Genomic DNA, 57,459 nt, shown 5'->3' on the forward strand with positions numbered 1-57,459 from the left:
CAGCACGCGCCGAGCCGAGGAGACCCTCCTGCGGGGCCCCGACCCACACCACCAGCCCCGCCGGCGTTTGAGGCGCAGCCCCGGGCGCAGCCCGAGCCGTACCGCACACCGCCGAGCACCCCGCAGGGGCACGGCAGCCCGAGCCGCACCGCACACCGCCGAGCACCCCGCAGGGGACCCCGCAGGGGACACCGTCGGGCGGGATCAGGAGTGTCGGTGGACCACCTCGCCCGCCACCACGACCGTCTCGGCGACCGTGCCGGGGATCTCGTCCGCCGGGACGGTGAGGATGTCCCGGGACAGGATCACGAAGTCCGCGGCCTTGCCCACGGTGAGGGAACCGCGTTCCTGTTCCAGGAAGTTGGCGTGGGCCGAGCCCATCGTGTAGCCGTACACGGCTGTCTCCACGTCCACCGTCTCGGCCGGCTGCCAGGCCGGGCCGTCGCCGGACAGCGGGCGGCGCGTCACCGCCGTGTAGATGCCGACCATCGGGTCCATCTCCGCCACGTTCCAGTCGCTGGAGAACGCCAGCACCGCCCCCGCCTCGTGCAGGCTCCGCATCGGCCAGGCCTTGTGCCAGCGGTCCTCGCCCACGTTCTCCGCCCAGTCCTGGCCGGGGCCCGCGATCTCCGGCGCGCAGTGCCTCGGCTGCATGCACGCGATCACGCCGAGCTCCGCGAAGCGCGGGACGTCCGCCGGGTCCAGGCACTCCACGTGGACGACCTGGTGGCGGGCGTCGCGCGGGCCGTTCAGGGTCCGTGCGTGCTGCACCGCGTCGAGGACGGTCCGGATGCCCCGGTCGCCGGTCGCGTGCACGAAGCACTGGAAGCCGCGTGCGTCCAGCTTCGCCAGCAGGTCCGCGAACTCCTCCGCCGGGTAGAAGGTCTCGCCCCGGTGCGCGCCGCATCCGGTGTACGGCTCCAGCAGCGCGGCCGTCCGCGGTTCCACCACGTCGTCGATGTACAGCTTGAGCGGGCCGACCCGCAGTCGGTCTCCGGCGAACCGTCGGGCCGCGTCGGCGAATTCGTCGAGGTCGGCGTCGCCGGTGCCGCGCGGGTGGAACAGCGCCGCGACGATCCGGGAGCGCAACCGTCCTTCGGAGCGGGCCCGTTCGAAGAGTTCGAGGTCGTCGAGGGAGTTCTGCGGCTCGACCACCGTGGTGATGCCGAAGCCGATGGCGTCGTCGAGGCTCTTGGCGAGCCGCCCGTACTGCCGGTCCGGCGAGGCCCAGGGCACGCCGAGCTCGCGCAGGGCGCGGTGGCCGGCGCGGGAGAGCCCCTTGATGGCGAAGTCCTTGACGAATCCGGTGGGTTCGCCGGTCTCCGGGTCGACCGCCGCCGTGCCGAAGGGGAGGTCGGTACGGTCCCGCGAGACGCCGAGCCGCCGCATGGCCGCCGTGTTCAGCCAGGCCGTGTGCACGTCGTACGAGAGCACGATCGCCGGGGTGTCGCCGGTGACGGGGTCCAGGTCTGCGGCGCACGGCATCCGCCCGCCGGGGATGGCGGAGTAGTCGAAGGCCTCGGCCTCGATCCAGCCGGCGTCCGGGTTGGCCTCCCGCCAGGCCAGGATCCGCTCGTGGATGCCGGCGAGGGTGCGTACCCCGGCGAGCTGGACGCAGTCCGCGTCGGAGCCGAGCCGGACGTGGTTGTGGGCGTCGATGAAGCCGGGCAGGACGAGCTTGCCGCCCGCGTCGATGCGCTGGGTGCCGGGGCCCGCCCAGGCCGCGGCCTCGGTGTCCGGGCCGACCCAGACGATCCGCCCGTCGTGGACGGCGAGGGCTTCGGCCTCGGGCAGGGCGGGATCGACGGTGTGGATCCGCGCTCCGGTGAGCAGCAGGTCGGCGGGGAAGGGGTGGCGTGCCATGTGGGGGTGCTCCGTTGCGTGTGCGGTGTCGTTCAGGCGGCGGGGACGTACGCCGCGACCCGGCGGCGGGTGAGGGCCCAGTAGGTGAGTCCGGAGACGACCGAGCCGAGCAGGGTGAGGTCGGCGCCGCCGAGGGGGGCGACCAGTGGTCCGGTCCACAGCTCGGAGTCGCAGGTCAGGGCGGCGAAGGTCATTCCGGTGAGCAGGGCGGTGAGGCCGGCGGGGTGGTAGCCGGAGCGGTACCAGTAGGCGCCTGCGCTCCCGGCGTGCAGGGCGTCGGCGTCGTAGTGGCAGCGGCGCAGCAGCATGTCGGCGAGGAAGACTCCGCCCCAGGGGGCGAACACGATGATCAGCAGGGAGAGGAAGGAGAGGAGGGAGGTGGTGAAGTCGGTGAGGAAGAGCGCGGCGAGCGAGCCGAGGGCGGTGACGGCGGCGCTGATGACGATGGCCCGGGCGCGGCTCCACGGGATGCCGAGGACCTGGAGGTTCAGGCTGGAGGAGTAGAGCGTGATGATCGAGTTGGTGACGGAGCCGCCCAGTACGAGGGCCAGGAACAGCGGCTGGAACCAGCCGGGCAGCAGGCTCTCGGCTCCGGCGACCGCGTCGGTCATGTCGACCTGGGTGGCGGCGGCGACGCCCGCGACGCCGAGGGCGACCGAGGAGAGGAAGCCGCCGAGGGCGCCCGTCCAGGTGAGGGACTTCAGTGAGGTGGTCCGGGGCAGGTAGCGGGTGTAGTCGGCGGGCATCGGCAGGTACGAGAAGGGGCCGGCGAGCATGACGACGAAGGCGAGGCTCCAGCCGGAGAGGCCGGGGGCGGCGCCGGTCGGGGCGGCGGTGTCGGTGCCGGGGATGACGAAGAGGAGCAGGACGCCGAAGCCGGCGGCGAGGACGTAGGCCATCCAGCGCTCGGCGAACTGCACGGTGGCGTGCCCCCACATGGCGACGGCGAAGGTCAGGGCGAGGGTGACCAGGAGGGCGACGGCGCGGCCGACGGTGCCGCTCCGCCAGCCGATCTCGGCGAAGAAGACTTCCAGCGCGAGGGTGCCCACCACGGTGTTGACGATGGTGTAGCCGATGCTCACCACCCAGTTGAGGACGCCGGCCGGGAAGTTGCCGCGCACGCCGAAGGCGGCGCGGGAGATGACCAGGGTGGCGGTGCCGGTGCGGATGCCGGCGAGTCCGGCGGCGCTGATGGCGAAGAAGGAGAGTCCGCCGATCACGACCACGGCGGTGGCCTGCCAGAAGGAGAGTCCGAAGGCGACGGCGAGGGCGCCGTTGATCACGTAGGTGAAGGTGAGGTTGGAGCCGAACCAGAGCCAGAAGAGGTCCTTGGCGCTGCCGTGGCGTTCGGCGTCGGGGATGGGGTCGATCCCGTGGGTCTCGACCCGGAACACCTCGTCGACGTCGATTGTCTCCTGCTGTCCCATGAGGACCCCTGACCTTGAGCGATCTTGAATGACGTTCTAACTTCTTGAATGGCATTCAAGATGAAGGGTGGACCTCGACCCCGTCAAGACCCTGTCCGGGATAAGGTCGGTCCACGAAGATCCGGAGGGCGGGAGCGGTGGCGGGAGCAGCACGGCGGCGCGACGGGCAGATCGCCCAGGAGCGGATGCTGGAAGAGGCCATGGCGGCCATCGCCGAGGACGGACTGGCCTCGCTCACCATGTCCGCGCTGGCCGAGCGGCTCGGCACCAGCGGCGGCCACATCCTGTACTACTTCGGCAGCAAGGACCGGCTCCTGCTGGAGGCCCTGCGCTGGAGCGAGGAGCAGCTCACCGGGGAGCGCCGGGCGCTGCTGGGCCGCAGGGTGCCGGCCCCGCGCAAGCTGGACCAGTTCCTGGAGCTCTACCTTCCCGAGGGCCCCCGCGACCCGCGCTGGACGCTGTGGATCGAGCTGTGGGCCCGTACCGCCTCCAATCAGCCGTTGAAGGCCGCCCAGGAGGAGATCGACGACAGCTGGCAGCGGGACCTGGAGGCGCTCCTGGCCAAGGGGGTGGACCAAGGCCGCTTCGCACCCCTGGACGTGCCCGCGCGGGCCTCGGAGCTGCTCGCCCTGCTGGACGGCCTGAGCACCCGCGTCGTCCTGGGCCAGCGGGGCGCGGACCGCGCCCGGGCCCTGGAGCAGGCCCGCTCGGCGGCGGCCCTGCTCGTCCCCCGCACCTGAGTCGTGGGCTCGGCCGGCGCTTCTCGCGCCGGCACGCCGGGAAACTCCCCATTTCCCGAACCGAGGACTCGACCCGGACCACCCACTCGACGGACGGCCCCATTCGGCGCCCGAAAGCGGAAGCCTCCGCGCCAAAAGGCCTTTACCGGCTTCCGGGCACGCGTTCACGCCCGTTCACGTGCGTCCGCCCCCTGATACACCCCCTGCCACGCCCCTGCCGCGCCCCCTTGACCAGGGCATATGCGCGGAGGACAAAGGTCTTTCCGGAGCTCGTGAAGGCATTCACAACAATTCCGCCGGAAGTGCGCCCTACCGCGCTCCCCCGCCGGCGCGCACAATCGCGGTGACGACTCACACCGACCGTGAAGGAGGGAGCGCGTGCGCCATCAGGTGCGCACAGCGGACGGGCGCGCTCTGACCGTGGAGCGCTGGGGCGACCCCGACGGTAAACCCGTCTTCCTGCTGCACGGCATGCCCGGCAGCCGCCTCGGCCCGGCCCCCCGGGGCATGGTCCTCTACCAGCGCCGGATGCAGCTCATCGCCTACGACAGACCCGGCTACGGCGGCTCCGACCGTCATGTGGGCCGCACCGTCGCCGACGTGGCCCAGGACGTGGCCGCCATCGCCGATGCCCTCGGCCTGGACACCTTCGCGGTCGCCGGTCGCTCCGGCGGCGCCGCGGGCGCACTCGCCTGCGCCGCCCTCCTCCCGGACCGGGTCACCCGGACCGCGACGATGGTCGGCCTCGCCCCCCGGGACGCGGAGGACCTGGACTGGTTCGCCGGGATGGCCGCGTCGAACGTGCGGGAGTACACGACCGCCACCGACGACCCCGAGGAACTGGCCGCCCGGCTGATCCCGCGCGCCGCCGGCATCCGCAAGGACCCCGGCCGCCTGCTGGACGAACTGCGCCGGGAACTGACCGCCCACGACCGCATGATCGTCTCGGACGCCGGCCTGCGGTCGATGCTCCTGCGCAACTACCGCGAGGGACTGCGCCATTCCGCGTACGGCTGGATCGACGACGTCCTCGCCTTCAGCCGCCCCTGGGGCTTCGACCCCGCCGACATCCGCTGCCCGGTGCTGATCTGGCACGGCGAGCTCGACGTGTTCTCCCCCGTGGGCCACTCCCGTTGGCTGGCCCGCCGCATCCCCGGCGCCACGACCAACATCGTTCCCGCCGTCGCGCACTTCGCCGCCCTGCGCGCGCTGCCCGACGTACTGAACTGGCTGCTGCGCGACCTGCCGGCTCCGGACCTCACCGAACAGCAGCCCGCCTAGGCCGTCTCGCACCATCCCCAAGTGGGCAGCGATCGCTGCCTCGTTGCGAACGGCGCGCGCCTTTGCACAGTACACGCCTCGGAGCCCGCCACCACCCGACGGGTGGGCTCCCCGAGCCGTGGAGGCCGGCCCATGACCCCGCACATCGACGGTGTCGCCCTGATCATCCTCGCCATCGCGCTCCTCGCCGGCCACGCCGTCCACCGGCACACCGCGACGGCCGCCGGGCCGCCTCCACGGGGGACCTCGTCGGTGCGATCGGCGCCGCCACCGCGGTGATCACCGCACCCTTCCCGCTGCCGATCGGAGGCGGTTCCGCGGCGGCCGGGCCGGACTCCCGGCCGGCGGGTCATGCGCTCATATCGCGCCAGGTCAGCGAGGTGCGGTCACCGTAGCTCCGGACCGGCCGGGACCGCCGCCGGAACCCCCGGCGATGAAAAGGATCTTTCCTTGCGGCAAACGGCCGAATCCACCCTCTTGAGAAATACGCCGCGCAATGCGTGGAAGTCTTGACCAGGCGTCATGTCTCGTGTTGCCAAGGGGGAGTGTCCTAGTAAAGTCCCTGCTTGACAGCAGCGTGTAGCCGTTGTCATTCACATGTCCATTCCACATGGCTTCCCCAAGGACGGTGCCGTGAACACTTCAGCATCCCCCGCGACCAGCTCGGTCAGGGCCCACCGGGTCCCGCTCGGCAAGATCGACGTCCACACCGCGTCCGCGGCGACGACGCTCGGTCGAGTGCTGCCGGCCGAATCTGCTCGTCCGGTTCAGGCACCGATCTTCAACTCCGCGCTCTGACCCGAACTCCGCGCTCTAGACTGGCGGAATGACCGGCCTGATCGCATTTCGCGAGATCGTCCTGAAAGTTCACAGCAGATGCGATCTTGCTTGTGATCATTGCTATGTCTACGAACACGCAGATCAGAGCTGGCGAGCCCGGCCGAAAGTGATCTCCCCCGAGGTTATTTCGCATACCGCGTCCAGGCTCGCCGAACATGCCCGTGACCATGCACTCCCCTCCGTCACGGTGATTCTCCATGGAGGGGAACCCCTGTTGGCGGGCACCGCCCGGCTCCGGCTCGTGTGCGAGGAGTTCACCCGGGCGCTGGACGGAATCGCCGAGCTCGACCTTCGGATCCACACCAACGGGCTCCAGCTCAGCACCCGTTACCTCGACCTCTTCGACGAGTACGGCGTCCGCGTCGGCATCTCCCTCGACGGGGACCGTGCCGCCAACGACCGGCACCGCCGCTTCGCCGACGGCCGTACGAGCCACCCGTTGGTCCTGGCCGCCGTCGCCCTGCTCCGCTCCGAGCCGTACCGCCACCTCTACCAAGGTCTGCTCTGCACCGTGGACGTGGCCAACGACCCCGTCGCCGTTCTGGACGCGCTGGTCGAACTGGAGCCCCCACGCGTGGACTTCCTCCTCCCCCACGCCACCTGGGAGACACCCCCGGCCCGGCCCGACGGCGCCCCCGACGCGTACGCGCGCTGGCTGCTGCGGATCTTCGACCACTGGGACCGGCTGGGACGCCCGGTGCCCGTACGGATCTTCGAGTCCCTACTCTCCACCCTGCGCGGCGGCCCCAGCCTCACCGAGTCGCTCGGCCTCGCCCCCACCGACCTCGTCGTCGTCGAGACCGACGGAACCCTGGAGCAGGTCGACTCCCTCAAGAGCGCCTTCGAGGGGGCCGCGGCCACCGGCTTCAATGTCTTCGACCACGCGTTTGACCAGGTCGCGGCCCATCCCGGCGTCCGCGCCCGGCAGCTGGGCCTCGCGGGCGTCAGCGACTCGTGCCGCCGGTGCCCCGTCGTACGTTCGTGCGGGGGCGGTCTCTACACCCACCGCTACCGCGACGGGAACGGCTTCGACAACCCCTCCGTCTACTGCACCGACCTGCGCGAGCTGGTGGACGGGGTCGAGGGCCGCACCGCGCCCCGGGAGACCGCGCCACAGCTGTCCGACCCCGCCGAACTCGCCCGCTCCCAGGAGGAGCTGACCCGGATCCTGCTGGCCCGGCTGCACGCGGACCTCGCCGCCGACCCCGGCTGGGCGCACGCCTGGGAGCTGCTGGCCGCCGTGGAACGGGCCGGGGAGGCCGGCACGGACGCGCTGGACGCCGTACTGGACCACCCCTTCACCCGGACCTGGGTCCTGGCGGCCCTGGACGCCGCCCGGGACGGCAGGCAGGACGCCCCGGAGGCGGCCCGCAGACTGACCGCCCTGGCCGCCGCGGCCGTGCTCCGCGGTGGGCTGGACCTACCCGCCGAGGTGGCCTACCGGGACGGCGAGGTGTACCTGCCGACGCTGGGGCTGCTCCGGCTCGGGGAACCCGGCACGGAGGGCCGGGCCGCGCTGCACGTCACCGACGAGGGATACGCCGTACGGGACGGCCGCGCCGAGCACCGCTTCGGACCCACGGCGGGGGACGCCCGCTGGCAGCCCGTACGCACCTGGTCGCCCGGGCCGGACGCGGCGCCCGTGGCCCTGGAGGACCTCGACCCGTACCGCAATTGCTTCCCCCGCCCGCCCAGGCTGCGTCTCGGCGCCGGGGAGGCCGAGGAGTGGCGGGGCAGGCTGGACCGGGCGTGGGCGCTGCTGCACAAGGCGGTACCGGACTTCGCCCGGGCGGCGGCCACCGGGCTGACCACCCTGACCCCGCTCGCGGGCGGCCCGCGCTCGGGCGGCTGGGGCGAGGCCGGGCGTCACGGGCCGGGGGCGCTCGGGGTGCCGTACGCGGCGGGGGTGCGGGAGACCGCGCTGGCGCTGCTGACCGGGCGGCGCCGGACCCGGCTGCGGGCGCTGACCGAGGTGGCCGACCTGTACGCGCTGGACGGGGAGTGGCAGCACCGCTCGCCGTGGCGGGAGCGGCCGGTACCGGTGTCCCGGCTGCTGGCCGACGTGCACGAGCGGGTGGCGGTGGAGGCGTACCGACGGGCCACGGCGACGCCCGAGCCGGGCGGCTCGGACCGTATCCATCGTGCGCTGGACCGGCTCTCGGAGGCGGCCGAGCTGACCGTCACCGGAAAGAGCCTGGTCGCGGAGCTCCGCTACGAACTGAAAGCGGTCGGCGCGTGATCGCGCCCTCCCGGAAGCCCTCCCCGGAGCCCACGCCGGAGCCCGCCCCCTCCCCCGGCAGGCTCCGGCTCGCCGTGCAGTTACGGCTGGCCGGGGTCCGCCCCGGCATGCGGCTCATGGTGCACTCCTCCCTCAGCGGGACGGGCCTGCGCGCGGAGCTGCTGCGCGACGCCCTGACGGGCGTCCTCGGGCCGCGCGGCACCCTGCTGGTCCCGGCGTTCACCCCGGAGAACTCCAAGACCTCCACCGCCCACCTGGAGCGGATCCGCGGTCTGGACGAGGCCGGGGTGCGGGCGTTCCGCGAGCGGATGGCGGCCTTCGACCCGGCGAGCACCCCGAGCCAGGGCATGGGGTCGCTCGCCGAGGCCGTCCGCACGGCGCCGGGCGCGGCCCGCAGCGCCCATCCGCAGACCTCTTTCGCGGCCGTCGGGGCGGACGCGGAGCAGCTGTGCGCAGGTCATCGGCTCGAAAGCCATATGGGGGAAGAGTCACCCCTGGGAAAGCTGTGCTGGGAGGGCGGGCAGGTACTCATGATCAATGTGGGGTTTTCGGTCTGCACCGCTTTCCATCTCGCGGAGTACCGAATTCCGAAGCCCCCCTTGCGCATGTACGAGTGTGTGGTGAAGGTGAACCTTCCGGGGCCGCAAAGGCACCGGCAGGAGGGGGAGTGGACCGCGTACGAGGACGTCGCGCTGGATGACAGCGATTTCGCGGTGATCGGTGACGCGTTCCCGGATTCACGGGTGCGCAGGGGGCGGGTGGGAGGCGCGTCGACCATGCTCTTCTCCCTCCCGGAGGCCGTCGATCACGCCCTTGACTGGATGACCGAAAACAGACGCTGATTGACTGAACGATGAGGGGATGTGGCGAAGCAGCTCCGGAATGATGTTTCTTCGCTTCGCATCTTCGGGACGGGGGTCGTGTGCCCGCATCAGGGGAGCCGTACTTTTTTCTCAGTTACGCACATACACCGAGGTTCGGGGCCGGGGGCCCCGACCCGGACATGTGGGTCGAGCGCCTTTTCCGTGATCTCTGCGGTCACGTCATGGCGCTGACGGACCTGCGCGCCGGGTACGACGTCGGGTTCATGGACCGGGAGATACGCAGCGGCGAGGGCTGGTCCGAACGGCTCGCCCGGGCGCTCGCCAACTGCCGGGTCTTCGTTCCCCTGTTCTCGCCGCGGTACTTCGCCAGCGAGATGTGCGGGAAGGAGTGGTTCGCCTTCGCGCAGCGCGCCGTTCAGCACGGCGCGGTCAGCAACAAGCAGGCCGAGGCGATCGTGCCCGCGTTATGGGTGCCGGTGCCGCCGGAGCAACTCCCCGGTCCTGCGGAGCGGTTGCAGTTCAACCACAACACCTTCGGCGAGCGCTACGTCACCGACGGCCTCTACGGGCTGATCAAACTGCGCGGTTACGCCGAGCAGTACGAGCACGCGGTGTACGAACTCGCCCGGCGCATCGTCCAGGTCGCCGAGACGGCCCACCTGGACCCCATCCGCCCGCTGGACTACCGCAATGTACCGAGCGCGTTCGGCTCCAGCGGCAGCCCGACCCGCACCCTGCACGTGACCGTGGCCGCCGCCTCCCGGCACGATCTGCCCGAGGGTCGCACCCCCGAGTACTACGGGGACACCGCGCTGGAGTGGAACCCGTACCATCCGGTCGCCCAGCGCCCGATCGCCTATGTGGCCGAGGACCTGGTCAAGAACCTCAACTACCAGACCACCATGTCCTCCTTCGACGACGAGGCCGGGCACCTCGACAGCAAGCAGTTGCCGACCCGACCGGAGATCCTGATCGTCGACCGGTGGGCGGTGGAGGACGAACAGCGGCGTCGGCGGCTCGCCGCCTTCGACCGGGAGCCGAGGCCGTGGGTCAACGTGGTCGTGCCGTGGAACCGGTACGACCATCAGAGCCGGTCGAAGGAGAACGAGCTGGCCGACCGGCTGGAGCACACCATGCCGAAGACGATGAGCCAGGGTCGGGCCGCCTGCCGGGCCGCCGCGAACGGCGTGGCGAACGTGGAGACCCTCGGGCAGATCCTGCCGCAGGTGGTGGAGGCTGCCGCCCAGCAGTTCCTCAGACACGCCCAGCCCTATCCGCCGAAGGGCGACACCTCCATCGAACGGCCCCGGTTGCTGGGCCCGATGGGGATGAACGGGCCGCCCGGGCCGATGGTGCCCCGTGCCCCCTTCCCACCCGACTCCGACCGGCACCGGGCAGGGCCGACGGGCGCCGGGCTCCACGACAACGACGACAACGACACCGACCGGGGGGACGCGGATGACAGCGAGCAGTGACAGCAGCGGCGACAGCGACAGCCGTGACGGACGCATCGTCACCTTCTACTCGTACAAGGGCGGTACGGGCCGCACGATGGCGCTGGCCAACACCGCCTGGATCCTGGCGGCCAACGGCAAGCGGGTCCTCGCCGTGGACTGGGACCTGGAGGCGCCGGGCCTGCACCGCTTCTTCCACCCCTTCCTGGACCCCTCCACGCTGGGGGCCACCACCGGGGTGATCGATCTGATCAGCGAGTACGCGTGGGCGGCGACCAGCCCGGTGCAGCGGCCCGACGACTGGCACAAGGACTACGCGCGGATACAGCCGCACGCCGTCTCACTCACCCCGGAGACCCATGGCTGGGAGTTCCCGGACGGTGGCACCCTCGACTTCGTCTCGGCGGGCCGGCAGAACCGCGAGTACTCGGCGACCGTCTCCACCTTCGACTGGGACAACTTCTACGACCGGCTCGGCGGCGGGCTCTTCTTCGACGCCTTACGCGCCGACATGAAGCGGAACTACGACTACGTCCTGATCGACAGCCGCACCGGCCTGTCCGACATCGCCGACATCTGCACGGTCCACCTCCCGGACGTCCTCGTCGACTGCTTCACCCTGTCCGACCAGTCCATCGACGGCGCGGCCTCGGTCGCCCGCCAGATCGACGAACGGTTCAACGACCGCGGCATCAAGATCTACCCGGTCCCGATGCGCATCGACGAGGGCGAGAAGGAGAAGGCCGACGCCGGCCGGGCCCTGGCCCGGATCAAGTTCGACCGCTTCCCGAACGGCCTGGTCGGGGACGAGCTCACCTCCTACTGGGGCGCGGTGGAGATCCCGTACCGCCCCTACTACGCCTACGAGGAGACCCTGGCCACCTTCGGTGACGAGGCCGGGCTCACCAACTCCCTGCTCTCCGCCTTCGAACGGCTCACCGCCGTGGTCACCGAGGGCCACATCACCTCGATGCCGGCCATCGGCGAGGAGGTCCGGCTGCGCATCCGGGACGCCTTCACCCGGCGCCGCCCGGCACTGCCCGCCGACCTGTTCCTGTCCTACGTGGCCGAGAACCGGATGTGGGCGGACTGGATCGAGTCGGTGCTCACCCGGGCCGGTTTCCGGGTCGTGCCGAAGGACGTGTCGGCCGAGCGGCCCGCGCACACCGGGCCCGGCGACACCCTGGGCGGGGGGACGGGCATCAGCATCGACACGGCCGCCCGGACCGTGGTGCTGCTCTCCACGGCCTACCTCAAGTCGGCGCGGGCCGTGGACGTGTGGGAGCGTGCGGCCGCCGAGGACCCGACCGGGGGCCGGCGCCAGCTGGTGCCGCTGAGGGTGGGCGACGTACGGCTGTCCACGCCGTACATCGACCGCAATCCGGTGGACCTCTTCCGGCTCGACGAGGTGCACGCCACCACCGCCCTGCTGCGTGCGGTGGAGCGCCCCATGGCCCTGCCGGACAGCGTCAACAGCGCCTCCCAGCCCGGCCCCCGGTTCCCCGGGACCGTCCCGAAGATCTGGAACGCGCCGCCCCGCAATCCCGGGTTCACCGGGCGCAGCATCGTGCTGGAGCGGATGCGCGACCAGCTCGGCGGGGGCATGGCCGTGGTGCTGCCGCAGCCGCAGACCCTGTTCGGGCTCGGTGGTGTGGGCAAGACCCAGGTGGCGCTGGAGTACGTGCACCGGTTCATGGCCGACTACGACCTGGTGTGGTGGATCTCCTCTGAGCAGACCGACGACGTGGTCGCGGCTCTCGCGGAGCTGGCGGTCCGGCTGGGTGCGCAGACCGGTGAGGACATGGCGGCCGCCTCGCAGGAGGCGATCGACCTGCTGCGGCGCGGGGTCCCCTCGTCCCGCTGGCTGCTGGTCTTCGACAACGCGGACGATCCCGAGACGCTGAAGCGGTTCTTCCCGCCGGGCGGGCCGGGCCATGTCCTGGTGACCTCCCGCAACCAGTCGTGGTCGCAGTACGGCGACGCGCTGCCGGTGGACGTGTTCCTGCGCGAGGAGTCCATCGAGCACCTCCAGCGCCGGGCTCCCGGGCTCGGCAAGGACGACGCCGAGCAGGTGGCGGTGGCGGTGGGCGACCTGCCGCTGGCCGTCGAGCAGGCGGGTGCGTGGATCGCGGAGACGGCGACGCCGGTGTCCGCGTACCTCGAGCAGCTGGCCCAGCAGGCGGCCCGGGTGCTGGCCCTGAACCAGCCGCCGGGCTACCCGGAGCCGGTGGCCGCCACCTGGAACATCTCCATCGAGCGGCTGCAGTCGCGGTCCCCGGCGGCCGTGCGGCTGCTCCAGCTGTGTGCCTTCCTCGCGCCCGAGCCGATCTCCGCGAACCTGCTCTACAGCAAGGAGATGATCGACGCGCTCAAGCCGTACGACTCCTCGCTGCAGGAGAAGTTGGTGCTGGGCCGGGTGATCCGGGAGATCGGCCGGTTCGCGCTGGCCAAGGTCGACCAGGTCAGCAACAGCATCCAGGTGCACCGGCTGGTGCAGGCGGTGATCCGGGCGCAGCTGAGCGAGGAGGAGCAGCGCGAGGCCCGGCACGCGGTCCACCGGATCCTGGCCGGAGCCCGGCCGGACGACGACGAGCCGATCGACAACCCGGAGACGTGGCCGCGGTTCAACACGATCTGGTCGCACCTGACCCCGTCGGAGGCCCGGTACTGCAAGGAGCCGGAGACCCGCCGGCTGTTGATCGACCGGGTGCGGTACCTGTGGAAGCGCGGTGACTTCAAGGCCGCGTACGCGCTCGGCGAGGAGCTGCGCGAGGCGTGGAAGGAGATGCTGGGCAACAACGACCTGCAGTACCTGTACCTGCGCTTCCACCTGTCGAACATCCTGCGTTCGCAGGGCCGGTTCGTGGAGGCGAAGGAGCTGGACGAGGTCACTCTGGAGCGGCAGAAGGCCGTGCTGGGTCCCTCGCACCCGCACACGTACATGACCATGAGCGGTCTGGCGAACACGCTGGGCGCGCTGGGGCATTACGGCCAGGCGATGGAGTTGGCGACCGAGGCGCACGAGGGCTTCAGTCAGATCTTCCACGAGGCGCACCCGCGCACGCTGGCCGCCGCGAACAACCTGGCGCTGAACCTGCGGCTCGTGGGGCAGTACACGAGGGCCCGTGAGATCGACCAGGAGGTGCACGACCTGCGGACGGAGGTGCTCGGGCCGGAGCACCCGTACACCCTGTCCTCGGCGCAGAACCTGGCCCGCGACCTGCGTGAGGTGGGCCGGTACGAGGACTCGGTGCAGCTGCTGAGCCGGACGTACGACACCTACAAGCGGACGCTGGGGCGGGCGTTCCCCGGCACCCTGTCGGCGGCGAAGAACCTGGCGGTGTCGCTGCGCCGGGCCGGGCAGCTGGAGGACGCCCTGCGGCTGACGACGGCCACCCGGGCCCGCTACCGGGCCAAGTACACCTCGGTCAATCCGGACCTGTTGTCCTGCGAGCTCAACCTGGCCTCGGACCTGTTCGCCACCGGGGATCCGGGCGGGGCCCGGGATCTGGCGCAGGAGGTGGTGGACGAGTACATGAAGGTGCCGGGCGAGCGGCATCCGTACACGCTGGCGGCCGTGAACAATCTGGCGGTGTTCCACTGGGGCACGGGGGCCGCCGAGACGGCGGAGACGATGCTGCGCCAGACGATACGGGGGATGCGGGACGTGCTCGGCGACAATCACCCGCACACGGTGTTCGCCCACCTCAACCTGGCCAACACCCGGGCGGACCTGGGTGATCCGGAGGGCGCTCTGGAGTTGGAGCGGCTGGCGGTGATGCGGCTGCGCGAGGCGCTCGGGGCGCATCATCCCGAGACCCTGGCGAGCAGTTCCAACATGGCGGTCAGCCTGGACTCGATGGGCCGCAAGGAGGAGGCGGCCCGGCTGCGGGCGGAGGCGGTGTCCGAGCTGACCCGGCTGCTCGGCGAGGACCACAGTCTGACCCGGTACGCGCGCGACGAGCGGCGGATCCACCGCGATCTGGAGCCTCTCGCCGTCTGATCCGACGGAGGGCGGTGGGGGCTCCGCGACCGCGGGGTCCCGCCGCCCGCCACCCGACAGCAGGGGGGCGCTGTGACCGACAGCATGACCTTTCGAAACGAGGACCTGCCGGCCCTCTTCCACCACACCGACCAGGCGGCGGTCTCCCGGCAGCGGGAGTCCACGCAGGCCACCCGTGCCCAGTTGCTGCTGCTGGTCCTGGCCGCGGCGGCGGCCGCGCTGCCCGCCGGGCCGAAACTGGGCTCGCTGTACCTCTTCGGGCTGCTGAGCGTGCTCTCGTACGCGGGGGTGCTCGGCGTGGGCATGCGGGCGACCCGGCGTCGGGCTCGTCCGCAGTGGCAGCTCAACCGGAGTGCGGCGGAGTTCATCAAGTCCCTGGCCTGGCGGTACGCGGTCCACGGGGCGCCGTTCGGCAGTGAGGTCGCCGCGCCCGAGGCGACGTACCGGACGCGGCTGGAGGCGGGTCTGGCCGAGCTGCGGAAGATGGGCTGGGACGATCCGCGGGGCTCCGGGGCGGTGCCGGAGGGCGGGGAGATCACCGGCGCGATGGGGCGGCTGCGCGGGATGGACTACCAGGCGCGGCGGGAGACGTACGTCCGGGACCGGCTGATCGAGCAGCGCAACTGGTACCGGCGGCGGACGGAGGTGTCCCGGCGGGCGACGAACCTGTGGTCGTGGACGATCGTGCTGCTGACCTGTCTGGCGCTGCTGTTCGCGCTGCTGGGATCGTTCGGTTCGGGTCCGGGGCCGAGGCTGACCGCGCTGTTGAGCGCGGCGGCGGCGGCCGGGATCGCCTGGAACGAGGTGCGCCGCCACCATCCGTTGATCGAGGCGCACACCCTGATCGAGCAGGATCTGGCGGCGATGATGGTCGTGATGCAGACGACCATCACCGAGGCGCAGTGGCCGTCGTCGGTGTACGAGACCGAGCGGTACGTGTCACCGCAGCACACGGACTGGCTGGCTCGGCACAGTAGTTGACGGTGGGGGCGTGGGCGTGACTCAGTCGCGGGTCACGCCCTCGCGCCAGATGACGGTGACCGGTTTGCCGAGGGCCCGTGCGTAGGCGACGATCTCGGCGGTGCCGCCGTGCCCGCGGGCGGGCTGTCCGTCCCAGACGGCGACGAGCCGGTCGCAGGAGTCGGCGATGTAGGTGCCGGCGGCGTAGTAGGCCTCGTCCGTGGAACGGGCGAAGTCCATCCGGACCTCCTGGGTGGCCCGGTTCTTGAGGCCCTGGTAGCGGGCGAGGGCTTCGGGGTCCTCGAAGGCGTCCTCGTAGTCCCCGCTGGGGATCACCACGGTGAGGTCGGCGCCGTGTTCGAGGGCGATGGCGGCGAACAGTTGGTCCGCTCCCTCGGCGAGGCTGGAGAAGGCCTCCAGCGGTCCTTCGTGGCCGCCCAGTACGGCCCGTAGGGCGCTCTCCACATGGCCGAGCACCGAGTCGGGAATGGCTCGGTGCCCGGTCACGCCGATTCGTTTCATGCAGTAACCAGCCTCCCCCGTGGACATGGCCGCCCGGAACATCCTCCCAGAAGGCGGGAGGACGTCCAGGGGTGCGACGGGGGCGTGTGAGTGACCGTCAGTAGACGCTGACCCCGTAGGCGTTGAGGGCTTCGACGACGGGCTGGAAGAAGGTCGTGCCGCCGGAGGAGCAGTTGCCGCTGCCGCCGGAGGTGAGGCCGACGGCGCGGGTGCCCGAGTAGAGCGGGCCGCCGCTGTCGCCGGGTTCGGCGCACACGTTGGTGCGGATCATGCCGTAGACGACGTCGCCGCCGCCGTAGTTGACGGTGGCGTTGAGGCCGGTGACCCGGCCGCTGTGGATTCCGGTGGTGGACCCGCGCCGGGTCACGGACATGTTGACCGTGGCGTTCACGGCGCTGGTGATGTCCTGGCTGCCGACGGTCCCGGGGGGCACCGGCGAGTTGCTCGCGTACTTGATGAGGCCGTAGTCGTTGGTCGGGAAGCTGGAGCCGACCGTGGAACCCACGACGGTGGTGCGGGCGGAGTTGCTCCACCAGGTGCCCGCGCCGTCGGTGCAGTGCCCGGCGGTCAGGGCGTAGTAGGTACTGCCGCTGCGCACGTTGAAGCCGAGCGAGCAGCGCCAGCTGGTGGCGTAGATGGCGTCGCCGCCGGACACCAGTTTGGTGAGCTTGCCGGGGATGCGTTCGATGCGCAGCGCTCCGACGTCGGTTCCGGCCTCGCGCTTGATTCTCGCGATTCCGGCGTCGGAGACCGTGGAGTCGGCGGAGACCACGAGGGTTCCGGTGGCGGGGTCGGTGTGCCAGGCGGTGCCCGCCACGTCGGCGCGCAGGACGGACGCGCCGGCCGAGGCGAGCCGGGCGGCGCTGAAACCGCCGTCCTGCGGGTCCGCGCTCGCGGCCGTGGGGACGGCGAGCGCTGCGGCGGCGGCCAGGCCGGTGGCCGCCGCGAGCAGCCTGGTACGGGTCATGCGCTTGATCCTCACTTCTCGTCCTCCTGGAGAGGGTCGGGGGCCCGGCGGTCGTGGGGGTGCCAGAGCCCGTGAGGCGCAGCCGGGGGCGCGGCGGGCGCATGAGCTTTGGCCGTGCCCCTGACAAGCGCTGTCGGGAGTGTCCTGGCGTCGGATACCGGTCGCAAGAGCGGCTTTCAGCCTCCGCTCGCCGCCGCTACCTCGAAGGGCAACGTGTTCCCGGGCGGCGGAAAAGGGCAGGTGAAGTGGTCGGCGAAGGCGCGGGGAGGCAGCGGGGAACGGTGGGGATCCACCGTGATCGCGCGCCTCGCGCGTCGGGTATGCCGGGCTTCGGGAAACGGAGGCGGTGGCTGGTGAGCCCTCCGGTGGCGTCGCCGAGGACGGCCCGGAGGCTGTCGTCGTCCGGGTCGACGGCGACCTGGGGGGTGTGCTCGGCGCCCCGACCACCCGGAACGGCCGGAATTCGACCTTCCGGGTCGTCGGCGGGCCGGCAGGTTCCGGTCAGCGCGAGGGGGCCGTAGGGCGCGGACACGGCCGCCGCCCTGCGCTCGTGCCGTTCCCGCCACGCGGCGTGCGGGTCGTCTGCGTCGTCGCTCATCCCGCTCAACCCTTCCACGCGGGTCCGGACGGGAATCCCCGCGTACGCCGTCCGGACCTGTGAAATCTGAAAGGGCCTCAGCAGCCGTCGCAGGGACAGCAGCAGCAGTCGCCACATCCGCAGTCGCCGCAGCAGTCGCAACCGTCGCAGCAGTCACCGGCGTCGCACCACGGGTCCTTCTTCTCCCGCGACCACGGGCCCTCGTGCTCGGTGCAGCACATCTGGCAGGTGCAGAACAGCCCGACGGCGACCGCGCAGCCGGCGAGCAGTCCGCGGCGGGGCCGCTGCGGGGGCAGCCCCCAGCCACCACCGCCACCGCCACCACCGCCGGGCCCCATGGGCGGCGGCATGCCCGGGCCACCGGGAGCCTGAGGGGCGTTCGGGGCGTAGGGGTTGCCGCCGTACGGATTCCGGCCGTGCGGAGTCGCTCCGTACGGGTTCTCCACCGTGGGCCCGCCCGCGTACGGGTTGCCGCCCTGCCCGGCGGAGGCCGTGGCGCCGTGGCCGCAGCCGCTGGTGCCGAAGGCCCGGTCCACCGAGGTGCGCAGCTCGTGCACGAGCAGTCGGTGGGCGAGTCCCGCGTCCGTGAACTCGACCTCGCGCAGGGCCAGCCTGATGCCGTGCAGGGCGTCGTCGCAGAGCCGGCGGGCCTCGGTGAGCGAGGTCCCGGTGGCGGTGAGCGGGTTCCAGGCGCCCGCGACGGCGTCGGCGCCCTGGTCCTCCACCGCGTCCAGCAGGTGCGCGAGGCGGCCGAAGTAACGGCCGGCCTCGGCCAGCGCGGGGGCGTTGCCTGGCCGTCCGGCCAGCTGCGCGGTATGCGCGAAGGCGGCGGCCGTCGCGGTCTCCGTCGGCTCGGTCACCACGAGCACGGAGGTGCCGAGGCCCGCGAGGGTCTCGATGCCCGCCTGCCGGTCCACGGCGTCGACGAGCACGGCGGTGTCGAAGCCGAGCGAGGCCCCGGTGCGGGCTCCGGCCCGGTCCCAGCCGCGGGCCACCTTGCGCGCGGCCAGGGCCATGGGGGCGCGGGCCAACAGCCCGTCCCGGTCGGCCACGTGATCGCGCACCTTCGCGGAGGCGAGCACGAGCGAGACGGCGGCGGCGAGCCGCGCGCCCTCGCCCTGGGCCACGGAGGCGGTGCGCATCCCGCGCAGCGGGCACGGGCCCGCGGTGCGCCGGGCCTCGGGTGCGATGCCGGACTGAGCCTCCGTCAGAACGGATACCAGCAGCCCGTCATAGTTCGTCACGATCCGGGCGAACTGTCCGTGGTCTCCCCGAAGTGCCAGGCACAGCCCGCACAGATGAGCCATCCACTCCGCCCTGAACCGCTCTCCCAGCCGGTGCGTGCAAGGCCTCACTATGCCGAACAAGCTGCTTCCCCCGTGTGTCGTCCGCGTGCTTGCCGGGCATCGTATCGACCCGCGCCTTTCACCCGAACGTCCGCGTCGCTCACCCGCACGGCGGCGGCGGTCGTATTTTCACTCAGTCAGCAGTGGTAGCCGCCAGGATCCTTGACCGTGCAACGGATGTTCTGCACCAGTACCGTCACGAAACCCCTGCGCGGCGACTATCCACTTGGCGCGTTGTCAGCATCATGGACGAGCATAGGGGCAGCGGAGAGAAGACAGACTGACCGCGGTGAAAGGAGGCAGTCCATGGGTTCGGTGCGCAAGGCGAGTGCCTGGCTGGGTCTCGTGGAGGACAGCGACGACGAGCGCTACTACGACGACGACTACGCGGAGGCCCCCCAGGGTTCGGTGGCCGGTCCCGGCGAGCAGTGGGTCACCGACCCCCGGGTCCGGGTGGCCTCCGAGTCGGCCGTGGAGCACGGCCGTCGCATCGCGACGGTCACCCCGGACGGTTTCCGTGACGCGCGGGGCATCGGCGAGCTGTTCCGCGACGGGGTCCCGGTGATCGTCAACCTGTCGTCGATGGACCCGGGCGACGCGAAGCGCGTCGTCGACTTCGCGGCCGGACTGACCTTCGGGCTGCGCGGTTCGATCGAGCGGGTGGCGACCAGGGTCTTCCTCCTGACCCCGGCCGACACCCAGATCGTCAGTGGCGAAGCGGGCGGCCGCTCACGCGACTTCTTCAACCAGAGCTGAGCGGGGCACTCACCGGAAAGCGTCCAGGCCGGTGAGCGCCTTGCCCAGCACCAGCTGGTGCATCTCGACCGTGCCCTCGTAGGTGAGGACCGATTCGAGATTGGTGGCGTGCCGCATGACGGGGTATTCGAGCGAGATCCCGTTGGCGCCGAGGACGGTCCGCGCGGTGCGGCAGATCTCGATGGCCTCGCGGACGTTGTTGAGCTTGCCGAAGCTGATCTGCTCCGGCCGCAGGGTGCCCGCGTCCATGCGCCGGCCCAGGTGGTGGGCGAGCAGGATGCCCTTGTGGAGCTCCAGGGCCATGTCGGCCAGTTTGGCCTGGGTGAGCTGGAAGCCGCCGATCGGCTTGCCGAACTGTTCCCGCGTCCTCGCGTAGTCGAGCGCGGCCTCGAAACTGGCCCGCGCCGCGCCCATGGATCCCCAGATGATCCCGTACCGCGCGTGGCTGAGGCAGCCCAGCGGCCCCTTGAGCCCGGTGACCAGCGGCAGCACCGCGTCGGCGGGCAGCCGTACGTCGTCCATCACCAGCTCGCTCGTGACGCTGGCCCGCAGCGACCACTTGTGCTTGATCTCCGGCGCGGAGAACCCGGGGGTGTCGGTGGGCACCGCGAAGCCGCGGATCCCCTCGTCGGTCTGCGCCCACACCACGGCGACCGCCGCGACGGAACCGTTGGTGATCCACATCTTGCGGCCGTTCAGCACCCAGTCGGTGCCGTCGCGCTTGGCGTAGGTCCGCATCGCCGCGGGGTCCGATCCCACATCGGGCTCGGTCAGACCGAAGCAGCCGATCAGCTCGCCGGCGGCCATGCCGGGGAGCCAGCGCTGCTTCTGCTCCTCGGATCCGTACTTCCAGATCGCGTACATGGCGAGCGAGCCCTGTACCGACACGAGCGAGCGGATCCCGGAGTCGGCGGCCTCCAGCTCCAGGCAGGCGAGTCCGTACTGCACGGCACTGGCGCCGGCGCACCCGTAGCCCTGGAGGGACATCCCGAGCGCCCCGATGCCGCCGAGTTCCCGGGCCAGCTCGCGGATCCCGGGCAGCTCACCGCTCTCGTACCACTGCGCGATGTTCGGCAGCACCCGGTCGGCGGCCCAGGCGCGGACGGTGTCCCGGACGGCGAGGTCCTCGGGCCCGAGGAGCTCGTCGAGCCCGAGCGGATCATGGGGCAGGAACGCGGACACGGGGCCTCCCGGCGGCCTGAGAAAGAACCTAGCAGCGCAAGTTTTGCGCCCGACCGACGCTATTGGTCCCGGCCCCGCAAATCCAGCCCCCACCGACCCGGCAACGGCACCGCACACCACAGGGCCGAAGCTCAGCCCGCCTGCTCGACCGGGGTCGGACGCGCCTCGCTCTTGGTCTGCGCGGGCACCCGCACGACGGCCGACTCCTCGTCCGACGCAGCCGCCCCGCACTCCATCACCCGCGGCAACTTCAGCGCCATCACCGCCCCCGCCACCAACAACCCCGCACTCACCAGCAACGTCACATGCAGCCCGTGCACGAACGACTGCCGCGCCGCCGCGTACAGCGACGCCCCCGCCGGCCCCCCGAGGTGCGCGGCGATCTGGTAGGCCTCGCCCAGAGAATTCGCCGCGCCCGCCGAATCCGCCGCCGACACCCCCGGTACGCCCACGAGCCCCGGCCGGTACGCCGCGTTCATCACGCTGCCCAGCAGCGCGATGCCCATGCCCGCGCCCAGCTGGTACGAGGTCTCGCCGATCGAGGCCGCGCCGCCCGCGGTGGCCGCCGGGGCCTCGCTCAGCATCGACTCGTACGCGGCGAACAGCGTGGTCTGCAGCCCGAAGCCGAGCAGGATGAAGCCGATGGTCAGCAGGAGCGGGCGGTCCTGCTGGCCCATGAGCGTGAGCAGCAGCACGGCGAAGGCGGTCAGGGCGAAGCCCAGCGACACCATCGTGCGCGGCCCGACCCGGCTCAGGGTGTACGAGCCGGTGGCGCCCGCGGCCATGGCGGCGAAGGTCAGCGGCAGCAGCCGCAGACCGGTCTCCAGCGGGCTGAGGTTCAGCACCAGCTGCAGGTACTGGACGGCGATCAGCTCCAGGCCGACCAAGGCCAGCATGGCGAGGACGATGCACGCGACCGAGGTGGAGAAGGCGGCCCGCGAGAACATCCGCATGTCGATGAGCGGGTGCTCGCGCCGCTTCTGCCGCCGTACGAACAGCACGAGCAGCACCACGCCGATCAGCAGCGGGACCAGTGCCTCCACGTCGAGGAGTCGGCGCTCGGCGCCCAGGCGCTTGACCCCGAGCACCGCGCCGAGCACACCGGCGGCGGCCATCAGCGCGCCGAGCACGTCCCACGGGCCGTCGGCGGAACCGCGCGATTCCGGCAGCAGCCAGCGGCCGAGCGGCAGGATCAGTGCCATCAGCGGGATGTTGATGAGGAACACCGAGCCCCACCAGAAGTGCTGGACGAGGAAGCCGCCGAGCACCGGGCCGCCGGCCGCGCCGATGGCGGCGACGGCGGTCCAGATGCCGATGGCGAGCGCGCGCTCGCGCCGGTCGGGGAAGACCTGCCGCAGGATCGACAGGGTGGCGGGCATGATCATCGCGCCGCCGATGCCGAGCAGGGCGCGCGCGGCGATGAGGACCTGGGCGTTGTCGGCGAGGGCGGCTATCACGGAGGCCACGCCGAAGAGCCCGTAACCGAGGAGAAGGATGCGGCGCCGGCCGACCCGGTCGCCCAGGGTGCCGAAGAGGATGAGGAGCGAGGCGCAGACCAGCGGGTAGGCGTCGACGATCCACAGCAGCTCGATCGAGCCGGGGCGCAGGTCCTCGGTGACGGAGGGGACGGCGACGTGCAGGATCGTCGCGTCGAGCGCGACGAGGACCAGGCTGACGCAGAGCACCGCCAGGACGACCCAGCGGTTGGCCCCACCGGAGGCCGCGTGGAGCCGCCGCCAGGGCGAAGGGGTCCGGACCCCGGCCGCGTTCGTCCCCGACATGCATGTACCTCCCAGGTGATCCCTCGCGCTCGGCGGACCAGCGTCTTGTGGAGCCACGGGGGGTGGTGCGCTGTGCGGCGTCCAACGGGGTCCGGCATCGACACGCGAGTGAACGGTCAGCGTACGCGAGTTCGTCTGCCCGTCACGTGGTCAAGCTCTCATCCCGGCGGCGGCCCCGGTGTGGCGTATGCCACTCCCCCCACCTTCATCCTTCCCCCGTGTACACGCGCACTCACGGCCCGTGGTTTCCCGTCGCCGCGCCCGTCGGCACCGCTCCGGCCGCCGAGGGGGCCGAGGGCGACTCCACCGATAATCGTGTCTGTGGAAGATCTTGGATTTCGCCGGGCCGCACCCGCGCTGGCCGTGTTCGCGGCGGTCCGGCTGCTCGGGCTGACCGTGCTCGCGGTGTGGGGGGCGGTGGTCGGCAGCAGCCCGCACACCCTGCTGTCGGCCCGCTGGGACTCGCTCTGGTACGCCCGTATCGCCGCTGAGGGGTACGGGTACGAGGTGCTGCTCCCGAACGGGGACGTCCACTCGAACCTGGCGTTCTTCCCGCTGCTGCCGTGGCTGGAGCGGTTGGTGTCGGCGCCGACCGGGCTCTCGTACGGCTCCGCGGGTCTGGTGGTGTCGGTGATCGCGGGGTTCGCCGCGGCCTGGGGGATCTTCGCGGTGGCGGAGCTGGTCCACGGCCGCCGGGTCGGGGTGTTCGCGGTCGCCCTCTGGGCGGCGCTGCCGGTCGGGATCGTGCAGTCCATGGCGTACAGCGAGTCCCTGTTCACCGCCCTGGCCGCCTGGTCACTCCACTCGGCCCTGCGCGGACGGTGGCTGACGGCGGGGCTGCTCGCGGCCGGCGCCGGGTTGACCCGCCCGGTCGGTGCGGCGGTGGTCGCGGCGGTGTGGGTGGCCGCCGTTCTGGCCTGGCGGCGCGGGGAGCGGTCCTGGCGGACGGTCGCGGGAGCGCTGCTGGCTCCGGCGGGTGCGGCGGCGTACGTGCTGTGGGTCGGGGCGCGCACCGGAGGCGGGCTGTTGGGGTACCTGGACGTGCAGGGTGGCTGGGGCAACGGCTTCGACGGCGGCTGGGCGTTCGCGGGGTTCATCGGGGCGAAGCTGGCCTCGTCCGCGTTCCTCGCCGGGGTGGGGTTGATCGCGGGTGTCGTGCTGGTGCTCTGGCTGTACGGGAAGTGCGTACGGCAACGGCAGCCGGTGCCGCTGCTGGTGTACTGCGGGATCGTCGTGGCGCTGGCGTTGTGCGCGTCCGGGTACTTCGGTTCCAAGCCCCGGCTGCTGCTGCCCGCCTTCCCGCTGTGGCTGCCGCCGGCGGTGGCGCTGGCGCGGTGGCGGACCGGGCGGGCGGCCTCGGTGGTGGGTGCGCTGGCCCTGGCCTCCGCGGTCTACGGGGCGTTCTGGCTGAACGGCTCGGGCCCTCCATAGAGCCCCCACATCACGGAATGGATCATTCCGGTCCATCTTTCAGCAAAAGAAATGGCCTCCAGGGCAATAAAGTCCGGATAAGTGACCGAAACAATTGCCGGAGCAGTGGATCAAGAGGCGGCCAACCGCTGTCGAAATAGCGGGAATTAAGTCCCGCATGAGACCAACTCCACATCACATGGTCATCACAAAGCCCGTGATTCGCCCGGGCCGACCATCGCCGGGCGGTAACGTCGATTGAGTGCGTACCGACCAAATCCTGACCCGTCTGGAGCGGGTGTTCGCCCGGCTGGACCGGGAACCAGAGCGACCGGCTCATCTGCAAACCCCGCAGATGAGCCGGCACCGCGTCGTACTCCTGGGATCGACCCTCGCCTTCTATCTGGCGATCGTGGTCGCCGTGCTGACCACCTCCTGGCTGGTCCGCCTGGACTGGCAGATCATGTTCTTCCGGCCCTACGAGCAGTGGCCGCAGCTGCACGCCTTCCTCGACTACCTGGTCGTGCTGGGCCAGCGCGGACCCACCGCGGTCATGGTCGCCGCCTGGCTCGGCTGGCGCTCCTGGCGGCAGCACACCCTCCGCCCGCTGATCACCCTCGGCGTGGCGCTGCTGCTGCTCAACATCACCGTCGGGTCCGTCAAGCTCGGCCTCGGCCGGCTCGGCCCGCACTACGCCACGGAGATCGGATCCGCCGAACTCTTCGCCGGTGGCGATATATTCCCCTCCGGTCACACCGCCAACGCCGTGGTGACGTGGGGAATCCTGGCCTACCTGGCCTCCACCGGGGTCACCCGTCGGGTGCTGTCCGTGGTGTCCGCCGTCGTCTCGCTGAGCGTCGGCGCCACCACCGTGTACCTCGGCACCCACTGGGTCAGCGACGTCCTGCTCGGATGGTCCGCGGGCCTGCTGATCCTGCTGGCCCTCCCCTGGTTCGAGCCGCTCATCGCCCGGACCGAGACCTACGTCTTCGACGTGCGCGAGCTGTTGCGCCGCCGCGCCGAGACCGGACGGATGCCCGCCCCGGTCGTCGCCGCGCTCACCCCGCTGCTCTCGGCGGGCGGCAAGTGGCAGTTGCGGCCCACCACCGGGATCGCCGGCGCCCCCACCGGCGCCACCGAGGAGCGGGTCCCGCAGCCCCTCAAGGGCACCGTCGCCGCGGCGGCCACCACGGCGCCCACGACCGCCGTCGGCCCGCACTCCCCCGCCGCCCGGCCCGCCGTGCACCCGGCCGGCCGGCCGCACGTGATCCGCTCCGAGCGGACCCCCGTCACCCCGGTCGGCAGCCGCCGCCCGGCGCACACCGAACGGGCCGCCGCCCGGGGGGCCGCGGCCCGTCCCGTCGCCGGCGGCTGAGCACCACCGCGGGGCGGTACGCACCACCTTCACCCGCGACGTACGAAGGCGGGCCGGGTCCTCGGACCCGGCCCGCCTTCGCCGTTCGTCAGCGCCACGCCCGGACGTTCGTCCGTCCCGGGTCACGCTTGTGTCACAGAATATCAACAGCCGCAAATTGTTTAGCGGTCCGCGACACGCCCGGGGTTCAGACCGTTTGGAATTTGCTCCGAACACGACTGAATTCCTGTCGTGGATTGCCACGATCCCCTTGGCCCAGACCAGTTGAATCCCCCTCAGCTCCCCTACATTTCCTTCACTTCTCCGGCCTCCACGGCCCTCCCCAGGAGATCCCGCGCGGCCCTGATCCGGTCCGTCAGCTCGGGCGGCTCGACCACTTCGAACTCACAACCGATCAGCATGACGTGAATCACCAGAACGTCCAGACTCACCGCCCCGGTGCGCAACAGACAGCTCCGCTCGTCGACCGGTTCCAGGACCCCGTCGCTCGGCCCGACGATCTGTGCCGCGTCCTGCGCCGACACCTTCAGCCGCACCACCGCGCGGGCCGCGTACGCCCGCTGCGACACGCCCTCGGAGACATATGCGGCGAGGTCCTCGGCGGGCGGCGGGCGCGGGGCGAAGCGCGGTCCGTGCGGCGGCCGCGGCTCGATCCGGTCCGCGCGGAAGGTCCGCCACGCCTCCCGGTCCAGGTCCCAGGCCACGAGGTACCACCGCCGCTCGGTGCACACCAGCCGGTGCGGTTCGACGGTGCGGCGGCTGACGTCGCCCCGGTGGTCGCGGTACCCGAAGCGGAGCCGCTCCCCGTCCCGACAGACCGAGGCCAGCTCGGTCAGCACCGAGGGGTCCACGGTGGACCGCTGGGCGCCGCGCAGCATCGGTACGGTGAACTCGTTGAGCGCGGACACCCGGCGGCGCAGCCGCGACGGCAGGACCTGCTCCAGCTTCGCGAGGGCTCGTACGGAGGCCTCCCCGATGCCCTCGACCCCGTGCCCGGCGGCGGTGCGCAGGCCCACGGCGACGGCCACGGCCTCGTCGTCGTCCAGCAGCAGCGGCGGCAGCTCGGCCCCCGCGCCCAACTGGTAGCCACCGCCCGTACCGGGGCTGGCGTTCACCGGGTAGCCGAGCTCCCGCAGCCGGTCGACGTCACGCCGGACCGTCCGGGCGGTGACCCCGAGCCGGTCGGCGAGGTCGGCCCCGGTCCATTCGCGGTGGGCCTGCAGCAGGGACAGCAGGCGCAGCAGTCGTGCGGAGGTGTCGAGCATCCCCCGAGTCTGCCGGCGCGCCCGGACGGTCCGCGCCGCGACCGGATGGGCTCAGCAGACCAGCGGTGGCGTCTCGGCGCCGCTGAGTTCGACGAGCGAGCAGAGGGTCCTCACGGAGACCTTCCAGACGCCGTCCTCGAACTCCACGGTCCCCTTGCTGCCGGGCAGCACCGTCTCGTCGCCGACCTTCAGGTCGTAGGTCACCTGGGCCTCGGTGGGTGAGGTGAAGGTGACGTCGGTGACCTCGACGGAGGTCTTGGCCGCCTCGGCACCGGCCGAGAACCCGTCCAGCAACACCGTGAGCAGCTCGCCGTGCTGGAGCAGCTCGGCCTTCTCGTCGGTCGGGGTCTTGGGGTCGAAGAAGGCGGTCCAGTTCTTCTCGATCTGCTCCTTGGCCGCCTCGGGATCCGCGGGCCCCTCCGCGGCGGGGAGGAACAGGACCGCGGCGGAGGGCGGGCCCTGGGCCGCGGCCGCCCCGGCGGGCGAGGACCACCCCACGACCGCCGGTACGGCCAGCAGGAGCGCGGCCGCCGCGCAGGCCGTGGCACGTGCGGGTGCGCGTCGGTGTGCGCCTGGCTGTCCGCTCCGGAGCATCTGCCTCACCACCGGGAGTCCGAGCGAGCCGTTCGGCTCGTCGTCTCCAGGGTCGGCGCCCTCACGGCATCGCGCAACGCGCGGACGGGCCCGGGCGCCCCGGTCAGGGGCGCGGGGACGGTGCCGGGGCCGGTGCGAGGGCCGGGGCGGGTACGGGTGCCGGTGCGACCGGCACCGCGGTCGGGGTGGTGGCCGGCGCGGGCTTCGGCGCGGGCTTCGGCCCGGCCGGGGCCGGCGGCGGGGCGGCGGGCTCCGAGGTCGGGACGACCAACAGCATGCCCACCACGAGGGCCTCCGGCTTCGGCCCGATCCGCTCCCGGTTCGCCTCGTACAACGCCGACCATCCGCCCCGGACGCGGTGCTTGCGGGCGATCGACACCAAGGTGTCGCCGGCGCGCACCGCGTGCATCCGCCCGGCCAGCCCGTACCGCTTGGAGCACACCGGCCACGCGTTCCAGCCCTGCGCGCCGAGGACCTCCTCCGCGACCCGGATCTGCTGCACGCGCGTGGCCAGGTCGGCTCGTTTCGCGAACGCCGACCCGCCGAACTCCTCCCACGTCGGCTGCCAGAACTGCAGCCCGCCGTAGAAGCCGTTGCCGGTGTTCACCGCCCACCGCCCGCCGCTCTCGCAGTCGGCCACGCAGTCCCAGGGCCACTCCCCGCCCGGTCCGCAGTCCCCCGGCCCGTCGCCGATCACCCCGGGCGAGCCCGGGTGCGCCGCCCCGGCCGGGCCGGGCGCCGGTGGCGGCGGAGCCGCGGCTGCCGGGCCGGGGGGTGGTGCGAGCGCCAGCACGGCGGCGAGCGCGACGGCGCCGCCGAAAGCGGCCCGCCAGGTCCGGTGGTGGGGCATCGGGTCACGCTACGCAGCCACGTGCCGCCCTCTTCGACCCGCCACGCGGTGGATCACCGCGCCCCACCCGGTCGGCTGACCGTCGACACCACCTCAAACGGCCACACCTGGGCATCAACTGAGCACAACCTACGCACAGTTGGCATCAAAGCGAAGCTCCGATCGGACGGTTCACCCTTCCGGGGGCCCGGTTCGAATCCGTTCCCTCAAATGGCGTGACCCCGGCCGCCGCTCGGCCGTTGAGCCCGGCGAGCCGGGAGCCTCCCGGACCCGCACCTATGCCGAGGAGCCACCCCGTGCCGCGCATGCTCGACGTCAGTGATGAGGTACGTGCCGAGATCGGTGACGAAGAAGCCGACAGGCTGCTCGTCGGCGAAGACGCGCCGCGCAGTTACGACTGCACCTCCTGCCGCACCCCGGGCGACCCCGAGAACGACCGCACCAGCACGGTGCTGTTCGTCGGCGAGGAGACCGCCGTCCTCGCTTTCGCCCACGCCACCTGCATCCCCTCGCAGGTGGTCTCGGTCTCCGAGGAGCAGCTCCAGGGCGCCGTCCGCAGCATCACCGGTGACAGCCCGGCCGGCGCCGGCGGTCCCGGCGTCGCCCCGCAGAACGTCTCCGGCGGCCAGGCCGTCCTCGGCATCACCAGCGGCCTGATCCTGATCGCCGGAGAGCTGCACCCCGCCCTGGTCGTCGAGCCGACCGCGCCCATCGCCCGCCCCGGCAGCGACGGCCCCGGCGACGACTTCCTGCCGCTCCTCATCGAGCAGGGCTTCATCCCCGTCACCGACACCTCCGAGGTCCCCACCCTCCTCGGCGGCTGGTCGGTCCTGCTCGCCGCGGGCCAGCTGCACGCCGTGCTGCAGCCGGGCAACGACGGCGGTCAGGTCGCCTGGTGGCAGGCCCACCAGGCGCTGTCGGTCACCGACGGCTGGCGGGCCGCCGTCAACAAGACCCAGCGCGTGCTCATCTACGCCGCCCCGGTCGGCTCCATCGGCCAGCAGCCCCGTGAGGACCTGCTGCGCGACGCGTTGGACAAGGCCGCCGCCGCGGGCAAGCTCGTGGCCGCCGCGATGCCGCTGGCGGGTACGCCCGGCGCCTGATCCAGCCGGTACGGAACGGCCGCCCAGCCCCCTGCCGAGGGGGCCGGGCGGCGTGCGCCGGGGGTGTGCGGTCCGTCCCGCACACCCCCGGCGATCTGTGTTTCAGCCCCTGTCACCCCGCATCCGCAGAGCGCCGGTTTCGTTGGCTGGTACGTGCATTCATACGACTCCTCCCGCGCCCCGTCCTATCCGAGCACCGTCCCCGCGATGCGTCCCGCACGGGACCGGGACCCCTCACCGGCCGTCTCGCACACCCCGATCTACGACACGCTGTACTCGGAGTACCTGCGGGCCTTCCGGGCGCTGCCGGGCGACCGTACGGGCGAGGAGGACCACGGGTTCACGTCCTTCTCCTACGGGGGCTCGTACACGAGCGGCACGTCGTACGGCAGCGGCTACAACGGCTCCGCGTGGCAGCGCGTCGACGGCTGGCAGCCCTCGTACACCCCGCAGCCGCAGCCCGCGTACTCGTACGCGGGGAGCCCCGCATACACCGACGGGCGGCAGCACCAGACCGGGATGACACACATCCCGGCGGCCCTGCCGCCCGCTCCGCGCCGGGGCTACTGACCCCGCGAGTCCGCCGGACTCCTCGCCCGGCTGCTACTTCTTCTTCTTGTACTGGGCGCCGCGCTTCTCGCGCACCCGCACCGAGATGTGGATCGGGGTGCCGTCGAAGCCGAACTCCTCGCGCAGGCGGCGCTCGATGAAGCGCCGGTAGCCGTGCTCCAGGAAGCCGGAGGCGAAGAGGACGAACCGCGGCGGCTTGCTGCCCGCCTGGGTACCGAACAGGATGCGGGGCTGCTTGCCGCCACGGATCGGGTGCGGGTGGGCGGCGACGACCTCACCGAGGAAGGCGTTCAGCCGGCCGGTGGGGACGCGCGTCTCCCAGCCCGCCAGGGCCGTCTCGATCGCCGGGACCAGCTTCTCCATGTGACGGCCGGTGAGCGCCGAGACGTTCACCCGGGGCGCCCAGGAGACCTGCTGCATCTCGGTCTCGATCTCGCGCTCGAGGTAGTAGCGGCGCTCCTCGTCGAGCTCGTCCCACTTGTTGTAGGCGATCACGATCGCGCGACCGGCCTCGACGGCCATCGTGATGATGCGCTGGTCCTGGACGCTGATGCTCTCGGTGGTGTCGATCAGGATGACCGCCACCTCCGCCTTCTCGACGGCCGCGGCGGTGCGCAGGGAGGCGTAGTAGTCGGCACCCTGCTGCAGGTGGACCTTCTTGCGGATACCGGCGGTGTCGACGAACTTCCAGGTGATGCCACCGAGTTCGATCAGCTCGTCGACCGGGTCGCGGGTGGTGCCGGCCAGCTCGTTGACGACGACGCGGTCCTCCTTCGCCACCTTGTTGAGCAGCGAGGATTTGCCGACGTTCGGGCGGCCGATGAGCGCGATGCGGCGGGGGCCGCCGGGGGCGGCGCCGCCGAAGGTCTGCTCGGGGGCCTCGGGCAGGGCCTCCAGGACGGCGTCGAGCATGTCGCCGGTGCCGCGGCCGTGCAGCGAGGAGACCGGGTGCGGCATGCCGAGGCCCAGCGACCACAGGGAGGCCGCGTCGGACTCGCCGCTCTGGCCGTCGACCTTGTTGGCGCACAGCACGACGGGCTTGCCCGCCTTGCGCAGCAGCCGGACGACGGCCTCGTCGCTGTCGGTGGCGCCGACCTTGGAGTCGACGACGAAGACGACCGCGTCGGCCGCCTCGATGGCGTACTCGGCCTGGGCGGCGACGGCTGCGTCGATGCCGAGGACGTCCTGCTCCCAGCCGCCGGTGTCGACGACCTTGAAGCGGCGGCCGGCCCACTCGGCCTCGTACGTGACGCGGTCGCGGGTGACGCCGGGCTTGTCCTCGACGACCGCCTCGCGGCGGCCGATGATCCGGTTCACCAGGGTCGACTTGCCGACATTGGGGCGGCCGACGACGGCGAGGACGGGAAGCGGGCCGTGCCCGGCCTCCTCGATCGCGCCTTCGACCTCTTCGATGTCGAAGCCCTCTTCCGCGGCGAGCTCCATGAACTCCGCGTACTCGGCGTCGCCAAGTGCTCCGTGGTCGTGCTGGTCGTTCATGAAGTCCGTTCCTCGTCGTTCGTGGTGGTCGGTGGTACCCGCGCAGCGCGGTTCCACTACTGGTTTCAAGTCTCGCTCAGCGCCCGGTCAGGCGCTTGGCGTCGGCCAGGTGGGCGGTCAGCCGGTCCTGGATGCGTACGGTGGCCTGGTCCAGGGCGGTACGGGTACGGCGGCCACTGCCGTCGCCCGCGTCGAAGGCCGAGCCGAAGACGACGTCGACCCGGCTCTTGAGGGCCGGCAGGCCCTTGACGACCCGCCCCGGGGTGTCCCCGCTGCCCAGCACGGCCACGGGGACGATGGGTGCGCCGCTGCGGACCGCGAAGTACGCGAGGCCCGCGCGCAGCGAGGCGAAGTCGCCCTCGCCCCGGGTGCCCTCGGGAAATATCCCCAGGGCCCCTCCGTTGTCGAGCACGCCCAGGGCGCGGCCGATGGCCGTCCGGTCGGGGCCGCCGCGGTCGACCTTGACCTGCCCGATCCCTTCGAGGAAGGGGCCGAGCGGGCCCACGTACGCTTCCTTCTTGATCAGGAAGTGCAGCGGCCTGGGCGCGGTGCCCATGACCATGGGGCCGTCGATGTTGTGCGAGTGGTTCACGGCGAGGATGACGGGGCCCGAGGCGGGCACCTTCCAGGCCCCCAGTACGCGCGGCTTCCAGAGCCCGTACATGAGCCCGATGCCGATGCGCCTGCCGACCGCCGCACCCTTGAGGGAGGGCGCATGGCTCACTTGCGGCCCGCCCGCTTCTCCTCCACCAGCGTCACGACGCATTCGATCACCTGGTCGAGCGTGAGCTGGGTGGTGTCCACCTCGACGGCGTCGTCGGCCTTGGCCAGCGGGGAGGTCTTGCGGCCGGAGTCGGCCGCGTCGCGCTTGATCAGCGCCTCCTTGGTGGCCGCGAGGTCGGCGGCCTCCTTGCCGCGGAGCTCGCCGCTGCGCCGGGCGGCGCGCGCCTCGGCGGAAGCGGTCAGGAAGATCTTGAGGTCGGCGTCGGGCAGGACGGTGGTGCCGATGTCGCGGCCCTCGACGACGATCCCGTCGGCCTCCTGGGCCGCCTCGGCGGCGATGGAGCGCTGCAGGTCGGTGATCAGGGTGCGCACCTCGGGGACGGCGCTGACGGCGCTGACCTTCGAGGTGACCTCCTGGGTCCGGATGGGACCGGCGGCGTCGAGGCCGTCCACGGTGATGGTGGGGGCGGCCGGGTCGGTGCCGGACACGATGGTGGGCTTGCCCGCGGCGATGGCGATGGCCTGCGGGTCGTCGGTGTCGACGCCGTTGGTGATCATCCACCAGGTGATGGCCCGGTACTGGGCGCCGGTGTCCAGGTAGCGCAGCCCGAGCTTGGCGGCCACGGCCTTGGAGGTGCTGGACTTGCCCGTGCCGGAGGGACCGTCGATGGCGACGATCACGGCGGACGGAGCTGCGGTTTCCACGGTGCGGGCACCTTCCTGGTTGCGCGTACGTGTCCGGGCGCGGCAAAGCGCCCCTCCCCAAGGTTACCGGCCCCGGACGGCCCCCGTCCCCGCCGTGTGTTCCGGGGGCCGGCGGACCCCGGGGAGGGGGCTGCCGGTCGGCGCTACTGCCGGCGCAGCGCCCAGCCCCGCTCGCGCAGCTCGGCGGTGAGGCCGGGCACCGCCCGCGGCTCCACCATGAGCTGGACGAGGCCGGCCTGCTGGCCGGTCGCGTGCTCGATCCGTACGTCCTCGATGTTGACCCCGGCCCGGCCGGCGTCGGCGAAGATCCGGGCGAGCTCGCCGGGCTGGTCGCTGATGAGGACGGCCACCGTCTCGTAGACCGTGGGCGCCGCGCCGTGCTTGCCCGGCACCCGGACCCGGCCCGCGTTGCCGCGGCGCAGCACGTCCTCGATGCCGGCGGCGCCGCCGCGCCGCTTCTCCACGTCGGCGGACTGCAGGCCGCGCAGTGCCTCCACGGTCTCCTCCAGGTCGGCGGCGATCCCGGCGAGGACGTCGGCCACCGGTCCCGGGTTGGCCGACAGGATCTCCACCCACATCCGCGGGTCGGAGGCCGCGATCCGGGTCACGTCGCGGATGCCCTGCCCGCACAGCCGCACCGCCGTCTCGTCGGCCTCCTCCAGTCGGGCCGCGACCATGCTGGAGACCAGCTGGGGGGTGTGCGAGACAAGCGCCACCGCACGGTCGTGGGCGTCGGCGTCCATCACCACGGGTACGGCGCGGGAGAGGGCCACCAGCTCCAGCGCGAGGTTGAGCACCTCGTGGTCGGTGTCCCGGGTGGGGGTCAGCACCCACGGGCGGCCCTCGAAGAGGTCAGCGGTGGCGGCGAGCGGCCCGGACTGCTCCTTGCCGGCCATCGGGTGCGTTCCGATGTAGGCGGTGACGTCCACGCCGAGCGCGGCCAGCTCCCGCCGCGGCCCGCCCTTGACGCTGGCCACGTCCACGTAGGCGCGCGCGACGCCGCGCCCGATCAGGTCGGCCAGGGTCGCGGCCACGTGGGCCGGCGGTACGGCGACGATCGCGAGGTCGACCTGCTCCTGCGGGGGCTCGTCGGTGCCGGCCCCGAGGGCGGCCGCCGTACGGGCCCGGTCCGGGTCGTGGTCGGCGAGGTGGACGGTGATGCCCCGGGCGGACAGGGCAAGCGCCGCGGAGGTGCCGATCAGTCCGGTTCCGATGACGACGGCGGTTCTCACGAGGCACTCCCAGGGGACGAAAAGGCGAGCTGACGGACTGTCCGGCCAGGGTATCCAGCACCCGCGGCACGAAGGCCCGACCGCCCATCCCGTGGGACGGCGGCCGGGCCCCGGTGCACCGCTGCCGGGCGGTCAGAGGTTCTGCGCCCGGATGATCTCCTCCAGCGAACCGGACGGGAGCTGCCCTTGCGGGCTCAGCTTGTCGACGGCCGTCGGTAGCGCCTGGGCGATCTGGTCGGCGGCCTCCTCCGGGCTGACGCCGGCCTGCGCGGCCGCCTTCCGCAGGGCCTCGTCGGGCAGCGCCTCGGCGATCTGGGCGCCGCTGACCGACCGGTTGTCACCGGTGCCGATCCAGGACTGGGCCTGGTCGGCGAGCCCGGACCTGGTCAGCATGTCCATCAGTCCGCCGAGCGGGTTGCTCCCGCCGGCCTGGGAGCCGCCGGACCCGCCCATCAGGGCGCCGAGCAGCGCGCCGAGGATGTCGCCACCTCGGGCGCCGCCGCTCCCGCCCTGGCCGCCGCTCCCGCCCAGGAGGCCGCCGAGCAGAGAGCCGAGGTCGTTACCCGCCATCGTCATGCCTTTCGCAGGGGGGCCGGGCCGCGCGGAGCGCTTCGTACCCGGCGTCGGAACACGGACAATGTCACTCATGGTCGACAGTGCCGCCACCTGGCGCACACGCCCGCGCCCGCTGCGGTAGAACGATCCGCATGATCTTCCACATCGTCCCGCTCACCGACTGGACCGCCGCGCCCGAGCTCCCGTACGCCCCGGCCTCGCTGGAGGCCGAGGGGTTCGTCCACTGTTCGGCGGACCGCCCCACCGCCCTCGCGATCGTCGACGCGCACTACCGGGCGGTACCGGGGATCCTGCTCGCGGTGGAGCTCGACGAGGGCGCGCTGACCGCCGAGGTCCGCCGGGACGGTGATTCCGGCGGGCGCTACCCGCATGTTTTCGGCCCACTGAACCGGGAGGCCGTGATCCACGTGTGGGAGGTCGTACGCACACCCGGCAGCCCTGCCTCACTGGCCCCATGGGAACCGGGCCGATGAACCGGCGCGGCAGGCTTCACCTGAGGCCCGCCGCAGGCCAGGATGCTGCACGCCATCCGGCCACGAAGCGAGGAGAGACTCATGAGCGACCTCACGCACACCGCCCGGCGCACGGTACTGACGATCGGCGCGGCCACCCTGGCCGGCGGCGCGATCACCGCCTGCGGCGGTGGCGGCGCCGAGAAGGCCTCCCCGGGGGAACCGAACGACCCGGCCGTCGAGCCCGCGGCCCCGGCCGCCCCCGCCACCCCGGACGCGGGAGCGGCGGACAAGGCCCTCACCAAGAAGGCGGACGTGCCGGTGGGCGGCGGCAAGGTCTTCAAGGAGGAGAAGGTCGTGGTCACCCAGCCCAAGGCCGGCACCTTCAAATGCTTCACGGCGGTCTGCCCCCACCAGGGCTGCCTGGTCAACAAGGTGGAGGACGGCACCATCGACTGCCCGTGCCACAACAGCAAGTTCGCGATCGCCGACGGTGCGGTGACCAAGGGTCCGGCCACCAAGGGGCTGGCGGAGAAGAAGATCAAGGTGGCGGCGGACGGCAATATCTCGCTGGCATAGCGGCAGGTCAGGAGCCTACGCTCGCCGGATGGACGATCTGACGCTGGTACGGGACCACACGGTCTACCGGTGTGTGATGGGCTCCCGGGCGTTCGGGCTGGCGACGGAGGCGAGCGACACCGACCTGCGCGGTGTCTACCTCGCCCCGACGCCGCTGTTCTGGCGGTTCGAGAAGCCCCCCACGCACGTGGAGGGCCCGCGGGAGGAGGAGTTCTCCTGGGAGCTGGAGCGCTTCTGCGGTCTCGCCCTGCGGGCCAACCCGAACATCCTGGAGTGCCTGCACTCCCCGCTGGTGGAAGAGGTCACCCCGGTCGGCGAGGAGCTCCTCTCCCTCCGCGGGGCCTTCCTCTCGCGCCGGGCCCACACCAGCTTCAGCCGGTACGCGGCCTCCCAGCGCGGCAAGCTCCTCGCGGACGTCCGTGTCCACGGCGCCCCGCGCTGGAAGCACGCCATGCACCTGCTGCGCCTGCTGCTGTCCTGCCGTGACCTCCTGCGCAGCGGCCGGCTGACCGTCGACGCCGGCCCGTACCGCGACCGCCTGCTCGCGGTCCGCCGCGGCGAACTCACCTGGGAGGAGGTCGACGCCTGGATGGCCCGCCTCCAGGAGGAGACGGAGTCGGCCCTGGCCTCCACCGCGCTGCCCGCGGAACCGGACCAGGCCCGGGTGCAGGACTTCCTGGTCCGCGCCCGGCGCGCGTCGGCCGCGTAGCGTCGTTCGCGCTGCGTCGATCGCGCCGGCGCCGTCGCGCCGACGTCAGTCGCCCACGGTCCGCCGGCGTACGACGAACTCGTCGAGCGCGTCGTACGCCGACACCCGCTCGGGCAGCGCGGACCCGGCCTGCGCCGCGTCCAGCACCGCGTGCAGCGTCTCGATGTCCTGGCGCACGTCGCCGACCGGCGGGCCCGCGTAGCCCCCGTACTCGGCGGCCACCTTGGCCTCGATCAGGTCGGCGAGGTACGGGGGCGCCTCCGGCACCTCGGCGAGCAGGGTCGGCAGGTGCGCCTGCACCTCGCCCGACCGCATGAGGTGGATGCCGGTGAGCAGCGCCCGGAACGCGTAGAGCAGCGGTTTGAGTTCGGCGACCTTCTCGAAGAGCCGCCACTGGGTGCCGGCGAACCCGCGGTAGTGGTGGGCGTGGTGGGAGGTCAGTACGCCGGGGGCCAGCGCGACGAGTTCCTCGTGGGCCGCCGTCGTGTGGACCACGAGCGGGGAGAGCAACTGCTCCAGGACGTAGCCGTTGTGGTTCAGCATCAGGCGGACGAACTTGCGCAGGTCGTGCGTGACGAGGTCCATCTCCACGTCGTCCCGGTCCCACATGCGACTGCGGGTCTCCTCCGGCGTGCCCAGGCCCAGCAGGTCCCCCGCCGGGAGCAGGTGGGCGCCGCGCAGGTCGATGTCGGAGTCCCGGGACGGGAAGCCGTACAGGTGCGCGCCGGAGACCGTGGCGAAGAGCAGCGGGTCGGGCTGCTCCGCCACGACGGGGGTCAGGTCGATACTCAGTGCGTCCAGCATGGATCAAGCATCCCAGAGGGTGCCGAAAGCCAGGAGTTCGTCCCGGTACTCGATGCGGCCCTCCCACTCGCGGGGCCAGACGTCCGCGCCGAGGTGGGCTCCGGCGAAGGCGCCGGCGAGGCAGGCGATGGAGTCGGAGTCACCGCGCGTGCAGGCGGCCCGGCGCAGCGCCGTCAGCGGTTCCTCGGGGAAGAGCAGGAAGCAGTGCAGGGCGGTGGCGAGGGCCTCCTCGGCGATCCAGCCGTCACCCGTGGCCAGGCAGGGGTCGGTCTCCGGGGAGGGGGACCGCAGGGCGGCCGCCAGCCGCTCCAGGACCGCCAGGCAGTCGTCCCAGCCGCGGGCCATGAAGGACTCCGGGGAGGCGTCGGACGCGGTCCGCATCCACAGGTCACCGAGCCAGCGCTCGTGGTAGCGGGTGCGGTTCTCCAGGGCGTACGAGCGCAGCCGTCCGACGAGCCCCGTCACTTCGGTGCCCTCTGCCAGCAGGTACACCGCCCGCGCGGTCAGGTCGGAGGCGGCGAGCGCCGTGGGGTGGCCGTGGGTGAGGGCGGACTGGAGCTGCGCGGCGCCGGCCCGCTCCTCCTCGGTCCAGTCCGGCACGAGTCCGACCGGGACCACGCGCATGTTGGCGCCGCAGCCCTTGGAGCCGATCTGGCTGGCGTCGCGCCAGTCCCGTTCCGGGGTGTCCAGCAGCTGACAGGCCGTCATGCAGGTGCGGCCCGGGGCCCGGTTGTTCTCCGGGGAGTGGTACCAGTCGACGAACTCCTCGCGGACCGGCCGGGTCAGGCGCAGCGGGCCGACCCGGCCCCGGTCCGCCGCCGTGCGCATGCCGCGGGCCAGGGCGAGGGTCATCTGGGTGTCGTCGGTGACGATCGCGGGGCGCGGGAGGCTCATCTCGCGCCAGGGGCCCGTCTTGGCCAGGATCGAGGGCACGTCGTTGAACTCGGTCGGGAAGCCGAGGGCGTCCCCGAGGGCCAGGCCGATCATGGCGCCCGTCGCGGCTCGCTTGGTCGTCATCGGGTGGTTCCTTCCGGTCGCAGCAGGGGTGGGTGGAGGGTGGTGGCCGGGCCGGGCCGGTAGAGGGCGGCCGGTTTGCCGCGGCCGCCGGTCAGTCGGGCGGCGCCCGGTACGGCCTCGAGGAATCCCGGTGTCGCCAGGACCTTGCGGCGGAAGTTGGGGCGGTCGAGGGTGGTGTTCCAGACGGTCTCGTAGACGGACTGCAGCTCGCCGAGGGTGAACTCGGGCGGGCAGAAGCCGGTGGCCAGGCAGGTGTACTCCAGCTTGGCGCCGATCCGCTCGCGGGCGTCCGCCAGGATCACCGCGTGGTCGAAGGCGAGCTCCGGGACGTCTTCCACGGCCAGCCAGCGGGCGTGGGCCGCGTCCCCGCCGCCCTCGGCCGCGGGCTCCGGCAGGTCGGGGACGAGGGCGGTGAAGGCCACCGAGACCACCCGCATCCGGGGGTCGCGGTCCGGTTCGCTGTAGGTGCGCAGCTGCTCCAGGTGGAGCGCGGCGACGAGTTGCTCCGGCAGGCCGGTCTCCTCGGCCAGTTCGCGCCGGGCCGCGGTCTCGGCGGACTCCCGCGGCAGGACGAACCCGCCGGGCAGTGCCCAGGCCCCGGCGTACGGTTCCTGGCCGCGCCGGATCAGCAGCACGTGCAGGGCGCCGGCGCGGACGGTGAACACGGCCAGGTCGACGGTCACCGCGAACGGTTCGAAGGCGTAGGGGTCATAGCCGGCGGTCATCGGTTCTCCGGAAGGGGGTCGGTGAAGTGCCAGCCCTCGGCCAGCAGTCCGTCCACGGCCCGGACGGCCGTCTCCAGCCGGGCCGCCCGGTCCCCGCGCACGACCAGGAAACGCCTCCCGGTGCGCTCCAGTTCCGCCCGGAACCGCTCGGTCATCCAGGGCCGCAGCTGTGGCCCGTCCCGCAGTCCGTCGTCCTCGAAGGGCACGTCGGTGTGGTCGGTGAGCAGGTACAGGTCCCGCCGGGTGAGGTCGGCGATCCGCTCGACCTCGTCGTTGCGGCCGCCCATGTACCGCTCGTGCCAGATGCCGGTCGCGAAGGAGTCGGTGTCGCAGAAGAGCACGGGCGAGCCGAGCCGGGCGGCGTGTTCCTCGTCCGCGTCCTGGTGGCGGGCGATGAGCGGGAACTCCTCGGAGGTGAAGGACACGTCCGCCCAGGAGGCGGCCGGGTCGGAGGCGCGGGCCGCCGCCAGCTTCTCCTCGCTGAACCGGCGCCCGTACTCGGCGACCCAGCCGGTCTTGGCCCATACGCCGCCGCGGCGGCGGTAGTGGTCCGCGAGGGCCCGGGACAGGGTGGTGGTCCCGGTGGACTCGGCGCCGAGGACGACGACCCGCCGGGTGAGGGCGGCCCGGACGGCCGGACCGAGGAACTCCCAGGAGCCGGCCGGGTCCCGGCGTACCGCCGTCCCGGACACGGGGAACAGGGTGCGTTCGCGGTCCACCAGGACCTCCTCGGCGCCGAACCGGCGGGCGAGTTCGCTCCCGTACTCCTCCGAGGTGAAGACGGCGTCCACCTTCCCGGGGACCGCGCCGCGGAAGACGGCCATGTGGGCCTCCCAGATCTCCGGGTCGTGCAGGTCGACGGGGATGTCGTCCACCGCGCCGACGATCTCGGCCCCGGGGTGCGCCTCGCGCATCCAGGCGACCCGGTCGGCGAGCGGGACCGATTCCACGGAGGCCGCGCACACCAGGACGGTCAGCCGCTCGCACTGGTCCTGGGCGGTGCGCACGAGGTGGTGGTGGCCGGCGTGCGGCGGGTAGAACTTGCCGAGGACCAGGCCGTGCCCGTGGCGTCTCATGCCGTCGCCTCCGCCGCCGTACGGGCGCCGCGCGCCGGCAGCGTGCGGCGCCAGCCGAGGAGTCCGACCACGCACAGGGCGAGGAAGCCCACGTAGAGCGCGGAGGTCAGGTAGAGGCCCTTGTAGGCGTAGAGCGGGATGTAGACGAGGTCGGCGGCGATCCACAGCCACCAGGACTCGACGAGCTTGCGGCACTGCCCGTAGGTGGCGGCGAGCGAGAGCCCGGTGGTCAGCGCGTCCCAGAAGGGGACGGTCGAGTCGGTGGCCCGGCTCAGCAGCAGGGTGAGGGCGAGCACCCCCACCGCCCCCGCCGCGGCGAGCACGGCCCATTCGGTGCGTGTGGTGCGGCGCACCGGCAGGGCCTCGGCGGTTCCTGGTCCACCCCCGTGGGTCCAGGACCACCAGCCGTACGCGGCGAGGGCGATGAAGACGATCTGGAGCCCGGCGTCGGCGTAGAGGCCGGCCTGGGCGAAGAGCACGATGAAGAAGATGTTGTTGGCGATGCCGATCGGCCAGTTGGCCACGTGCTGCCGGGCGACCAGCCAGACGCACAGGGCGCCGGTGGCGAATCCGAGCACCTCGGTCCAGCTCATGGTCCAGCTCATGACGACCCCCCTCGGGCTCTTTAATAGTCATGTTGACTATAAACAAGGCCGGGGGTTCCCGACAAGCAGAAAACCCGCGGCGCCCGAAAGGGCACCGCGGGTTTTCCTTGATCGTGCCGGCCGCCCGTGGGGCGACCGGCCCGCGTCCTAGAGACCGACCTCGCGCATCAGCATGCCGACCTCGGTGTTGGTCAGGCGGCGCAGCCAGCCGGACTTCTGGTCGCCCAGCTCGATCGGACCGAAGGCGGTCCGGACGAGCTTGTCGACGGGGAAGCCCGCCTCGGACAGCATGCGGCGCACGATGTGCTTGCGGCCCTCGTGGAGGGTCACCTCGACCAGGTAGTTCTTGCCGACCTGGTCGACGACGCGGAAGTTGTCGGCGCGGGCGTACCCGTCCTCCAGCTCGATGCCGTCCTTGAGCCGCTTGCCGATGTCGCGCGGCAGCGAGCCGGTGATCGCGGCCACGTACGTCTTCTGCACGCCGTACTTCGGGTGCGTGAGGCGGTGGGCCAGCTCACCGTGGTTGGTGAGCAGGATGATGCCCTCGGTCTCGGTGTCGAGCCGGCCGACGTGGAAGAGACGGGTCTCACGGTTGGTGACGTAGTCGCCCAGGCACTGGCGGCCGTCCGGGTCCTCCATGGTGGAGACGACACCGGCGGGCTTGTTCAGCGCGAAGAACAGGTACGACTGGGTGGCGACGGTCAGGCCGTCCACCTTGATCTCGTCCTTCGGCTGGACGCGCTTGCCCTGCTCCAGCACGATCTCGCCGTTGACCTCGACGCGGGCCTGCTCGATGAGCTCCTCGCAGGCGCGGCGCGAACCCATGCCGGCGCGGGCGAGGACCTTCTGCAGACGCTCGCCCTCCTCCTCGGCACCCGGGAAGGTCTTCGGGGTCTTGACCACGGGCTTGTCGGCGTACCGGTCGCGCACGCGCTCCTCGATCCGCGCGTCCAGCTCGCGGGGGCGGGACTGGCCGCTGCGGCTGCCGGGGCCGCTGCGCGGGCCGCCGGCTCCGCCGATGCCGGGGGTCTTGGCGGTGCGGGGACCGCCCTTGGCGCCACCGCGCGCCGCGGCACCGCGGGCACCGCCGCCGCCCGCCTTGGGGCCGCTGCGTCCGCTGCGCTCGCCCTCGGGGCCGACGTCGTAGCGGCGCTCCTCAGGACGCGGGTTGCGGATGCGGGGGGCCGGCTGGTCGCGGTCGCGCGCGTCGGAGCCGCCCTGGTAACCGCCACCGCCCTGGTAGCCGCCGCCGGAGCTGCCACCGCGGGAGCCACCGCCCTGGTAACCGCCGCGGGAGCCGCCGCCCTGGTAGCCGCCGCCGGAGCTGCCACCGCGGGAGCCACCGGAGCTGCCGCCCCGGTAACCGCCGCCGGAGCTGCCGCCACGGGAGCCGCCGGAGCCGCTGCCACCGCCGGAGCCGCTCCCGCGGTAGCCACCGCCGCCGGAGGAGGAGCCGCCGCGGGAGTTACCGCCGCGTCCGCCACCACCGCCGCCGCTGTTCCTGTTACCGCCGCCGTTGCCGTTGCCGCTGCTTCGCATCAAAGTTCCGTCGTCTTGTCGTCGTCTTCATCGGTGTCCGGTGCGTCCGGATCGAACGACGGCACACCTTCTTGCGTCTCGGCTTCGATCGCGTCCGCCTCGGGGAGGAAGGGCGCGAGCTCCGGGAGCTCGTCCAGGCCGCGCAGGCCCATCCGCTCCAGAAAGTAGTTCGTCGTCCTGTACAGGATCGCACCTGTTTCGGGTTCCGTCCCCGCCTCCTCCACCAGACCGCGCTGGAGGAGGGTCCGCATGACCCCGTCGCAGTTGACTCCGCGGACCGCCGAGACCCGTGATCGGCTCACCGGCTGGCGGTACGCGACGACCGCCAGGGTCTCCAGGGCCGCCTGGGTGAGCCGGGCCTGCTGGCCGTCCAGGACGAAGCCCTCCACGGCCGGCGCGTACTCGGCCCGGGTGTAGAACCGCCAGCCCCCGGCGACCAGCCGCAGCTCGAAGCCCCGGCGCGCGGCCGTGTACTCGTCGGCGAGCTCCCGCAGCGCCTGCGCGACCTCGCGCGGGGTGCGCTCCAGCACCTTGGCCAGGTGCGCCTCGGTGGCCGGCTCGTCCACGACCATGAGCACGGCCTCCAGGGCCGGCTTCAGCTCGAGCGCGGCCACCGCGCTCACGTCGCCGTTCAATCCTTCGCCTCCACGATCCGGTCGAACTCGTCGGTCACGGTCGGCATGCCGTCGCCGTCCCCGCCGCTCCAGCGCACGGTGAGGGTCCGCAGCGCCTCCTCCTGGTCGAGGACGACCGCCCTCTCCCGGTACAGCTCCAGCAGGGCCAGGAAGCGCGCGACGACGGTGAGGGTGTCCTCGGCGTCCTCGGTGAGCTCCTGGAAGGTGGCCTCGCCGCGCGCCTTCAGCATCCGCACCACCAGTCCGGCCTGCTCGCGCACGCTGACCAGGGGGGCGTGGATGTGGTCCACGTACACCTGGGGCTTGGCCTTGGGCTGCATGGCCTTCACCGCCAGCCGGGCGAACCCCTCCGGCCCGATGCTGATGACGACCTCGGGCAGCAGGTCCGCGTGGTGCGGCTCCAGCCCGACCGTCCGCGGGTACCGCCGCCCCTCGGCCTCCGCGCGCCGCTCGAAGATCTCGGCGATCTGCTTGTACGCGCGGTACTGGAGCAGCCGCGCGAAGAGCAGGTCGCGGGCCTCCAGCAGGGCCAGGTCCGCCTCGTCCTCGACCTCGGCGGCCGGCAGCAGCCGGGCGGCCTTCAGGTCGAGGAGGGTGGCGGCGACGACGAGGAACTCGGTGGTCTGGTCGAGGTCCCAGTCGGGCCCCATGGCACGGATGTGCGCCATGAACTCGTCGGTGACCTTGGACAGCGCGACCTCCGTGACGTCGAGCTTGTGCCGCGAGATCAGCTGGAGCAGCAGGTCGAAGGGGCCCTCGAAGTTGGCGAGCCGCAGGGTGAACCGCCCGTCGCCTCCGGCGCGGCTCGCGGTGTCCGTGCCCTCGGCCGGGTCGCCGCCCCCGACGCTCGCGGTGTCCGCGCCCTCGGTCGGGGCGGCGGCATGCACGGCATCGATCTGCGGGGACTTCGCGTCCGGGGCCGGACCGGGCTCAGGACGGCCCTGCTGCCCGTCTGCGGGCTCGGGGGAACGTTCCGGCTCGGTACCGCCGACGGCCGGTGCGGGGCTCGTGGCGGGCGCCTCAGGGGCTTCGGAGACCGCTTCCGCGCCGTGTGCTTCCGGTTGCCCGGCCGGGGCGGCGGCGCCGGGGCCGCGCCCCAGGGCGCGCCGGGTCGGTCGGCCGGATTCGGCGGGGAGGGGCATCGCGGTCCAGGAGGTGCATGGGGGGCGGCGTGGAGGGCCGGGCGCCGTGGCCGCGGCCACCAGCAGCCTACGGGCTCGGCCGTGCGACCCGGCGGATCACCGCCCCGTACGGCGCCGCGTGCGCGACGGGTCCCACGCGGCGGGCCGGAACGCACGGGCAGCCGGGCCGACCGACCGTTCGGCCTCGGATCCCCCCGGGCGGACAGCCGCCGGGGCCCCTGCTCCGGGAGTGCGCGCCGGGTGCCGAGCGGCACCCGGGCGGCCCGGACGCGCAGGCGCCGCACGAGCGGTCCCGCGGGGCGGTCAGCGGCCGCGCAGGCGGCGTACGAGGATGCTCGCGTCCCCGCGGGATTCCAGATCGGCGAGGACGACCGCGACCGCCTCGCGGACGATGCGGCCCCGGTCCACCGCCAGCCCGTGCTCCCCGCGCAGCACCAGCCGCGCGTGCTCCAGGTCCATGAGCTCCTCGGCGGAGACGTAGACCGTGATCTTCTCGTCGTGGCGCTCGCGGCCGCTGGGGCGCCGGTTGGCGCCCCGGCCCTGCCCCTTGCCCCGGCGGCCGGCGCCGGCCGGGGCCGACATGCCGCCCGACGGGCCGGCAGAACCTTCCTGCGGCCGCCTGGGCTGCCCCACCACGGGCCCGCCGGCGTCCACGGTGGCCGCGGCCTCCCGGCCGCGGCCCTCGTTCGCCGTGCCCTCGGCCGACGTGGCCGAGTGTTCCGCGGCGGGCGCCTCCTCGACCCCGCGCCGCGGCGAGGACGACTGGAGCGCCATCCCCCCGGTCGTACGGAACAGTTCGTCGGCTCCGGGCAGACTCACTCGGCGTGACACCGGGCGAGCACCTCCCTGGCCAGCTGGCGGTAGGCGGCGGCGCCGACGGAGTTGGAGGCGTACGTCGTGATCGGCTCACCGGCGACCGTGGTCTCCGGGAAGCGCACCGTGCGGCCGATGACCGTGTGGTAGACGTGGTCGTCGAAGGCCTCGACGACACGCGCCAGCACCTCACGGCTGTGCACCGTACGGGAGTCGTACATCGTGGCGAGGATGCCGTCGAGCTCCAGCTCGGGGTTGAGCCGCTCCTGCACCTTCTCGATGGTCTCGGTCAGCAACGCCACGCCGCGCAGCGCGAAGAACTCGCACTCCAGCGGGACGATGACCTTGTGAGCCGCCGTCAGGGCGTTCACGGTCAGCAGACCGAGCGAGGGCTGACAGTCGATCACGATGTAGTCGTAGTCGGCCAGCAGGGGCTTCAGGGCCCGCTGCAGGGTGGACTCGCGCGCGACCTCACTGACCAACTGCACCTCGGCAGCGGACAGGTCGATGTTGCTCGGCAGCAGGTCCATGTTGGGGACCGCCGTCTTGAGCAGCACCTCGTCGGCCGACATGCCCCGCTCCATGAGCAGGTTGTAGACCGTCAGGTCGAGTTCCATCGGGTTCACGCCGAGACCCACGGACAACGCGCCCTGCGGGTCGAAGTCGACGAGCAGCACGCGGCGCCCGTACTCGGCGAGCGCGGCAGCCAGGTTGATGGTCGACGTGGTCTTGCCCACGCCGCCCTTCTGGTTGCACATCGCGATGATCTTCGCCGGACCGTGGTCGGTCAGCGGACCCGGGATCGGGAAGTACGGGAGCGGGCGTCCGGTCGGGCCGATCCGCTCACGGCGCTGGCGGGCAGCGTCGGGGGCGAGAGTGGCCGCGTACTCGGGGTCCGGTTCGTACTCCGCGTCGGGGTCGTAGAAGTGCCCCTCGGGCACATTGTCGTAGTCGGCGAAACCCACGGGCTTTTCGCCGCTCAGGTCGCCGGCCCTGGAGTTCACGTCTAGGCCGTCCATGCTCTTTTGGGGCGTCGTCATGTGCTGGTGGTTTGCGAAGGTGCGTACTGCGACGGAGCCGACAGCTTCGAGCCCGGTAGGGCCTTGGCCCCGCTCGGGCATCCCTGCTCGACCACCCCCAGGAGCAAATGTCGACTCATTCACAAGTCGTCTTACCTCCTCGGACGTGACCAGGACACTTATCGATAGGTCAGCGTGGCACCATGCCGACGGTTGGCGACTCTATGGCGTGTCACCACTCAGCGGCAACACAATCCACCGGACCCGGCACGATGTGTCGGCAACCGAACACCACTCTGTCAAGGGCGCACGAGCTGTCGCTGCGAAGTTTCGCGGGTGCGCGAAAGGGTTAAAGGGTTACGTTCGAGGCGAGTTGAGCGGGGTCTCGGGGCACCGCGCAAACGCGACCGGCCGGACCTTGCGGGCAAGGTCCGGCCGGATACGTGAGATTGACGTCAGTCGTTGACGTGTCAGCCGAGCAGCGTGCTCAGCTCGAGGGTCTCCAGGCCGTGGGCCTCGGCGACGGGACCGTAAACGACCTGGCCGTCATGGGTGTTGAGGCCCAGGCCCAGGGCGGCGTCACGACGCAGCGCCTCGACCCAGCCGAGGTTGGCGAGCTGCACGATGTAGGGCAGCGTCGCGTTCGTCAGCGCGTAGGTGGAGGTGTTCGGCACCGCGCCCGGCATGTTGGCGACGCAGTAGAAGACCGAGTTGTGGACCGTGAAGGTCGGCTCGGCGTGAGTGGTCGGACGGGAGTCCTCGAAGCAGCCACCCTGGTCGATCGCAATGTCGACAAGGACACTTCCGGGCTTCATCTTGGCGACGAGCTCGTTGGTGACCAGCTTCGGGGCCTTCGCACCCGGGATCAGGACGGCGCCGATGACGAGGTCGGCCTCGACGACGGCCTTCTCCAGCTCGTAGGCGTTGGAGACGATCGTCTTGATCTTCGTACCGAAGATCTTGTCGGCCTCGCGGAGCTTGTTGATGTCGCGGTCGAGCAGGGTCACGTGGAAGCCCATGCCGATGGCGATCTGCGCGGCGTTCCAGCCGGAGACGCCGCCACCGATGACGACGCACTCGCCGGCGTGGGTGCCGGGGACACCGCCCGGGAGGACGCCGCGGCCGCCGGCCGAGCGCATCAGGTGGTAGGCGCCGACCTGCGGGGCCAGGCGGCCCGCGACCTCGGACATCGGGGCGAGCAGCGGGAGCGCGCGGTTGGCGAGCTCGACCGTCTCGTACGCGATGGCGGTGGTGCCGGACTCCAGCAGGGCGTCCGTGCACTCGCGGGAGGCCGCCAGGTGCAGGTACGTGAAGAGCGTCTGGTCCTTGCGGAGGCGGTGGTACTCCTCCGCGATCGGCTCCTTGACCTTGAGCAGCAGGTCGGCGGTGGCCCAGACCTCGTCGGCGGTGTCGAGGATCTCGGCGCCGGCCGCGACGTACTCGGCGTCCGTGATCGAGGAACCCATACCGGCGTTCTGCTCGATGAAGACCTGGTGGCCGTTGCGGACCAGCTCATGCACGCCGGCGGGCGTGATGGCGACCCGGAACTCGTTGTTCTTGACCTCGCGGGGGATGCCGACCTTCATCGTCGATCACGGTCCTTGACGTTGGGGGAATTACGGGGGCACTTCCATACATACCCGCCCACAAGAACGCGCAACGGGATGCACCACGGGATGCCGCGGTGAACCCAGTCTAATGAAGGATGACGTGCTGTCTAGCCTTGCAAACAAATAATCTCAGTCGGAATCACTACGGATTTCGCAGGCTGCGGGGTCATCTCCCAGCAATCTGTCAGCTGCTGAGCGGTGCAGCCTGGCAGCTGCGGGGTCGCCCAATCTGTCGAGCGTGTCGGCCAGCCTGACCTGCAGTGCCGCCTGAAGTCGCTGGTCCCCGGCCCGGCGCGCCAGCTCCACCGCCTCGCGGCAGGTGTGCAGCGATTCCTCGGGCCGGCCGGCGTACTCCTGGACCCGCGCCATCTCGCTCAACGCCTTGGCCTGACCGGGGACATCGGCCAGCTTCCGGTAGCCCGCGGCGGCCGCCCGCCAGCTGCGCAGCGCGTCCCCGTACCGCCCCGCGTAGGTGTGGACGTTCCCGAGCCGCCCGTACAGCCGGGCCTCGTCCGCGCGCTCGCCCCGCGCGAGGGCCTGGGAGAGCGCCCGGCCGAACCAGTCGGAGGCCCGGTGCCAGTCCGCCAGCTCCTGGTAGGCGCCTCCTACGGATTCCATCGCGCGGCCCGTGGCGTACGGATCCATCGCGGCCCGTCCGGCGTCCAGGGCGGCCCGGTAGCGCTCCAGGGCCTCCTGGGTGCGGCCGGTCTCGGCATCCAGATCGGCCAGGTTCAGCAACGCGGCCGCCTGCTCCCGGTGCAGGTCGCGGCGCTCCGCCACGTCCAGGACCAGGCGGTGCAGCCCGTACAGCTCCGGGGCGGCCCCGGCCGTGCCCCGGTGGTCCGCCAGCGCCCGGACCAGGGCCGCGACCAGTCGGCGGGCCAGGGTGTCGAGCCCACCGTCGGCCACGGCCAGCGTGGCGGCTGCGGTGAGCGCGGGCAGCCGGGTGTCCAGCCAGGTCGCGGCGGCCCGCCGGTCGGGGAACCGCAGGGCGCGCGGCAGCCCGTCCAGCAGTTCGCGCAGGCCGTCGTCCACGGCGGCGTCCACCCCGGGCTCCGCGGCGTCGGCCATGGCCCGGCAGGAGTGCAGCAGCCGTACGGTGCGCTCCAGCATCCGGGCCCGGGCCAGCTGCACCTCGGCGGGGCGTTCCTTGGCCTCCAGGAGGGCCTGGAGCAGCGGCGCGAGGCAGCCGGGCAGCAGGAAGAGGCCGTCGCGGGAGGGGCGGACCAGGCCCAGCCCGGCGAAGTCGTCCAGGGTCGACTGGGCGGCGGCCACGGAGCAGCCGGCCAGGGCGGAGGCGGTGTGCGAGTCGATGCTGCCGGCCGGGGCGAGCGGCAGGAGCCGCAGGGTCCGCTGGGCGGGCTGCGGCAGGGACTCGTAGACGAGCCGGAAGCCGCGGGCGAGCGGGCCGCCGGTGGTGGCGGGCATGTCGTGGAGCTGCTTGGCCACGTCGGCGACGGATGCCTTGGGGTGGGCGGCGAGCCAGCCGCCCACGAGGACGAGCGCGGCGGGCTGGCCCCCGCACTCCTCGGCGAGGGCCTCGGCGGCCCGGGGGTCGGCGGTGACCCGGGTGTCGCCGATGCGCTGGACGAGCAGTTCCACGGCGGAGGGGGTGTCGAGTCCGCCGAGGGTGCAGGGCCGGACGTCGGGGATGCCGGTGAGCGGCCCCTCGGCGGTGACCACGACGAGGCACTCGGGGGTGTCCGGCAGCAGGGCGTCCACCTGCTCGGGGTCGACGGCGTCGTCGACCAGGATGATGGCCCGGCGGCCTTCGAGGGCGGTGCGCAGAGCCGAGCTCAGCTCGTCCTCGCCGGCTCCGGGCGGGGTGGGTCGGCCCAGTCCCTCCAGCAGGCCGCGGACGGCCCGCTCGGTGGGCACGGTCGCCCCGCCGGGGGTGGTGAGCCGGGTGCGGAGCACGCCGTCGGGGTAATCCTCGGCGACCTCCTGCACGAAGGCCTCGGCGAGGGCCGTGCGCCCGGACCCCGGCCGTCCGGCGACGAGCAGCACCCGGGCCCGGGGCGCCTTGGCCTTGCGGCCGGAGAGGGTGTCGAGCCCGGTTCGCGCGATGTCCTCGCGCAGCTCCTTGAGCTCACGCCGCCGCCCGACGAAATCCGCCACGGATCCGCTCCTCTCCCTGCCACCGGATTGCGAGCGTAGTTCACGCAGAGCGACGACCCGGGTGGAGCGCGGCGGGCAAATCCCCCAATCGGATCAGCAGATGGACCTATTTTTCACGCGCCGCTCCCACGGCGCGGCCCCGGCGGGCCCGCGGGGGCCGGCCGAGGCGCGCCGTACGGCGTCGACGGACCCGGAAGAGACGGCCTACGCCTCGTACGGGCGGGCCGGCCAGGGGGCGAGGGCCGGGCGCAGGGCCTCGATGCCGCCCTCGGAGGCGAGGGCGGCGGCCAGGGCCAGTACCCCGGTCACCAGTCCCGGGTTGTGCAGCTCGCCCGCCAGGACCCCGCGGACCAGGTCCGCGAGCGGGACCCGGGCGATCTCCATGTCCGCCTCCTCCTCGGAGACCTCGTACCGCTCCCCCTCGGCCTCCGCCAGATCCCGCGCGAGGAAGATCCGGACGGCCTCGTCGGATCCGCCGGGCGAGGTGAAGAAGTCGGCCAGCACCCGCCACTCGCCCGCCTTGGCGTGCGCCTCCTCGTACAGCTCCCGCTGGGCGGCGTGCAGCGGGTTCTCACCGGGTACGTCGAGCAGACCGGCCGGGAGTTCCCACAGTCGGTGCCGCACCGGGTGGCGGAACTGCTTGAGGACCAGCACCCGCTGTTCCTCGTCGAGGGCGAGGACGCACACCGAGCCCGGGTGCACCTGGTAGTCGCGGCGCACCACCGAGCTGTCGGGCATCCGGACCTGGTCCGAGCGGACGGCCGTCTTCGCGCCCTCGAACGGCGTCCGTGAGGCGACGACCTCCCACGACTCCGGTGTGTCCACGATGTCGTTGCCCATGGCCATGGCCGATACCTTCCCCGAGAACGCGACAGCCGGGGCACGATCCGTGCCCCGGCTGCCTACGTTATGCGGTCAGGCTCTCACTTCGCGGACTGCTGCCGCTCCACGGCGGCCTTGACCAGGCCGGCGAAGAGGGGGTGCGGGCGCGTGGGGCGCGAGCGCAGCTCCGGGTGGGCCTGGGTGGCCACCAGGTAGGGGTGCGTCTCGCGCGGGTACTCGACGTACTCGACGAGCTTGTTGTCCGGGGAGGTTCCGGAGAAGACGAGGCCGGCCTTCTTCTCCAGCTCGCCGCGGTAGGCGTTGTTGACCTCGTAGCGGTGCCGGTGGCGCTCGTCCACGTACGCCTGGTCGCCGTAGACCTCGCGCACGATGGAGCCCTCGGCGAGCTTGGCCGGGTACATGCCGAGGCGCATGGTGCCGCCCAGGTCGCCCGCGCCCTCGACGAAGGCCAGCTGCTCCTCCATGGTCGAGATGACCGGGTGCGGGGTGGAGGCGTCGAACTCGGTGGAGTTGGCGTCCTCGATGCCCGCGAGGTTGCGCGCGGCCTCGATGACCACGCACTGCAGGCCCAGGCACAGGCCGAGCAGCGGGATCTTGTTCTCGCGGGCGAAGGTGATCGCGCCGACCTTGCCGTTGACGCCGCGGTCGCCGAAGCCGCCGGGCACGCAGATCGCGTCGACGTCGCCGAGCACCGCCGCCGCACCGGCGGGGGTCTTGCAGTCGTCGGAGGTGACCCACTTGATCTGGACGCGGGCCTTGTTGGCGAACCCGCCGGCGCGCAGCGCCTCGGTCACCGACAGGTAGGCGTCGGGCAGGTCGATGTACTTGCCGACGAGCGCGACCTTGACCTCGTGGTCGGGGTTGTGGACCCGGTCCAGGAGGTCCTCCCACACCGTCCAGTCGACGTCGCGGAACGGCAGGTCGAGCTTGCGGACGACGTAGGCGTCCAGGCCCTCGGTGTGCAGGACCTTGGGGATGTCGTAGATCGACTTGGCGTCGATCGCCGCGACCACCGCCGCCTCGTCCACGTCGCACATCAGCGAGATCTTGCGCTTGATGGAGGTGGGAACGTCACGGTCGGCGCGCAGCACGATCGCGTCGGGCTGGATACCGATGTTGCGCAGGGCCGCGACCGAGTGCTGGGTCGGCTTGGTCTTCAGCTCGCCGGAGGGGCCGATGTAGGGCAGCAGCGAGATGTGCACGACGAAGACGTTGTCGCGGCCGACCTCGTGGCGGACCTGGCGGACGGTCTCCAGGAACGGCAGCGACTCGATGTCGCCGACGGTGCCGCCGACCTCGGTGATGACGACGTCGACGTCCTCGGTCGCCATCCGGCGGATGCGGTGCTTGATCTCGTTGGTGATGTGCGGGATGACCTGCACGGTGTCACCGAGGTACTCGCCGCGACGCTCCTTGGCGATGACCGTGTTGTAGACCTGGCCGGTGGTGACGTTGGCCGAGCCGTCGAGGTCGACGTCGAGGAAGCGCTCGTAGTGGCCGATGTCCAGGTCGGTCTCGGCGCCGTCGTTGGTGACGAACACCTCGCCGTGCTGGAACGGGTTCATCGTGCCGGGGTCGACGTTCAGGTACGGGTCGAGCTTCTGCATCGTGACCCGAAGACCGCGCGCCTTCAGCAGCGCACCCAGGCTGGAGGCCGTCAGGCCCTTGCCGAGGGAGGAAGCGACACCCCCGGTGACGAAGATGTGCTTGGTCGTCATGGATTTGGGCGGCATCGCCAAGAGGGGGCTCCCGTGGTCGCGAGGTGAGGTGCGTCCGGCGCCGGTCACCGTCGATCCGGAAGGGTCTCAGGGGGCGCCGAAGCTGCGGTTTCGGGGCTCCTGATTCGCACAGGCAGACCACCGGTCCACGGGGTACCAGCCTATCAGCGCCCGGCGGGGTCCGCCTCCGGGCACGCGGCGCACGGGCTCCGCCCGGGGGCGCCGGGGTGCGCCGGGGCGGCAAGGCCGCAGCTCACCCGTTCGGCGCAACCGCATTCCTCCGGGCCTCACGGAGATCACTAAGGTGCCGTCATATCCTGCTCGGATATTGCACACATCACCGCCGAGCAGTCCGTCGGACGGCCTAACCGGGCCGGTATGCGGAATCATGGGGCTCACGCGGCACTCCCTGCACACAGGAGACCGCGCAACAGCGCAATGCAAGCGCCCCCGCGGGGGCGGACGTGGCCGTTCGACTGGAGATGCACGTGTCCGGGCGCATCGAGGATTACGCACTGATCGGGGACATGCAGACCGCGGCACTGGTCTGTCGGGACGGAGCGGTGGACTGGCTGTGCCTGCCACGCTTCGACTCGCACGCCGTGTTCGCGAGCATTCTCGGCACCGAGGATCACGGGTTCTGGCGGATCGGCCCGTCGTTCCCGGCGGGCACCGAGGCCCCGCGGGCGACACGCCGTCGCTACCGCGGTGACTCGCTGGTGCTGGAGTCCGAGTGGGACACCCCGCGCGGCAAGGTCCGCGTGATCGACTTCATGCCGCCCCGCGAGGACCACGCGCCGCAGCTGATCCGCATCGTGGAGGGCATCAGCGGGCGGGTGCCGATGCGCTCGGCGCTGCGGATGCGTTTCAGCTACGGGCGGGTCGTGCCCTGGGTGCACAAGGTCGACGGCCGTACCGTGGCCGTCGCCGGCCCCGACTCCGTCTGGCTGGACGCCGACGCGGAGACCTACGGCGAGGACCTGACGACATACTCCGACTTCACCGTCGGACCGGGCGACCGGAAGGCCTTCAGCATCAGCTGGCAGGCCTCGCACCGCGACGCGCCCGAGACCCCCGACGCCGAGGCGGCCCTGGAGTCGACCACCGACTTCTGGCGCGAGTGGGTCGAGCAGTGCACGTACCACGGGCCCTACCGGGAAGCCGTGATCCGCTCGCTGATCACCCTCAAGGCCCTCACGTACGGCCCCACGGGCGGGATCGTCGCCGCGCCGACCACCTCCCTGCCCGAGGAGATCGGCGGCGTCCGCAACTGGGACTACCGCTACACCTGGCTGCGGGACGCGGCCATCACCCTCTCCTCGCTGCTGCGCACCGGATACCGCGAGGAGGCCCGCGCCTGGCGCGAGTGGCTGCTTCGGGCGGTCGCCGGCGACCCGGAGAACCTGCAGATCATGTACGGGATCGCGGGCGAGCGGGAGCTCGGCGAGACCGAGCTGGACTGGCTGCCCGGCTACGAGAACTCGCGCCCGGTCCGCGTCGGCAACGGCGCGGCGGGCCAGCTCCAGCTCGACGTGTACGGCGAGGTCACCGAGGCCCTGCACCTGGGCCACATGACCGGGCTCGCCCGCAGCGACTACGCCTCGCTGCTGCAGCTCAAGCTGATCCGCTACCTGGAGGAGCACTGGGACCAGCCGGACGAGGGCATCTGGGAGGTGCGCGGCCCGCGCCGCCACTTCGTGCACTCCAAGGTGATGGCCTGGGTGGCCGTGGACCGCACGATCAAGCTGATCGAGAGCGGGGACGCGGACGGCCCGCTGGAGCGGTGGCGCGAGCTGCGCGACGAGATCCACCAGGACGTGTGCGAGAAGGGCTACGACAAGGAGCGCAACACCTTCACCCAGTCGTACGGGTCGAAGGAGCTGGACGCCTCCTTGCTGCTGATCCCGCAGATGGGCTTCCTGCCGCCGGACGACAAGCGGGTCATCGGCACCATCGAGGCGATCCAGCGCGAGCTGTCCACGCCCGACGGCTTCATCCTGCGCTACCCGACGGCGGGCGACGAGGCCGGTGTGGACGGCCTGGAGGGTGACGAGGGGGCCTTCCTGGCCTGCTCGTTCTGGATGGCGGACGACCTGGCGATGATCGGCCGTGTCGACGAGGCGCGGCGGCTGTTCGAGCGGCTGCTGTCGCTCCGCAACGACCTGGGCCTGCTCGCGGAGGAGTGGGACCCGCGGCTCCAGCGGCAGGTCGGGAACTTCCCGCAGGCCTTCAGCCACGTCCCGCTGATCGACACCGCCCTGCGGCTGACGGCCAGCGGGGCGTACGGCGGCTGAATCACGGCGGCCCGCCGGGGCGCGGACGTTCTCGCCGCGCCCCGGTGATCGTCCCCGCCTACGCTGGAAGGGACCCGGGCCGTGTCCTTCGCCGCGGGCCCGGCTTGATCCGAAAGACTTGATCCGAAAGACACGGCCTATGCCCTCCCTCCGGTGGAAGGGGGCAGCCATGGCTCCCCTGTCGAAGGCGGGCGCGGCCCTGACCGCGCTCCGCGAGGATCTGTCCGGTGAGGTCTTCGCCCCGGAGGATCCGGGGTACGACGAGGCCCGGACCCTCTTCAACGCGATGATCGACCGCAGACCCGCCGTCATCGCCCAGTGCGAGAGCACGGCGGACGTGGTGACCGCCGTGCGTTTCGCGCGGGAGCTGGACCTGAACGTCGCCGTGCGCGGCGGCGGGCACAGCGTGGCCGGGATGTCCCTCAACGACGGCGGCCTCGTCGTGGACCTGCGGCGGATGCACGAGGTGACGGTCCATCCGGCTGCCGGGGCGGCGCACATCGAGGGCGGGGCCACGATGAGCCACCTGGACCGGGCCTGCGAGCCGTACGCGCTGGCGACGACCGGCGGCCGCGCCTCCACCACGGGCGTCGGCGGCTACGTGCTGGGCGGCGGCAGCGGCTGGCTGGACCGGAAGTTCGGCCTGGCCGTGGACAACCTGCTCGGCGTGGACCTGGTCACCGCCGAGGGCGAGCTGGTCCACGCGACCGCGGAGGAGCACCCGGAGCTGTTCTGGGGGCTGCACGGCGGCGGCGGGAACTTCGGCATCGCCACCTCGCTCACCCTGCGACTGTACGAACTGCCCGCCATGTCGATCGCGTTCCTGCTGTACCTGCCGGAGCGCGGGCCCGAGGTGGTCCGTACGTACCGGGACGTCATCGAGGCCGCCCCGCCCGAGGCCTCGGGCGCCGCCCTGTACCTCACCGGCCCGCCCGAGGAGTTCGTCCCGCCGCACCTGGTCGGCCGGCTGCTGGCCGGGGCGTTGCTGACGTACGCGGGCCCCGAGGACGAGATGCGCAAGCTGGCGCAGCCGCTGCTGGCGATCCCCCACGAGTCGGAGATCGTCACGGCCATCCCGTACGCCGATCTCCAGTGCATGATCGACGACCCGCCGGGGATGCGGAACTACTGGTCGGCCGAGTACCTCACCGGCTGCCCCGACGCGTTCGTGGACGTCTTCTGCGCCCGCGCCGAGGCCATGCCGGTGCCGACCGGCACCCAGCACCTGGTCTTCCCGCAGGGCGGCGCCATCGCCTCCGGCCCGACCGACTACCCGGTGCCGTACCGCGACGCGCCGTGGGCGGTGCACCCGTTCGGGATCTGGGCGGACGCGGCCGACGACGAGCGCTGCCGGCAGTGGGTCAAGGACGTCCGCGCCGACGCCCGGCCGTGGAGCACCGGCGCGGTCTACCTCAACTTCACCGGGGACGAGGGCGCGGAGCGGGTGGTCTCGGGCCTCGGGACCGAGAACATGCAGCGCCTGGGCGCGCTGAAGCGGCAGTACGACCCGGACAACATCTTCCGCTTCAACCACAACATCCAGCCCGCCTGACGATGGGGACAGGTCTGCCGGTAGCGTCCCGCGCTATGGAAAACCAGGGCGGGATCACGGTTCAGCGGGCGCTGGAACTGCCGGGGCTGCGCGGCGGACTGCCGGAGGTGGTGGCCTGCGCAGACCGTCTGGGGCGGACCGTCCGCTGGGTGCACGCGGGCGAGGTCCCGAACATCGCCTCCTTGCTCAAGGGCGGTGAGCTGCTGCTGACCACGGGGCTGGGTCTCGGCACCCGGCCGGCCGAGCAGCGGGCCTTCGTACGGCGCCTCGCCGACCGCGGGATCGCCGCGCTGGTGGTCGAGCTGGGCCCGCGCTTCACCCGGCTGCCCGCCACGATCGTGGAGACCGCGCGCTCGGCGGGACTGCCCCTGGTCCAGCTCCACCGGGAGGTCCCCTTCGTCGCGGTCACGGAGGAGGTCCACACCGAGATCGTCAACCACCACTACGCGCTGCTCCAGCGGGCCGAGGAGGTCCACCGCCGTTGTACGGAGGCCCTGCTGGGCGGTGGGGGCATCCCCCAGGTCCTGCGGATCCTGGCCGACTTCACGGGGAACCCGGTCTTCCTGGAGACCCCCGACGGGCAGCTCCTGTACGCCGCCGGCAGCGCGGCGGGCGACGCGGGCGCGGATCCGCTCCAGGTGTGGGAAGGCCTGCGCGGCCAACGCGAGGCCGAACCCGCCACGAACACGGTGGTGGTCGACGTCCCGGGCGGGGGCCACGGCACCGGCTCGGTCCGGGCCCGGGTCGTCCTGGTCGGGGTGTCGACGCCGCTGCTCCCGGTGCACCGGATGGCGGCCGAACGCACGGCGGGCGTCCTGGCCGTCGTCCTGATGCAGGCGCGGCAGGAGGAGGAGCTGGCGGCGCGCGGCCGCGGTGACTTCCTGACGGACCTGGCGGAGGGCCGTATCTCGGCGGAGGACGCCCCGGCGCAGGCCCGCGTGCTGGGGTTCAAGCCGGGCGGCGGTCCGCTGCTGCCGGTGGTGATGCGGCTGGGCTCGGACCTCGGGCCGTCCGGGAACTGGGCGGTCCTGGCCCGTGCGGTGCTGGAGGAGCTGTCGTCGGTCGGCGTCCCGGTCCTGCTGGGTGTCCGCCCGGTCGAGGGCCGGGTGCCGCTGCTGGTCTCCCTGCGGGCGGAGTCGGAGCGTACGGCGGTCGCGGACCGGGTCTCGGCGGCGCTGCGGGCGGGTGTCGAGCGCGCGGGCCTGGACCGGGCCGACGCCCCGCCGGCGGTGGTCGTCGGCGTGGCGGGGGGCTGGGCGGCCGCCTCGGCCGGTCTGCGGCACGCGGCGGAGACCGCCACCGCGGCCCACGGCCTGCCGGCCCGCCCCTGGTACGACGCCCGGCGCCTGGACATCGACCTGCTGCTGTGGCGGCTGCGCGAACACCCCGACCTGGCGGCCTTCGTGGACCGCGCGATCGGCCCGCTGCGCACGCACGACACGACCTCGCGGCCGCCGCTGCTGCCCACGCTGGAGACGTACCTGGCCCACGCGGGCCGCAAGGCGGAGACGGCGCGCGAGCTGCAC

Annotated in this window: 48 protein-coding genes and 2 pseudogenes (1 of these 50 only partly in view); 20 read left to right on the top strand and 30 right to left on the bottom strand. The window is 72.3% G+C overall.

The window, feature by feature from the left end:
• Positions 1-204: 204 nt before the first annotated feature.
• Together ACGFYY_RS35475 and ACGFYY_RS35480 are read right to left on the bottom strand one after the other, a co-directional pair.
• Entirely contained in the window at positions 205-1,863 is a 1,659-nt protein-coding gene (locus tag ACGFYY_RS35475; protein ID WP_393715867.1) for an amidohydrolase, read from the bottom strand.
• A 32-nt stretch (positions 1,864-1,895) separates the two neighbouring features.
• Positions 1,896-3,290, bottom strand: a complete 1,395-nt coding sequence (locus ACGFYY_RS35480; protein WP_393715869.1) for a purine-cytosine permease family protein — start codon at positions 3,288-3,290, stop codon at positions 1,896-1,898.
• Positions 3,291-3,427: 137 nt separating this feature from the next.
• Between ACGFYY_RS35480 and ACGFYY_RS35485 the strand changes: the two genes are divergently transcribed.
• The 9 genes from ACGFYY_RS35485 (at position 3,428) to ACGFYY_RS35525 (ending at position 15,652) form a co-directional block, all read left to right on the top strand.
• On the top strand, positions 3,428-4,030 hold the full coding sequence (locus tag ACGFYY_RS35485) for a TetR/AcrR family transcriptional regulator (RefSeq protein ID WP_393715871.1): 603 nt from the start codon (positions 3,428-3,430) through the stop codon (positions 4,028-4,030).
• Positions 4,031-4,408: 378 nt separating this feature from the next.
• Complete coding sequence (locus ACGFYY_RS35490) at positions 4,409-5,311, top strand: alpha/beta fold hydrolase (RefSeq protein WP_393715873.1); 903 nt, start codon at positions 4,409-4,411, stop codon at positions 5,309-5,311.
• A 132-nt stretch (positions 5,312-5,443) separates the two neighbouring features.
• A complete protein-coding gene (locus ACGFYY_RS35495; RefSeq protein WP_393715875.1) occupies positions 5,444-5,590 on the top strand; it encodes a hypothetical protein in 147 nt (48 codons plus the stop codon).
• A gap of 354 nt (positions 5,591-5,944) precedes the next feature.
• Positions 5,945-6,109, top strand: coding sequence for an FxSxx-COOH cyclophane-containing RiPP peptide (gene fxsA, locus ACGFYY_RS35500; protein ID WP_365275679.1), 165 nt, complete (start codon positions 5,945-5,947; stop codon positions 6,107-6,109).
• A gap of 28 nt (positions 6,110-6,137) precedes the next feature.
• On the top strand, positions 6,138-8,390 hold the full coding sequence (gene fxsBH, locus ACGFYY_RS35505) for a radical SAM/SPASM protein FxsBH, inactivated beta-hydroxylase extension form (protein WP_393715878.1): 2,253 nt from the start codon (positions 6,138-6,140) through the stop codon (positions 8,388-8,390).
• A complete protein-coding gene (locus tag ACGFYY_RS35510; RefSeq protein ID WP_393715941.1) occupies positions 8,390-9,232 on the top strand; it encodes an aminoglycoside N(3)-acetyltransferase in 843 nt (280 codons plus the stop codon). Before fxsBH ends, ACGFYY_RS35510 begins: the two co-directional genes overlap by 1 nt.
• An 80-nt stretch (positions 9,233-9,312) precedes the next feature.
• Positions 9,313-10,689, top strand: a complete 1,377-nt coding sequence (locus ACGFYY_RS35515; protein WP_393715880.1) for a TIR-like protein FxsC — start codon at positions 9,313-9,315, stop codon at positions 10,687-10,689.
• Positions 10,673-14,671, top strand: a complete 3,999-nt coding sequence (fxsT, locus tag ACGFYY_RS35520) for an FxSxx-COOH system tetratricopeptide repeat protein (RefSeq protein ID WP_365275689.1) — start codon at positions 10,673-10,675, stop codon at positions 14,669-14,671. The genes ACGFYY_RS35515 and fxsT overlap by 17 nt, the downstream gene beginning before the upstream one ends.
• Positions 14,672-14,755: 84 nt before the next feature.
• The gene (locus tag ACGFYY_RS35525) at positions 14,756-15,652 is read left to right on the top strand and encodes a DUF4231 domain-containing protein (protein WP_393715883.1); all 897 of its coding nucleotides are present in this window, start codon (positions 14,756-14,758) and stop codon (positions 15,650-15,652) included.
• 21 nt (positions 15,653-15,673) lie between these two features.
• Here the strand turns inward: ACGFYY_RS35525 and ACGFYY_RS35530 are convergent, their stop codons facing one another.
• The 4 genes and pseudogenes from ACGFYY_RS35530 to ACGFYY_RS35545 form a co-directional block, all read right to left on the bottom strand.
• On the bottom strand, positions 15,674-16,153 hold the full coding sequence (locus tag ACGFYY_RS35530) for a hypothetical protein (RefSeq protein ID WP_393715885.1): 480 nt from the start codon (positions 16,151-16,153) through the stop codon (positions 15,674-15,676).
• Between the two features lie 97 nt (positions 16,154-16,250).
• Entirely contained in the window at positions 16,251-17,135 is an 885-nt protein-coding gene (locus tag ACGFYY_RS35535; RefSeq protein WP_393715887.1) for a S1 family peptidase, read from the bottom strand.
• Positions 17,136-17,296: 161 nt separating this feature from the next.
• Positions 17,297-17,718 (bottom strand): annotated as a pseudogene (locus ACGFYY_RS35540) (DUF1684 domain-containing protein).
• A 77-nt stretch (positions 17,719-17,795) separates the two neighbouring features.
• A complete protein-coding gene (locus ACGFYY_RS35545; protein ID WP_393715889.1) occupies positions 17,796-19,085 on the bottom strand; it encodes a DUF5685 family protein in 1,290 nt (429 codons plus the stop codon).
• Between the two features lie 285 nt (positions 19,086-19,370).
• Between ACGFYY_RS35545 and ACGFYY_RS35550 the strand changes: the two genes are divergently transcribed.
• Positions 19,371-19,820: a cell division protein SepF gene (locus tag ACGFYY_RS35550; protein ID WP_030730025.1), complete on the top strand. Its 450-nt coding sequence runs from the start codon at positions 19,371-19,373 to the stop codon at positions 19,818-19,820.
• A gap of 9 nt (positions 19,821-19,829) precedes the next feature.
• Here ACGFYY_RS35550 and ACGFYY_RS35555 read toward each other — a convergent pair whose 3' ends face one another.
• Together ACGFYY_RS35555 and ACGFYY_RS35560 are read right to left on the bottom strand one after the other, a co-directional pair.
• Positions 19,830-21,002, bottom strand: a complete 1,173-nt coding sequence (locus tag ACGFYY_RS35555; RefSeq protein ID WP_365275703.1) for an acyl-CoA dehydrogenase family protein — start codon at positions 21,000-21,002, stop codon at positions 19,830-19,832.
• 131 nt (positions 21,003-21,133) lie between these two features.
• Complete coding sequence (locus tag ACGFYY_RS35560; RefSeq protein ID WP_393715892.1) at positions 21,134-22,783, bottom strand: MFS transporter; 1,650 nt, start codon at positions 22,781-22,783, stop codon at positions 21,134-21,136.
• Between the two features lie 321 nt (positions 22,784-23,104).
• Here ACGFYY_RS35560 and ACGFYY_RS35565 point away from each other — a divergent pair, with 321 nt between their 5' ends.
• Both ACGFYY_RS35565 and ACGFYY_RS35570 read left to right on the top strand, forming a co-directional pair.
• Positions 23,105-24,214 carry a hypothetical protein gene (locus ACGFYY_RS35565; RefSeq protein ID WP_393715894.1) on the top strand — a complete coding sequence of 370 codons (1,110 nt, stop codon included), beginning with the start codon at positions 23,105-23,107 and terminating at the stop codon, positions 24,212-24,214.
• 241 nt (positions 24,215-24,455) lie between these two features.
• The gene (locus ACGFYY_RS35570; RefSeq protein WP_393715896.1) at positions 24,456-25,568 is read left to right on the top strand and encodes a phosphatase PAP2 family protein; all 1,113 of its coding nucleotides are present in this window, start codon (positions 24,456-24,458) and stop codon (positions 25,566-25,568) included.
• Between the two features lie 311 nt (positions 25,569-25,879).
• On the opposite strand, the pseudogene ACGFYY_RS35575 reads toward ACGFYY_RS35570, so the two are convergent.
• The 3 genes and pseudogenes from ACGFYY_RS35575 to ACGFYY_RS35585 form a co-directional block, all read right to left on the bottom strand.
• Positions 25,880-26,833 (bottom strand): annotated as a pseudogene (locus ACGFYY_RS35575) (helix-turn-helix transcriptional regulator); the annotation flags it as partial.
• Positions 26,834-26,884: 51 nt separating this feature from the next.
• The gene (locus ACGFYY_RS35580) at positions 26,885-27,427 is read right to left on the bottom strand and encodes a hypothetical protein (protein WP_365275713.1); all 543 of its coding nucleotides are present in this window, start codon (positions 27,425-27,427) and stop codon (positions 26,885-26,887) included.
• Between the two features lie 103 nt (positions 27,428-27,530).
• Positions 27,531-28,277 (bottom strand): transglycosylase family protein, encoded by a 747-nt coding sequence (locus tag ACGFYY_RS35585; protein ID WP_393715898.1) that lies wholly within the window; start codon positions 28,275-28,277, stop codon positions 27,531-27,533.
• A gap of 296 nt (positions 28,278-28,573) precedes the next feature.
• Here ACGFYY_RS35585 and ACGFYY_RS35590 point away from each other — a divergent pair, with 296 nt between their 5' ends.
• On the top strand, positions 28,574-29,380 hold the full coding sequence (locus ACGFYY_RS35590) for a hypothetical protein (RefSeq protein WP_365281680.1): 807 nt from the start codon (positions 28,574-28,576) through the stop codon (positions 29,378-29,380).
• Positions 29,381-29,587: 207 nt separating this feature from the next.
• A complete protein-coding gene (locus ACGFYY_RS35595; protein WP_365279982.1) occupies positions 29,588-29,950 on the top strand; it encodes a hypothetical protein in 363 nt (120 codons plus the stop codon).
• Between the two features lie 33 nt (positions 29,951-29,983).
• Here ACGFYY_RS35595 and der read toward each other — a convergent pair whose 3' ends face one another.
• The 5 genes from der to ACGFYY_RS35620 all read right to left on the bottom strand — a co-directional run bounded on the left by der (position 29,984) and on the right by ACGFYY_RS35620 (position 34,755).
• Positions 29,984-31,447, bottom strand: a complete 1,464-nt coding sequence (gene der, locus ACGFYY_RS35600; protein ID WP_365279980.1) for a ribosome biogenesis GTPase Der — start codon at positions 31,445-31,447, stop codon at positions 29,984-29,986.
• A gap of 76 nt (positions 31,448-31,523) precedes the next feature.
• A complete protein-coding gene (locus ACGFYY_RS35605) occupies positions 31,524-32,213 on the bottom strand; it encodes a lysophospholipid acyltransferase family protein (protein ID WP_393715902.1) in 690 nt (229 codons plus the stop codon).
• Positions 32,168-32,875 (bottom strand): (d)CMP kinase, encoded by a 708-nt coding sequence (gene cmk, locus ACGFYY_RS35610; RefSeq protein ID WP_393715904.1) that lies wholly within the window; start codon positions 32,873-32,875, stop codon positions 32,168-32,170. The genes ACGFYY_RS35605 and cmk overlap by 46 nt, the downstream gene beginning before the upstream one ends.
• Before the next feature lie 143 nt (positions 32,876-33,018).
• Positions 33,019-34,107 carry a prephenate dehydrogenase gene (locus ACGFYY_RS35615; RefSeq protein WP_393715906.1) on the bottom strand — a complete coding sequence of 363 codons (1,089 nt, stop codon included), beginning with the start codon at positions 34,105-34,107 and terminating at the stop codon, positions 33,019-33,021.
• A gap of 132 nt (positions 34,108-34,239) precedes the next feature.
• Positions 34,240-34,755, bottom strand: coding sequence for a YidB family protein (locus tag ACGFYY_RS35620; RefSeq protein WP_393715907.1), 516 nt, complete (start codon positions 34,753-34,755; stop codon positions 34,240-34,242).
• 59 nt (positions 34,756-34,814) lie between these two features.
• Here ACGFYY_RS35620 and ACGFYY_RS35625 point away from each other — a divergent pair, with 59 nt between their 5' ends.
• The 3 genes from ACGFYY_RS35625 to ACGFYY_RS35635 all read left to right on the top strand — a co-directional run bounded on the left by ACGFYY_RS35625 (position 34,815) and on the right by ACGFYY_RS35635 (position 36,423).
• Entirely contained in the window at positions 34,815-35,156 is a 342-nt protein-coding gene (locus ACGFYY_RS35625) for a DUF952 domain-containing protein (RefSeq protein ID WP_393715909.1), read from the top strand.
• Positions 35,157-35,237: 81 nt separating this feature from the next.
• On the top strand, positions 35,238-35,714 hold the full coding sequence (locus ACGFYY_RS35630) for a Rieske (2Fe-2S) protein (protein WP_365279967.1): 477 nt from the start codon (positions 35,238-35,240) through the stop codon (positions 35,712-35,714).
• Between the two features lie 28 nt (positions 35,715-35,742).
• Entirely contained in the window at positions 35,743-36,423 is a 681-nt protein-coding gene (locus ACGFYY_RS35635; RefSeq protein WP_393715911.1) for a DNA polymerase beta superfamily protein, read from the top strand.
• A gap of 45 nt (positions 36,424-36,468) precedes the next feature.
• Here the strand turns inward: ACGFYY_RS35635 and ACGFYY_RS35640 are convergent, their stop codons facing one another.
• From ACGFYY_RS35640 to ACGFYY_RS35705, 14 genes are all read right to left on the bottom strand, one after another.
• A complete protein-coding gene (locus ACGFYY_RS35640) occupies positions 36,469-37,227 on the bottom strand; it encodes a DNA polymerase beta superfamily protein (protein ID WP_393715913.1) in 759 nt (252 codons plus the stop codon).
• 3 nt (positions 37,228-37,230) lie between these two features.
• The gene (locus tag ACGFYY_RS35645; RefSeq protein WP_393715915.1) at positions 37,231-38,244 is read right to left on the bottom strand and encodes an ADP-ribosylglycohydrolase family protein; all 1,014 of its coding nucleotides are present in this window, start codon (positions 38,242-38,244) and stop codon (positions 37,231-37,233) included.
• The gene (locus ACGFYY_RS35650) at positions 38,241-38,969 is read right to left on the bottom strand and encodes an NUDIX domain-containing protein (protein ID WP_393715917.1); all 729 of its coding nucleotides are present in this window, start codon (positions 38,967-38,969) and stop codon (positions 38,241-38,243) included. Before ACGFYY_RS35650 ends, ACGFYY_RS35645 begins: the two co-directional genes overlap by 4 nt.
• Positions 38,966-40,045 (bottom strand): AAA family ATPase, encoded by a 1,080-nt coding sequence (locus ACGFYY_RS35655; protein WP_393715919.1) that lies wholly within the window; start codon positions 40,043-40,045, stop codon positions 38,966-38,968. The genes ACGFYY_RS35650 and ACGFYY_RS35655 overlap by 4 nt, the downstream gene beginning before the upstream one ends.
• Entirely contained in the window at positions 40,042-40,650 is a 609-nt protein-coding gene (pnuC, locus tag ACGFYY_RS35660; RefSeq protein WP_393715921.1) for a nicotinamide riboside transporter PnuC, read from the bottom strand. The genes ACGFYY_RS35655 and pnuC overlap by 4 nt, the downstream gene beginning before the upstream one ends.
• Positions 40,651-40,797: 147 nt before the next feature.
• The gene (locus ACGFYY_RS35665) at positions 40,798-42,189 is read right to left on the bottom strand and encodes a pseudouridine synthase (protein WP_393715923.1); all 1,392 of its coding nucleotides are present in this window, start codon (positions 42,187-42,189) and stop codon (positions 40,798-40,800) included.
• The gene (gene scpB, locus ACGFYY_RS35670; RefSeq protein ID WP_393715925.1) at positions 42,189-42,812 is read right to left on the bottom strand and encodes an SMC-Scp complex subunit ScpB; all 624 of its coding nucleotides are present in this window, start codon (positions 42,810-42,812) and stop codon (positions 42,189-42,191) included. The genes ACGFYY_RS35665 and scpB overlap by 1 nt, the downstream gene beginning before the upstream one ends.
• 8 nt (positions 42,813-42,820) lie before the next feature.
• The gene (locus tag ACGFYY_RS35675; protein WP_393715928.1) at positions 42,821-43,966 is read right to left on the bottom strand and encodes a segregation/condensation protein A; all 1,146 of its coding nucleotides are present in this window, start codon (positions 43,964-43,966) and stop codon (positions 42,821-42,823) included.
• Between the two features lie 303 nt (positions 43,967-44,269).
• A complete protein-coding gene (locus tag ACGFYY_RS35680; RefSeq protein ID WP_393715930.1) occupies positions 44,270-44,797 on the bottom strand; it encodes a hypothetical protein in 528 nt (175 codons plus the stop codon).
• Entirely contained in the window at positions 44,782-45,900 is a 1,119-nt protein-coding gene (locus ACGFYY_RS35685) for a ParA family protein (protein ID WP_393715932.1), read from the bottom strand. Before ACGFYY_RS35685 ends, ACGFYY_RS35680 begins: the two co-directional genes overlap by 16 nt.
• A gap of 368 nt (positions 45,901-46,268) precedes the next feature.
• Positions 46,269-47,384 (bottom strand): alanine dehydrogenase, encoded by a 1,116-nt coding sequence (gene ald, locus ACGFYY_RS35690; protein WP_393715935.1) that lies wholly within the window; start codon positions 47,382-47,384, stop codon positions 46,269-46,271.
• Positions 47,385-47,537: 153 nt separating this feature from the next.
• Positions 47,538-49,526 carry a tetratricopeptide repeat protein gene (locus ACGFYY_RS35695; RefSeq protein ID WP_365277980.1) on the bottom strand — a complete coding sequence of 663 codons (1,989 nt, stop codon included), beginning with the start codon at positions 49,524-49,526 and terminating at the stop codon, positions 47,538-47,540.
• Between the two features lie 204 nt (positions 49,527-49,730).
• A complete protein-coding gene (locus ACGFYY_RS35700; RefSeq protein ID WP_352042385.1) occupies positions 49,731-50,366 on the bottom strand; it encodes an NUDIX hydrolase in 636 nt (211 codons plus the stop codon).
• Between the two features lie 83 nt (positions 50,367-50,449).
• Positions 50,450-52,102, bottom strand: a complete 1,653-nt coding sequence (locus tag ACGFYY_RS35705) for a CTP synthase (protein WP_365277983.1) — start codon at positions 52,100-52,102, stop codon at positions 50,450-50,452.
• 449 nt (positions 52,103-52,551) lie between these two features.
• Between ACGFYY_RS35705 and ACGFYY_RS35710 the strand changes: the two genes are divergently transcribed.
• The 3 genes from ACGFYY_RS35710 to ACGFYY_RS35720 form a co-directional block, all read left to right on the top strand.
• On the top strand, positions 52,552-54,381 hold the full coding sequence (locus ACGFYY_RS35710) for a glycoside hydrolase family 15 protein (RefSeq protein ID WP_365277985.1): 1,830 nt from the start codon (positions 52,552-52,554) through the stop codon (positions 54,379-54,381).
• 169 nt (positions 54,382-54,550) lie between these two features.
• Positions 54,551-55,933 (top strand): FAD-binding oxidoreductase, encoded by a 1,383-nt coding sequence (locus ACGFYY_RS35715; RefSeq protein WP_365277988.1) that lies wholly within the window; start codon positions 54,551-54,553, stop codon positions 55,931-55,933.
• Between the two features lie 35 nt (positions 55,934-55,968).
• Positions 55,969-57,459 carry the 5' portion of a PucR family transcriptional regulator gene (locus tag ACGFYY_RS35720; RefSeq protein WP_393715939.1) on the top strand. The gene runs 135 nt beyond the window's last position, so 1,491 of the gene's 1,626 nt are visible here — the first part of the coding sequence; the start codon lies at positions 55,969-55,971; its stop codon lies beyond the right edge, outside the window.

The organism is Streptomyces sp. NPDC048331 (assembly GCF_043201215.1).
In the GTDB taxonomy this organism is placed as follows: Bacteria; Actinomycetota; Actinomycetes; order Streptomycetales; family Streptomycetaceae; genus Streptomyces.

Coding starts and splice junctions, on each gene's coding strand:
- ACGFYY_RS35475 (WP_393715867.1), bottom strand. CDS start 1,863: ATGGCACGCCACCCCTTCCCCGCCGACCTGCTGCTCACCGGAGCGCGG.
- ACGFYY_RS35480 (WP_393715869.1), bottom strand. CDS start 3,290: ATGGGACAGCAGGAGACAATCGACGTCGACGAGGTGTTCCGGGTCGAG.
- ACGFYY_RS35495 (WP_393715875.1), top strand. CDS start 5,444: ATGACCCCGCACATCGACGGTGTCGCCCTGATCATCCTCGCCATCGCG.
- fxsBH (WP_393715878.1), top strand. CDS start 6,138: ATGACCGGCCTGATCGCATTTCGCGAGATCGTCCTGAAAGTTCACAGC.
- fxsT (WP_365275689.1), top strand. CDS start 10,673: ATGACAGCGAGCAGTGACAGCAGCGGCGACAGCGACAGCCGTGACGGA.
- ACGFYY_RS35525 (WP_393715883.1), top strand. CDS start 14,756: ATGACCTTTCGAAACGAGGACCTGCCGGCCCTCTTCCACCACACCGAC.
- ACGFYY_RS35530 (WP_393715885.1), bottom strand. CDS start 16,153: ATGAAACGAATCGGCGTGACCGGGCACCGAGCCATTCCCGACTCGGTG.
- ACGFYY_RS35550 (WP_030730025.1), top strand. CDS start 19,371: ATGGGTTCGGTGCGCAAGGCGAGTGCCTGGCTGGGTCTCGTGGAGGAC.
- ACGFYY_RS35560 (WP_393715892.1), bottom strand. CDS start 22,783: ATGTCGGGGACGAACGCGGCCGGGGTCCGGACCCCTTCGCCCTGGCGG.
- ACGFYY_RS35580 (WP_365275713.1), bottom strand. CDS start 27,427: ATGCTCCGGAGCGGACAGCCAGGCGCACACCGACGCGCACCCGCACGT.
- ACGFYY_RS35585 (WP_393715898.1), bottom strand. CDS start 28,277: ATGCCCCACCACCGGACCTGGCGGGCCGCTTTCGGCGGCGCCGTCGCG.
- ACGFYY_RS35595 (WP_365279982.1), top strand. CDS start 29,588: ATGCGTCCCGCACGGGACCGGGACCCCTCACCGGCCGTCTCGCACACC.
- der (WP_365279980.1), bottom strand. CDS start 31,447: ATGAACGACCAGCACGACCACGGAGCACTTGGCGACGCCGAGTACGCG.
- ACGFYY_RS35605 (WP_393715902.1), bottom strand. CDS start 32,213: ATGCGTCGTGACGCTGGTGGAGGAGAAGCGGGCGGGCCGCAAGTGAGC.
- ACGFYY_RS35620 (WP_393715907.1), bottom strand. CDS start 34,755: ATGAGTGACATTGTCCGTGTTCCGACGCCGGGTACGAAGCGCTCCGCG.
- ACGFYY_RS35625 (WP_393715909.1), top strand. CDS start 34,815: ATGATCTTCCACATCGTCCCGCTCACCGACTGGACCGCCGCGCCCGAG.
- ACGFYY_RS35630 (WP_365279967.1), top strand. CDS start 35,238: ATGAGCGACCTCACGCACACCGCCCGGCGCACGGTACTGACGATCGGC.
- ACGFYY_RS35635 (WP_393715911.1), top strand. CDS start 35,743: ATGGACGATCTGACGCTGGTACGGGACCACACGGTCTACCGGTGTGTG.
- ACGFYY_RS35640 (WP_393715913.1), bottom strand. CDS start 37,227: ATGCTGGACGCACTGAGTATCGACCTGACCCCCGTCGTGGCGGAGCAG.
- ACGFYY_RS35645 (WP_393715915.1), bottom strand. CDS start 38,244: ATGACGACCAAGCGAGCCGCGACGGGCGCCATGATCGGCCTGGCCCTC.
- ACGFYY_RS35650 (WP_393715917.1), bottom strand. CDS start 38,969: ATGACCGCCGGCTATGACCCCTACGCCTTCGAACCGTTCGCGGTGACC.
- ACGFYY_RS35655 (WP_393715919.1), bottom strand. CDS start 40,045: ATGAGACGCCACGGGCACGGCCTGGTCCTCGGCAAGTTCTACCCGCCG.
- pnuC (WP_393715921.1), bottom strand. CDS start 40,650: ATGAGCTGGACCATGAGCTGGACCGAGGTGCTCGGATTCGCCACCGGC.
- ACGFYY_RS35665 (WP_393715923.1), bottom strand. CDS start 42,189: ATGCGAAGCAGCGGCAACGGCAACGGCGGCGGTAACAGGAACAGCGGC.
- ACGFYY_RS35675 (WP_393715928.1), bottom strand. CDS start 43,966: ATGCCCCTCCCCGCCGAATCCGGCCGACCGACCCGGCGCGCCCTGGGG.
- ACGFYY_RS35685 (WP_393715932.1), bottom strand. CDS start 45,900: ATGCCCGAGCGGGGCCAAGGCCCTACCGGGCTCGAAGCTGTCGGCTCC.
- ald (WP_393715935.1), bottom strand. CDS start 47,384: ATGAAGGTCGGCATCCCCCGCGAGGTCAAGAACAACGAGTTCCGGGTC.
- ACGFYY_RS35700 (WP_352042385.1), bottom strand. CDS start 50,366: ATGGGCAACGACATCGTGGACACACCGGAGTCGTGGGAGGTCGTCGCC.
- ACGFYY_RS35705 (WP_365277983.1), bottom strand. CDS start 52,102: ATGCCGCCCAAATCCATGACGACCAAGCACATCTTCGTCACCGGGGGT.
- ACGFYY_RS35715 (WP_365277988.1), top strand. CDS start 54,551: ATGGCTCCCCTGTCGAAGGCGGGCGCGGCCCTGACCGCGCTCCGCGAG.